Consider the following 57,671-nt stretch of genomic DNA (forward strand, 5'->3'; position numbering starts at 1 on the left):
TCGTTTTAATGTGTTACAACGCCTGTATAAAGTTAGTTAGGCGATAGGTAAAGATAATGGTTGCAGTTTACTAATAAGCAAAAACTGCTTTGCAGTTTTGTATTTTTTCAGACATTACGAAATCTGCAAACAGATTTTGCGGAGTTTCAAAAGAAAGCTAAAATATCGTAACCTACTGACGCCTAATTAATTTTATACTATGTTGTAAGCTGGCCTTTTTTATTATAAGCTTTATTCGAATTAATAATTAATTGGTTTCTAAACCAAAAGTCATTTGTATTTGAAATGCTATTTTGAAATGGTACATATTTTCCGATGATTTCTACCTTATCGTTAGTATTAACCTTAAATTCTAAAAAATCGCCTTTATTTAAGACTTTGTTTTCAAAAACTACAATTTCATTAATCAGCACTTTGTCTAAGTATGTGATTTCGTCTTCAAGTTCACGTATAATAACATGAGTTACTTTGGGAGGTATTGTAAAATAGTCCTTTCCTGATTTATTAGAAGATGCTACAAGTAACTCTCTGGAATACCTCTGTAAACCATCATTTGTTTTGTAGAACAAATGTGGACAAGATCCACATTGCCAATAACTATTAATAGAGTATAAATTATTAAAATCAAGCTTATGAATTTCAACTTCATATTCGCCTTCATTGTCATTATAAATTATACTTAATGGGTTTATTTTACCTCCTATATTTTTAATATTATCGGTGTTAATATTTATTGGGTTTAAAACTTTAGAAAAGTCTTCTCCTCTTTCTCCATTTGTATGTTCTAAGCAGATACTTTCTCTGTCAATATCAAATGCATTAGTTACGGTTGAAAGCGGTATAAGCAACATTTCCATTGGAAGAACATTAAAGTTAGGAAGTTTGTGATTTTGCTTATCGGTTTTTAATAATTGCAACTTGATTGGTTTCCTTGAAACGTTTGTAATACCTAAAAAGACAAAGCTCAAAGGGGCAATTTCCAAATATTCAATATAAGCACTACTTGAATTTCCATCTCCGCAACCATCTTCATTTGGACGTAAAAGAGCTGTGCAGATATCTCTTGCTTCAAATCCTGAGTTACTAAGTAATGTAACAAATGAGTTAGGAAATTTCGCTTGCAATAATTCTTCCCAAGTAACTTCTCTCGTTGCTTCGTAATAGGGATAGTCTTCAGCTCCTTTATTAACTATTGAGTAATTATTATAAGCACTTTTATACTCTTCAAGAGATGAAAACTCTCTCATTTCAACCATTAAGTTCTGCTCTACATTCCATTTAAAATCTTTTTTATGAGTTTTTAAAATGTCTTTCCAATAACTCGATATTTCATTTGAAGCCAAATACGTTTTCGCTCTAAATTTATTTATAGAAGAAAAGTCCTTACTTAATGTCTTTTCCAAGATGCCAAGAGTGTGCAAAATATAATAACTGCTTTGTAAGTGTTCAGAAATGACTAATTTTTCTGGAATTGACTTCTTACTAACTAATTTGTACCAATCGTCCCTTGCATTAGTTAGCTCTGGGATTGAAAATTTTGTGCCTTTTGGGTGTCTTGAATTATAATGTCCTGCATCAGCATGACAATCGAAACAGAGTGGGATTGCATTTTCTAAGCTGTTTGCACCACCATCAGCCTCTTGAACTAAATGGTGTACTTCCATTTTGACTCCTTTATATCTATGACAAGAGCAGCAATGTCTGGCAGAAAGTCTCAATGCTTCTTGTTTAACTTTTGGTGGAAAACTCATGGTTTTTTTGCTTGCTTACAACGTTATATAACGTGCACTTTTATGCACGATATATTTCCAATAGTTTATAAAAAGTTCACGTTAGCGATTAACATATGCAATGCTAACGTGCATTCCCAATTTACATATTCAGTTCTATCTTATCTAAAGGTGACTGTATTTTTTCCCACCCTTTATGAGTTATATGTGTATAAATTTCGGTGGTTTGGCTTGAATTGTGTCCAAGCAATATTTGAATGTAGCGGATGTCTACTCCACTCTCTAAAAGATGAGTAGCAAAGCTATGTCGCAAGGAGTGTAAAGTTACCTTCTTAGTGATTTTTGCATTTTTAATAGCATTTGAAAATACTCTTCTCAAGCTTGATGTAGTATAAATACCACCATTTTGTCCTTCAAACAAATATTCCTTTGGCCTATATTTCTTGAAGTATTCACGAAGCACATCTAGCGCTTTCTGAGATAAAATACTCACCCTGTCTTTTTTGCCTTTTCCACCTCTCACATATACACGCATTTTTTCGCTATCAATATCATTGATTTTTAGATTAATCAATTCTCCAGCTCTCAGGCCTGAACTATAGACCATTAAAAGCATGGCTTTATGTTTAAGGTTAGTTACTGTTTTTAGCAAAGCAATTACTTCTTTCTCTGTAAGTACTTTTGGTAATTTGAATTCTTGGATTGGCCTATCGATTTGATAATAACCCTTTTCTCGCCCCAATACTTTCTCGAAATAGAACTTGATTGCATTGATATATTGGTTTTGTGTGCTGGTTGCTACCTTTTTTGTTTTTACTAAATAGGTTTGAAATTTGGCAACATGCTCATCCCTCAATGTTTCTGGGCTAACTTGGGGGAAGTGACTTAAAAATTGTTCAAAAAGAGAAATATATGTGCTGATTGTATTGGGGCTATACCTCTTGCGCTCAAGCTGCTCTAGGTACTCTTTGGGGACTTTAATACTTTTATTTTGAATTGTGTGGTTAGAACCGAGTTCATCTTCAATGTCGAATTCTAGTTTGATTTTAGCTTCAGTAGCCGAGGAATGTTTAAATAGCCAAAGTCTTAGTTTTGGATCCCAACGACCGTTCAGCTTTTTAGCTTTATCAATAAGTGATTGATCATATGGAATTGCTAAACCAACAAATTGTTCACCCTTGGTTAATATGGCTTCTAACTTCAGCAATTCTTAGTGTTTTATATTCAAGATAGAAAAAAAAGCATCTTACCCCCAAACCTCAACACAAAACCCGCTCCTTCATAATTGTAGGACTGCTGTTGAATTCTTAAATTATAAACCGTTAAAACGGTACTGAGCGTGCAGCCCAAAAACAAAGCCCACGGTTTTAACCGTGGGCTTTGTTTTTGGCATCTCATACATAATGGTTTTAACCATTTACATCTACTCTGATGCTTTAGTAGACCCTTCCTTTTCCTTCCATCTCGTGTTTTTCCACTCTTTTTGCTGAGCAGGGTTGAGGAAAGTCCATGCTACAATGCGGCTGCTTTTGTTGCCTTGCCCCATAGGAATGGTTTTTACTTCAACTGCTTCTGCTTTTTCCAAAGATTCTAGAATTACAGCAAGGTTCGAAGACTTTGAAACCAAGCTAGAGAACCAAAAACATGAATCTGCAAAGTTTTTGCTTTCGCGAATCATGGTTTGAATAAACTTGCGTTCTCCGCCATCGCACCAAAGTTCTTTGCTTCTTCCGCCAAAGTTTAAAACTGGGTCGGCTACTTTTTTCTTGGCAAGGTTATTCACCTTTCGCGAAGCACTTTCTTGGGCTTCATCTGGAGAACGGTGGAAGGGAGGGTTGCATATCGTAAGGTCAACGCGGTCTTCTTTTCTCAAAATGCCGTAGAAAATATCCTTTGGTTCGGGCTGTCTTCTTAATTCTATTTTCCCCACCAAGTTGGGGTTCTGATCTATAATGGCTTGTGCCGATTTGATCGAAACCGAATCAATGTCAGTACCGATAAAAGACCAGTCATATTCTTGCGTGCCAATGATCGGGTAAACGCAATTGGCGCCAACACCCACGTCAATGCAAGTCACTTTCTCGCCAGTCGGTATTTTTCCATAGTTGCTCGCGCAAAGTACATCGGCCATGTGGTGAATGTAATCTGCCCTTCCTGGGATTGGCGGACATAAATAGTCTTCGGGAATATCCCAGAATTCTAATTTATAATGATGCTTTAATAAAGCCGTATTCAGTGTTTTTACCGCTGCTGGGTTGGCGAAATCAATAGACTCATCCCCATACTTATTGGGCTGAACAAAGGCGCCTAATTCAGGGGTTCCTTTAACAAGCTGAGGTAAGTCATACCTGCCTTTGTGCTTATTTCTAGGGTGAATCTTTGGCTTGGCTGCCGGAGCACTGTCTTTACTCGATTTTTTACTGGGTGCTTTCCTTTCTCTTCTTTCGGACATGTCCATCTGGGTTTATCAAAGGCAAAGGTACGCTTCAAAATCGAAAAGCACCTATTTTGAGGTAAATGGAGAATAATATGTGCATTTTGCCTCAAAGCGAATTGCACGATTTCTGTATTACTTAGTAATGTTAACCAAGCTTAAAGACAATCTTTAAATCCATATAGGAGTTGACAGCCTTGTCCTCTTTTATTCCAGGGTTCCAATCCTCGGGAATTTGAGCCACTCGCAGGGCTTCTCTGGCTAAATACATATTGAATCCACTGTTTTGAACTTCCACTTTAGCCACCTTGCCACTACTTAGAATAGTTAATCTAAGCTTTATTTCTCCTTGTGCTCCACTTCTGCGGGCTTCTACTGGATACTTTAAATTTTGCATTAGGTGTTTGTTCCATCCATCTTCTCCTGTTTTATAACTTGGATGGGTGTCAAGGTCATCCATTTCATAAATTCTGATGTCAGGCGATAAAATACTTTCCTTGCTAATCAAAATGCCTTCCATGTCATAGATGTCGATAAAAGTATGACCATTTCTAAGGTCTTCAGAGGTCCATTTATCTACCTTAACATTCTTTTTATACATTCCTGTGGTCTGAATCGAATCGGTAAGATCTAGAGAGTAATAATCACCCTCTTTTTTCTTCTTAACAAGGTTTAGTCGCTCTAGTAGTGTACCGTCTTTCAGATACCTATGGATAGAACTGTTTTTTTCAATAGTAGATGTTACATTATATCGAAATATTGATGCATCATTTTTATCAACGACCTTATCTTTTTGGTTATAATAGACAGTATCAACTTCTTGAGAAAATGCACTGAAACAAAGGAGAAGAGAGAGTAAACTGAGTGTAGCTCGAAACATTTGAAAGGCTTTAAATTTTCGTTCTAAATGTAATAGCCTAATCAAATTATTCAAAGTTTTTTTACTCCATTTCGAATAATAAATTTTGGTGTGCAGCACTCAGCTCACGAAGCGCTTTTGAGTTTTGTTGTTTTTGAGCCAACTCAATCCCTTGAACGTAAATGCTTAATGCCTTTTCATCTTCCATTAAGTCGATGTACACTTGTGCTGCATGGTAATAAGTGGGGAGGTAGTCAGGGAATTCTGAAAGCAGCTTGTCAAAATATTCTTTGGCTTTTTCGGGGGATCCCGTTAAATATTCGTTGGCCAAGGCGTACCAGTTAAAAGGGTCGTTGGGTTCTTCCGCTGCAAACTTTTTTAACATGCTCAATCTCTGTTCGTTCATCGTTTACATTGATTTTTATTTACTTCATTATTGACTATCTTCGGGGCAAATTTAAGGTTTAAGCCTTCTTTTTATATCGTTTTCCTCAAATAAAGGTCTTTTTAACCTAAAGTTGAACACAAGGCCAAATGAGGGGTTTATTATAGAAATTCATTATACAAAAAATCATAAAGCAAGCATGAATATACTCGTTTGTATCACCCACGTACCTGATACTACTTCGCGCATCGCTTTCACAGAAAACAATACCAAATTCGATAAGAATGGTGTGCAATTTATCATCGGCCCATACGATGATTACGCACTGGCCAGAGCGGTAGAGTTGAAGGAAGCCAATGGAGGTAAAGTAACCGTTTTAAATGTTGGAAAAGCTGAAACTGAACCAACTTTGAGAAAAGCATTGGCCATTGGAGCCGATGAAGCCATTAGAGTAAATGCATTCCCTTCTGATTCTTATTTTGTTGCCAAGCAAATTGCTGATGTAGCAAAACAAGGTGAATATGATTTGATTTTGATGGGCCGTGAGTCGATCGACTTTAACGGTGGCATGGTACACGGTATGGTTGGCGAATTACTTGGATTGCCTTCATTCTCGCCAGTAATGGTGTTGGAAGTAGAAGGAAATTCTGCCAAAATTACTCGTGAAATCGAAGGAGGAAAAGAAAAGTTAGAAGTGAATTTACCGTTCGTTGCAGGTTGTCAAGAGCCTATCGCTGAATGGAAAATCCCTAACATGAGAGGTATTATGTCAGCCAGAACTAAGCCATTGAATGTAGTAGAGCCTACTGACAATACAAAACTTACTGAGATTGCTCAATACGAATTACCAGCGCCAAAAGGAGCGGTAAAAATGATTGATGCAGACAATGTGGAAGAGTTGGTGAACCTACTCAAGAACGAAGCGAAAGTAATTTAAATCTCCAAAAGCACAGAACATGTCAGTTTTAGTATTTATAGAAACAGAAGACGGAAAGATTAAGAAATCCTCAAGAGAGGCCATTTCATATGGAGCTGCGATTGGGGAAGTAACAGCCATTACTTTAGGTTCGGTATCGAATGAAGAATTGGCTTCAGCAGGAGCTAACGGTGCCACTAAGGTATTGCATGCCGCTGATGAAAAGCTTAATGCTGGTTTGATTATGCCTTATGCAGAAGTGATTTCGAAAGCATTTGAAAGCACGGGTGCCGAAGTATTGGTTACGGCTAAATCATCTTTAGCAGATGCTGTAGTAGGTAGAATTTCAGTGAAACTGGGAGCTGCTTTAGCTTCGAATGTATCGGAATTACCAAAAACAGATAGCGGTTTTGTAGTGAAGCAAAGCATTTACACAGGTAAGGCTTTTGTAAATACTACTTTAACTACCGACAAGAAAATATTGGCCATCAAGAAAAATGCTATTGAGCTAAAAACAGACGGAGCTGCAGCTTCAGTTGAGGCTTTTGATGTGGCGCTAGATGATGCATTATTCGGTGCAAAAATCACTTCTTCCGAAAAAGCAGAGGGTGATGTGTTGTTACCTGAAGCAGATATTGTAGTATCTGGTGGTCGAGGATTAAAAGGTCCTGAAAACTGGGGTATTATTGAAGACTTGGCGAAAACGCTTGGCGCAGCTACAGGCTGTTCAAAACCAGTTTCGGATATGGATTGGAGACCTCACCATGAGCACGTTGGTCAAACAGGTGTAAAAGTGAGCCCTTCATTGTATATCGCGGTAGGTATTTCTGGCGCTATTCAGCATTTGGCTGGGGTTAACTCTTCGAAATTCATTGTTGTAATCAACAAAGACGAAGAAGCACCATTTTTCAAAGCTGCTGATTACGGTATTGTTGGTGATGCTTTTGAAGTTTTACCTAAGTTGAACGAAGCCCTTAAAAAAGCTTTAGCCTAGTTTTCTGCCATTTTGAAAAAAATAAAAATCGAAATCCTGGGTCTTTCCTCCAGTCAGTCGCAAACTTCTGGCTCTTTTGCACTTGTGCTTGGTGAAGTGGAAGGCGAAAGAAGATTGCCCATTATTATCGGGATGTTCGAAGCCCAAGCGATTGCCTTGGAAATTGAAAAGATTGTTCCTAACCGCCCAATGACGCATGACCTATTTAAATCATTTGCGAATGGCTTTGGGTTTACTGTGAAACATATCATCATTTCCGACTTAAAGGAAGGCGTCTTTTTTGCAAAGATCGTTTGTACCGATGGCGATAAAACCATCGATATTGATGCAAGACCCTCTGATGCCATTGCCATTGGAATTCGATTCGATGTTCCTTTCTATACTTACGAAACCGTGCTTTCCGAAGCTGGAATCATTTTAACCGATGAGGAAGAGGTTGCGGAGGACATGGAGGAAATGTCTGTAACGGAAAAACCAAAAGGAGATCGATTGCAAGATTATTCTCTTGACAAGCTTCAGCAAATGCTGGATGAGGCCTTGGGTAATGAAGATTACGAAAAGGCGGCCAAGATCAGGGATGAAATGAACAAAAGAAGCTAGAAAAAATATTTAAAGCCTTTCTGAATTAAATCGGAAGGGCTTTATTGTGTTTAATAAGTTCTGTTAACTTTAACGGGTTGATCTTTAGAGGATTTCTTTAGAGATCGCAATGGAGTGGTTTTATAAGTCACTTTTTAATATTGAAAATTCACATGTGATCAGTTAACCATGGCCATTGTAAGAGGAATAATTGGATTGATAGTACTTATAGGGATTGCCTATTTGCTGTCGAGTAAAAGGAAAAAGGTTGATTGGAGATTAGTAGGGGTGGGTGTAATCATACAGTTGGTGATTGCGCTACTGATTTCAGAAGTAGGCTTTATTCAGTTGGCTTTCGATAAAGTGAGTCAGGCTTTTGTAACCTTCTTGGGTTTCTCACTTAATGGTGCTGAATTCCTCTATGGTGACTTGGCTAAAAATAGTAGTGCAGTGGAAGGCGTAAACCACAGCCTTGGTTTTCTATTTATTTTTCAAGCTTTACCTACTGTAATCTTCTTTTCTGCGGTTACGGCAGGTCTTTATTACTTGGGAATCCTTCAGAAAATAGTTTATGGTTTTGCATGGATCATGGCGAAAACAATGCGTTTGTCAGGGGCCGAATCAATGTCTGCTGCAGGAAACATATTTTTAGGCCAAACCGAAGCACCACTATTGGTGAAGCCCTTTATTGGTAAAATGACCAATTCCGAATTACTATGCCTTATGACAGGTGGGATGGCCACTATTGCTGGTTCAGTGCTAGGGGCTTATGTGTCCTTTTTAGGAGGTGGAGATCCCGTCCAACAAGCCAAGTTTGCTACTTATCTTTTGAGTGCTTCCATTATGAATGCCCCCGCGGCCATCGTAATGTCTAAAATATTCTTACCAGAGTTAGAGCCCGAAAAAATTGATTCACGACTGAACGTGAACAAGGATCAGATTGGTGTTAATGTTATTGATGCATTGGCTGGTGGCGCATCGGATGGAATGAAATTGGCGATGAACATAGCTGCCATGCTATTGGCTTTTATTGCTGTAATTTATTCAATCAACTGGATTCTAGTTGACGGAATTGGTGCTTGGACAGGCTTGAACTCTTATGTAATCTCTAGCACCAACGGTGTATTCAGTGGCTTTAGCCTTGAATATATATTGGGGCAGGTGTTTAGGGTGTTCGCCTTTATTATGGGCGTGGAATGGTCTGAAACCTTACAAGTTGGAAGTTTAATTGGTCAGAAAACGGTAATCAATGAGTTTGTGGCTTATTTGAGCCTGGCCGATATGAAAGCCGCTGGTGCTCTCAGTGAAAAATCTATTGTTATTGCGACCTATGCGCTGTGTGGTTTTGCAAACTTCTCTTCCATTGCAATTCAAATTGGAGGTATTGGAGGTTTAGCTCCGAATCGTCAAGGAGACTTATCGAGACTAGGAATTAAGGCACTAATGGCTGCTACACTGGCCACCATGATGACCGCGACAATCGCGGGCGCACTGTTTGGTTAATATTCAAATACTCAGATGAAAGAAACCTACCATGTTTTAGGTTTAATGTCGGGGACCTCTTTGGATGGACTTGACATGGCTTATTGCTCTTTTTGGAAAGAGAATGGCCAATGGGGCTTCTCATTGAACAAAGCCACTTGTATAGAATACAATCCTGAATTTCAAGAAAAACTTAAGCGCGCTATTGAACTTTCTGCTCTAGATTTACTATTGCTCAATAATGAATTTGGGCAATGGATGGGAGAGCAGGCTAAGATTTTTATTGATAGGAATCAGCTCGAAGTTGATTTCATCTCCAGCCATGGGCACACTGTTTTTCATCAAATAGATAAAAGGCTCACATACCAGATAGGGGCAGGGCAAGCATTGGCAAATGCTGCTGATCAAAAAGTGATTTGCGACTTCCGTACATTGGATGTTGCGCTTGGAGGTCAAGGAGCTCCTTTGGTGCCCATAGGCGATGGCCTTCTTTTTTCTGATTATGATTTCTGCTTGAATTTGGGTGGCATTTCTAACGCTTCGTTCCGAATAGACGGAATGAGGACAGCTTTCGATATTTCACCAGCGAACATGCTGTTAAGTTATATCTTAAAATCAACGGGGAAGACTTTCGATGATGGGGGTGTAATGGCACGTTCAGGTAAAATAGATCAGCCATTTTTGAATGCGCTAAACGCATTGGCTTTTTATAAAAAACCTTTACCCAAGTCTTTGGGCTATGAATGGTTCAGAGATGAAATGATGCCCTTGATTGATGGCTCGGAGGCAAGTGTTGAAGATCAATTACACACAGCAGTACATCATATCGCTTTTCAGATTAGTGAAAGCCTAAAGTCTAATGCACAGGCAGGAGCCAAGATGCTGGTCACTGGTGGAGGAGCTAAGAATCTATTTCTAGTGGAGATGATTCAGCACTATTTGGGAAGCTCAATTAAGGTTGTAATTCCCGAAACCTCAGTAATCGATTTTAAAGAAGCGATTGTATTTGCTTTTATGGGCGTATTGAGAAGTGAGGGCGAAATCAATTGCCTTAGTTCAGTGACGGGTGCTTCGAAGAGTTCATCTTCAGGGGTGATTTACCATCCTTGGTAAATTGCTTATTTTCCAAAAGTTTTGAAAAATGCTTTGCCAAAAGCTAAAATAGGGGTGGAGGACATAATCTTCATTTCTTCGGCCATATTGGTTTCCTCATCCAAAAATTTAAAGACCGCTTGCGCTCCGTTTTTCTCAAATAAGTCAGAGAATATTTGAGCGCCAGAATGCTCGCCATTCTTCAACACATTTAATAATGTGCTATCATACTTGAGGAACCTCTTTTTCTGATGAGGCAAATCAGCCAATGGATCTTTTTGCTGGGTGAGATTACTTGCCATCTTTTTTAAGATGTGTTGCGATCGCAAAAAGGTATATCCAGTGGAGGGTTTGACAAAACCACCGCTAATGCCAATGTTTATAATTTTCCCATCCTTCGAAGGAAAAGGAAAGTCAGTCATCGGAATCACTCCGAATTCGTCCTCTATAACCTTGTAGTCCTCTATTTTCAGAAAATTGTTGAGATAATCATCCAATCCTTTGTCATACTCTTCGGGTTGAAGGAGTTGTTCGCTAAAGATTGTGTATTCCACCAAAGCCTCATTTGGAGAAAGTGGGAGCACATAACCAAATCGGCAGTCTCCTTTTTGATCGATGCGAAAATCCATGTAGGTCATGGTGTCTGGATCGAAACAAGGCTGTTCTGTTTGTATAAATCGCCCTTTGAAATGCTGAAGAAACTGCACGTGTTTGGACGGAATCTTGAAATCTTTGAGTTCAGTGGTACTGTTGAAAACGAAGCTTCCTTTATAATTCCCCTTAGTGGTATTCACGCTACCATCAGGACTGATTTCAGTAATGTTTTCCGTTAGCCAAGTAAGGTTCTTGAATTTATTTAACTCCAATTTCATGAAATCATAGAATTCCTTACCTTTTATCATTTTGTAAGAATAAGGTTGGAGGTCGAATGTTTTCTTGAAACTAGGACTTGAGAAAGCAGCTTTAGCCCACTGTTTGTGAACTAAATTTTCGAACAGATTGACTTCTTTTTCCCAGAAGCACCAAGTGCGGTCATTTACCGATTTATCGTCTTTATCGATAATAAGTGTGGTTTTTTCACTATTTCCGTATGTCAACAACAAATAAGCTAGGGTCAATCCTGCTGATCCACCTCCTGCTATTATATAATCGAATTGCCTCATCACTATGTAAACTTAAATGATAAAACTAAGTTTTGGTCATTGTGATTGGCTTAAAATGACCGAACAGATTCTTTATTGAAGATTAAATTAAATTGTTAGGTTTGGGGCTTAACAGCACATTAGTAAATCTGGGAAGCCCTTTTGGGACTAATGAATTGTAAACCTATCATATTGTTCTGCTTTTGCAGCGTCCTCTTTTCATGTACAGAGAGGTTAATATGTCCTGCATACCAAACTTCTCTAATCCTAGATAACGATTATCGGCAGCAGCTTTTTTCTCCATTTACAGTTTTTGAAGGCGATACCATTCCAAAAATGCCTTATGGCTTTGTTAAAGGTCGAAGTGACGAATTGGATGAATCTTTTTACGCTGCATCTGAAGGCAAAGGGTTTCGAGTTCAAAAGGGTAGAACCTACTCTATTGAGAAGGAAGGCTTCGAGTACAAGAATCGAAAACGACCCTCTTTTATTGCTAGAATTTGGTCTAGTCCTGAAAGACCCGTTTTAGAAAACCCGTATCTCATAGATAAAATCTTAAGGAAAAGGCCATTCTATAAGCTGGATATAATTGTACCCGAACTGGTGAATATTGGCATACTGGATTCATTAAATACGGAAATAGAGTTTATAAACGATTCTACAGCGCTGGATTCAATAGCACCCAAAAAGGCAAGAACAGAGACCATTTTAACTACTCCTAAAGGGTATAAAGGTTATAATGTAGACCAGGAGAACTACAATAAGAAGTTCGGCCATTTGTTTCCTCAACCACTGCCACCTCCAGATCCGATTGACTCAGGAGCTTATAAAAAGGCGCTTAAAGATTCTATCGCTGCCGATACCGTTTCGGCCAAAAAGAAAGATGTTTTTGGTATGTTCAAGAAAAAGGATAAAGCAGCGAAACCTCCTAAAGAGAAAAAGAAGGACAAAAAGAACAATGAGGAGGCGATAAAAGAGGAAGAAGTGGGTATTGGTAAATGATGATCACCTAAAATCTTAACTGCCTATTTTTACCGAAGTCATTGTCAGAGAACCTGCGATCGACTTGTCGTTGAATAGCGAAACAGGTTCACCTTTATCTTTCAGTGCCAGCGTGTATAGTAAAGGCAGGTAATGTTCAGGCGTAGGAATAGAAAGTTCAAAGGCCCGTCCATTCACTTTATAGTTAATCAGTGAATCGTGGTGTCCATTCAATATAAAATGATTCATCTTCTCTTTGGCCTCTAATGCCCAATCGTGCGCATAGCCAACGGTATTGATTTGGTTCCATGCCACTAAGCGTAAATTATGAATCATGTTCCCACTTCCAATGATCAGCACACCTTTCTGCCTTAGTTGAGATAACTGCTTTGCGAGATCATAGTGGTATTGAGGAGGCTGATTATAATCCAAACTCATTTGAATCACGGGCACATCAGCGTTTGGGTAAAGATGTTTTATCACACTCCAAGCACCATGGTCTAACCCCCAATCATGATCGAGTTCTACGCTTCCAGCTGTAACGATTCGTTTTGTTTCTTCCGCCAGTGCTGGACTTCCGGGGGCTGGATATTGCACTTCGAAAAGTTGTTTAGGAAATCCTCCAAAATCATGAATGGTTTTTGGAGAGTCCATGGCCGTTACAAAAGTGCCTCGGGTTTCCCAGTGGGCTGAAATACAGAGAATGGTATTAGGCTTAGGAATTTCAGTGGCTACTTTTCTAAAGCCTTCCACAAACTCATTTTCCTCAATGGCATTCATTGGATTTCCATGCCCCAAGAAAAGCACAGGCATTTTCTCCGTATTGGGAAATGATGAGGAAATTTTGCTGAGTTCGTTAAGTTTCATTGCCATTCCGAGTTAACATCATTAAAGCTAAATGAATTCACTTAGATCCACCACAATGAATAATGGCTATAATAACTTCATGTGTAAAAGAGGGTATGGCTTACCGGTGCCATCGAGCTCGGAACGGCCAATGATTTTGAAACCCATGTTTTGGTAGAATCTAACGGCTAGTTCATTGTCTTCATTCACATCTACTTTGATACAATGGAGCGCCTTAATTGCGTATTCGGTGAGTGTTTTGCCAATTCCTTTGCCACGAATATTTGGGTGAATAAAGAGCATTTCAATGTTTTGCTCAGCTACTCCAAGAAAACCAACTATGTTTTTATCGCTATCGCGAACGCAGCGTAAATCAACGGCTTTCAAATACTCGTTTAGAATCAATGGTTTGAAATAGGCAATGTCTTCTTCTTTCAGAAAGTGATGTGTAGCTCTTACAGAGGCTTCCCAAACATCAACAATAGCAGGGAATTCGTGTTGCTGTACAAAGTCAACTTTAAACTCCATTTCCCTTATAACTCTTTCAGTTCTTCTACAAAACCCGCTGATAAAATTGGGAATCGACACCAAGTGCGGGGATCAACGTTGAATTCATCTAAATGAAATGCAGGGGCAAGGCGCTCTCTTTTCCATTGGTTTCTACTCCAAAGTTTGTAGAATTTAATGATATGATCTTTTAAGAGATTTTCATCTTCTAGCCCTTTGTTTTTCAGGTTTGCGAAAACCTCTTTTGGCGATTGATGGTCTCGAATAGCCAACTGTTCAATGGCCAGCAAAATAGGATAAGGCATTAAATCATCCTCATCCGTTTGGTGCTGATCTTTTGGTCTCAACTCAGCTGTAGGAGCTAAGCTGTTAATCTTGGCCAGGCCAGTATAGCCCAAGTGTTCTTCTGCATAAGCAAGCCATTTTCTAATGAAGACTTTGTCTACACTTGAAATAGGGGCTAGACTACCGCTGGTGTCTCCATCCATCGTTGCGTAACCCACACTGCCCTCGCTTCGGTTTGAAGTGGTCAGCAGTACTCTATTCTTAATATTGGCCAGCATCCATATAATTGGGCTTCTAGAGCGGGCCTGAATATTCTGAAGGGTAATGTCATCGGTTTCCCAATCCAATTCTCTATTGAGGGCCGTCTCTATGGTCGAAGTGTAATTCTCAACCGCCCTGTCAATTGTCCAATGATAGAAAGTGGCTCCAATTGAATTTGCGAGCTCCTGCGCTGCATTTAATGTGTCGTCTGATGAGTTTGTTGAACCTTGATAGGCAGTCGCGAAAATCTCTCCGACAATTTCTTTTTGGCTCTTTCCTTCTAAATCTAGTCTGTTAATACTTTTCAGGAATGTCGATTGGCCTAAAGTTCCAATCGCTCTTTTCACCATTTCAGCTACCAATACGGCACAAGTAGCAGAATCTGCGCCACCACTTAATGAGAGGGCATAACCATTGCTTCGGCTTTTTCTGAGGTAGTCATATAAGGCCAAACCTGCTGCCTTTGGGAACTCAATTTCTTTTGCATCTATAGGGCTGATGTTTTGGGGTTGGGTATTCCCGTCTGAATTCACATCTGCCCAAATGACTTGATGTGGTTGGAATGAAAGCAATTCGTTCCTCAAAATCAGTTCTCCATTTTGAGCAATCATCATTTCGCCATCATAGATCATTCTGCCGGCCTCGTTACCCAAAAGGTTTGAGTAAACGTAGGTGCACTTAAAGTCTTTCGATGAGTTTTTAACCAAGTCAATTCGCTGCAATGTTTTCTCCATTGCAAAGTGACTAGCGCTTGGGTTCAATATGAGGTTTACTTCCTTTTCACAAAGTCTGTGCGCAGGGCGAATAGTACCTCTCCAAGCGTCTTCACATATTTCGAAACCAATTTTCCAATCTTTAAAATCAAAGGTGAGGTCTCCGATGGGGTAGTTTGCTCCATCAATTTCAATCTCACTCACTTTCCCGATAGGCCAAGGATTGAACCAGCGAGGCTCATAATGTACGCCATCAAGCGCCATATATTGCTTTGCATAAACGCCTAGTATTTTTTGGTCATGAACCACTACAGCACAGTTATACAACCTGTTTTCAAAAAATAAGGGAAGGTTGAAACTGGTGAATAGACCTTTGGTTTCTGCTATGAGTTCAGGTAGGAAGGACTTTGCTTTTTCCGGTAACCATTGGCTTAAGAACAAATCTTCACAGCCATAGGCTGTCACCGATAATTCAGGTAAACATAAAATTTCTATGCCCTCATTTTGAGCCTCGTTTAAAGCCTTTTTGAGTTGAAAAATGTTATTAGTCCAATCGAGAGGGGTCTGGTTTACTGTGGCAGTACCAATACGATAAATTCCCATTTATTCAATTTCAAGTGAAATACAGGCCTCTCGGGCTGCATCTTGCTCTGCTTTCTTTTTGCTTAAACCATGTCCCTTGGCTATTGGTTCGTCATCAATTAAAACTTGAATTACGAATTCCTTAAAGTGGGTTTTTTCTTTGGTTTCCAGTAGGTCAAAGCTAGTGGTTTTCCCGTTCTTCTGCGCCCATTCAATTAGTTTGCTTTTGTAATTTTTCGTGGTACTAATAATCTCCTCAATATCGAAATGAGGAATTAATAGTTTGTTGATGATGAATTTTTGGGAACGCTTAAATCCTTGGTCAATATATACCGCGCCAATCAGGGCCTCTAATGTATTGCCATAAATGGATTTGTGGGAATTAGGTGTTTTTCTCCTAGAATCGAATTGAACAATATGGTCTACGCCAATTTTTCGAGCAAGCAGATTCAAAGAGTCCCTGCTTACAATTCTAGACCTGATTTCTGTAAGGAAGCCTTCGTCTTTATAAGGGTATTTTTTGAAGATATAATTTGCCACCACCAGTCCTAAAACCGCATCTCCAAGGAATTCTAGCCTTTCGTTTGATTCTTTAACCCCCTCTTTTACCGATTTAGCGACAGAGGTATGTTGGGTTGCAATTTTGTAGGGCTTTAAATTAAAAGGCTTACTGCCCACAATTGTTTTAATTGAGGCAATAAGCTTTTTATCTTCTTTTGAAAGGGATTTAAATTGGGTTAACCACAACCTCACTTTCAATCCAGTTTTCTAAATACGACTGATGTATTGTGACCACCAAAGCCAAAAGTATTACTTAAGCAGGCGTTGATCGTTCTTTCCTGAGCTTTATTGAATGTAAAATTCAGCTTAGGATTAAACTGGTCATCATCAGTAAAATGATTGATGGTTGGAGGAACGATTTGATGTTCAATTGATTTTATTGCTGCAATAGCCTCAATAGCTCCAGCAGCTCCTAAAAGGTGACCTGTCATCGACTTTGTAGAGCTAATGTTCAGGTTATATGCGTGCTCACCAAATACTTTTTCAATAGCAATCACTTCGCTCATATCCCCCAAAGGAGTAGAGGTGCCGTGTACATTGATATAATCAATCTCCTCAGGCTGCATTTCAGCGTCTTCAAGCGCATTAATCATAACGCTTGTAGCTCCTAGGCCATCTGGATGTGGGGCGGTGATATGATAGGCATCAGCCGACATTCCGCCACCAACTATTTCTGCATAGATTTTAGCTCCACGCGCTTTCGCATGCTCATATTCTTCAAGAATCAAAGCCCCAGCGCCTTCTCCCAAAACAAAGCCATCTCTGTCTTTGTCAAAAGGTCTCGATGCCGTTTGTGGACTATCATTTCTTTCAGAGAGTGCCTTCATGGAATTAAATCCACCCATCCCCGCTTCGGTCACAGAGGCTTCTGAACCACCAGTGATCATAATTTTAGCTTTACCTAATTTAATATAGGTCATAGCATCAATCATGGCGTTTGTGGCAGAAGCACAGGCTGAAACAGTTACAAAGTTGGGCCCGCGGAAACCATATTTGATTGAAATCATACCCGAAGATATGTCAGCAATCATCTTTGGAATAAAGAAAGGATTGAACCTTGGGGTACCATCACCTTGCGCGAATGACATTACTTCATCCTGAAAGGTTTTAAGTCCTCCAATTCCTGATCCCCAAATTACTCCAGCCTTGGATAGGTCAATAGACGCTAAGTCCAAGCCTGAATGTTCAAAAGCTTCAGTAGCCGCAATCATAGCGAACTGTGTAAAGAGGTCCATCTTACGTACCTCCTTCCTGTCGAAATAATTCAAAGGATCGTAATCCTTCACTTCACAGGCAAACTGAGTTTTGAATTTTTCTGGATTGAAACGGGTGATAGGCCCAGCACCACTTACACCTTTAATAAGATTAGCCCAATAAGTATCGAGATTGTTTCCTAAAGGTGTTAGTGCGCCAAGGCCTGTTACTACAACTCGCTTTAATTGCATATAAGAGTAGTAAGTAAAAATTATTAATTGCTAACGTTAGCTTCCAGGTAAGAGATGGCATCACCTACGGTGCCAATGTTCTCTGCTTGATCATCTGGAATTGAAATGTTGAATTCTTTCTCGAACTCCATGATTAACTCAACAGTGTCAAGTGAATCTGCTCCAAGATCATTAGTGAAGCTTGCTTCGGGAGTCACCTCTGATTCTTCTACTCCTAGTTTATCAATGATGATATCCTTTACTTTTGATGCAATGTCCGACATTTTGGAAAATTTTAGTTAAAACGTGTTGCAAAGAAATGCAAATTAACAATAATGTCAAACATATTTTTTAATCTTGTCGTTGGTTACTTGAGTATACAGAAACCCGTTTTTTTCGCATTTATGGCAAAAAATAAGCTCGAAATTTCTTATGAGATTGATTTTGAACTGGTAGCAATTAATGCTAGCGTCAAGGAATACAAGCTGGCTTGGATGCTGAACAAAAGCCTAGCGTGGAACTTAGTGAAAAGGGAGAATATTGAGCTAGATTTTACGGGCAATAAGGCCTTGCTGATTTCTAACTATTTATATGAGACTGAATACCAGACTTTCAGATTAATTCGTAACAGAGCGGTCGATGGAGAGGAGCAATTCAATGCGTTTATTATTCCTGAGTTAAAGAATTTCGACTATTTTATTATGTTAGAGAACGAATCTGTGGGTTTTGACCTAAACGCTTTCATTTCAAAAATCAAAGAAATACCTTTCGTTCAATTCGCAGTGTTGATGGATGCTGCAGCCTTAAAGTCTAAGGATAATTTAATATTTTAATATGGGTTATAATAAGAATATCAATAAAGCTAAAATTGTGGCTACGGTTGGTCCTGCAAGTGATTCTAAAGAGATGCTTAAGGAACTGATTTATGCTGGGGTGAACGTTTTCCGCTTAAATTTTTCGCATGGGGATCATGCAAATAAGTCTCTAATTATAGAGAGAATAAGAGAACTTAATAATGAACTTGGTACCTATTGCTCTATACTTCAGGATTTGCAAGGGCCAAAAATAAGAGTTGGTGAGATTGAAGGTGGCGAAGTATTAATTACACCAGGCCAGGAGATAGTGATTACCACCGAACAAATGGTGGGTAATAGTAAAAAGGTATCTACTGTATACGAAGGTCTGTCGACAGATGTGAGTGTTGGTGACATGATTTTGATTGATGATGGGAACCTAGAGCTTACAGTCAAGTCAATTAAAGGGGCTGATGTAACCTGTGTGGTTAAATACGGAGGATTACTTAAATCGAAAAAGGGGATCAATCTCCCTTTTACTAAGGTTTCTGCTCCCTCGCTTACGCCAAAAGACATTGAAGACCTCGCTTTCGGTTTAGCGAATAACGTGGATTGGATTGCTTTATCATTTGTGCGTCATGCAGATGATATTCGTGATTTAAGAGCAAGAATTAAGGCGGAAGGAAAAGACTGCAGAATTATTGCTAAAATTGAAAAGCCTGAGGCGCTTCAAAACATAGATGAAATTATTGCTGAATCTGATGCGCTGATGGTGGCACGTGGAGATTTGGGAGTCGAAATCGTGATGGAGGAAGTGCCGATCGCTCAAAAGATGATTGTTGAGAAGTGTAACTTGGCCGCTAAGCCAGTAATTATTGCTACCCAGATGATGGAGAGCATGATTTATAACCCTAGGCCAACTAGGGCAGAAACCAATGATGTAGCGAACGCTGTGTTGGACGGAGCAGATGCCCTGATGCTTTCTGCTGAAACAGCTGCAGGTAAATATCCCGTTGAGACTATTAAGAGTATGGCAAAGACAATTGCCTCAGTTGAATCTTCAGCTCAACGAATTTATAGTAATTTTTATGAGCCTTTAGAGTCTAGCGACACTTACATGAATGACAATATTATGTTGTCCGCTTGTCGTTTGGCTGAAAGAATTAACGCTACCGCAGTATTGGGCAATACAGTGTCGGGCTATACAGCATTTAAGCTGGCTTCACATAGACCAAAAGGGAATATTTTTATCTTCACACCCGAAAGAAGCTTGCTAACCAAACTGGCTTTGGTTTGGGGGGTGAGGGCGTATTTCTATGATAGTGAAGAGTCTACAGATCAAACCTTTAAAGACCATGAAAACATTCTGAAGGCGAATGGTCATTTACAAAAAGGAGATGTGTTTATCACTACGGCAAGTATGCCAATTAGGGAAAGAGGTAGGACGAATATGTTAAAACTCAATGTAGCGGACTAAGGTTCTGTTTGAGGCCCTTGTGAAGGGACCATCAGTACCTTTTCTTGAGCTACAAATACCTGACCAGGTGCAGCCCCTTTCTTCTTGCGAACATATTTTGCAGGCGTATAAATAACCGGTACCAAAGTATCGGTTTTTCTTTTTGAATAGTAGGCGGCAAAACCTGCAGCCCTTTCGATTACAGAAATTGGAATGATTTTTCCCGACTGGTGCTTGATCAAGACATGGGATCCTGGTACATCCTTTGCATGCAGCCAGAGATCTTCTTTGTAAGCATGTTTCAATGTAAGTTCATCATTCGATTTGGCATTTTTCCCCACCCAAACCTGGTATCCCTGGACTGTAAATGTTTTATAGGGGAGATGAACTTCTTGACTACTCTGGCTTGATTCAAAACCGCTATTCTTAATAAGTGCCCTTAATTCTTTGAGTTTTCCAACTTGCTCAATTAAGTCTTTTTGACCTTGAAGCGTGTCTAGTTGCTCCTCTTTGTTTAAAATGTTTTCAGTAAGTTTTTCAACCTCTATCTTTCTGTTCTTTGACTTTCGATAATAGTTCTCCGCATTTTTCTGGGGAGAAAGTGACTTATTCAATTTGATGTCAATATTTTCTTCGGTGTAGAAGTTGAACAGACTAACCGTTGTCACTCCCGTAGGGATGGTATGTAGGTTGGCCATAATTATATCTGCAATGTGATTGGGAGCGGTTGCTGTTTCAAGTTTTGCTAATTGACTTTCTGTTTTAGTAATGTAATTCTTGGCTTGGCTTATTTTTTTATTAAACAGTTGTAGCGCATTACTCTTTTCCTTCTCGAAGGAATATTCAGTATGGAAAATATGGTAAAAACGATTTAACGCATGGATAGGGTCTTCCGATAGCGTCTCCCTTATATCTCCGTATTCAATTAAGCTGAGCGTAGGAATACCATTTAATTTCGTGATGAAAAAAGGGTTGCTCTCTAGTTTTTCCGTTAACCCTACTAACACCGCCCATTGCTCTTTAGTAACTAGCTCATTGAAACGGTTAGCTAGCAGGTATCCTTTGATTACTTTCCCAAAAGTGGGGTAGAACTTATAAGGGTCTGGGTCAGTTAAGTACAGGGCTTCAGAGCGGGTGATAGGTCTTTCTAAAGAGGAGGGAGCTATAGTTTTGTCTGCTACTAGCTTCTTTTTGAAGAGTTGAGTATTTTGACCTTTTGGAAGGAGGGCAATGTTGGACCGGTTGCCGTGCATCTTAAAGAGAAGCACTGCTCCATTTTTAAAAGCAATATGAAATGCTCTTTCGTTTTCATATTGATGGACCGATCGTACTCGACTATGAATTAGGAAAGGGAAGATGTCCGCACTGTTTCGTTTACTTCGAGCAAAGTTTTCTGGGAATGATAACGCAGTAAAATCACTTTGCAGCGTAGCCCTGATAAAGAAACTGTTATTGTCTTTTAATAGAAAAGCTAGAATCAGCTCATCTTTCTCCTGACTGAAAGACTCTAACAGTTCCGAACCTTGAAGTATTGAGTCCAAGGATTTTGAAAGCCGCTTTAATACATAAAAATTAAGGTGCACTAGATTTCGATTTTTAGCCCATCATAAGCTATTTCGATATTTTCTGGCAGAAGTATACTTACTTTCTTATGAGTGCCCATTTTGTGACTTAGGTGAGTGAAGTAAGTTTTCTCTGCATTGATTTCCTTGGCCAATTGAATGGCCTCATCTAGGGTCATATGACTTGGGTGTGCGTCAATTTGAAGGGCGTTAATCACTAAAGTTTTAGAACCCTTTATTTTTTCTTTTTCCGTGTCGGAAATGGTCTTTGCATCTGTAATGTAGGTGAAGTCTTTAATGCGGAAGCCAAAAACGGGTAATTTAAAGTGGATCACCTCTATTGGTGTTATCTTGGTCTTTTCTATAAAAAACGGAGAGCTATCGATTTCCTGAATGTCAACTGAGGGGATGCCTGGATATTTGGATTCACTAAAGATGTAGGCAAACTCTCTTTTGAGTTGTTCAATTACATTCTTACGTGCATAAACAGGTATGTCTTTCTTTTGTAGAAAGTTGAATGATCGAATATCATCCATTCCAGCAGTGTGGTCTTTATGTTCATGCGTAAAGACTAGCGCATCTAGTTGGGTAATGTTTTCTCTTAAAATTTGCTGCCTAAAATCAGGGCCAGAGTCGAAAATGATGCTTAATCCATCAACTTCTAAATGAATTGATGTTCTCAATCTCTTATCCCTGAAGTCCAAAGAACGACAAACCTCACAAGAACATCCAATTACTGGAACTCCTTGTGAGGTTCCGGTGCCTAAAAAAGCAACTTTCACAGGTCGATTTCGGTTTGTGATAATTCCATTAAGAGCTTCCTATTCTTTTCGTTAAGCTTCGATTTGTCTATTTGAATTGATTTTAAAATATCAATCAGGCACGTGATTTTGCCTTCAGTGGTATAGTACTTATTAATGATTGCAATTCTGGTGTCGTTAAGAAGGCAGTATCCTGACTTGAAACTGCCTTTTTCATACCGTAATATGTAATCAGATTCAGCGAAAAGATCTTCGAGTTTGCTCAAAAATTGTTTCGTGTATCTAACGGTCATTCAGCAGAAGCAGTATATTTTTTCACCAACTCAATAAGCTTATCATAATCCAGGGGCTTTTGCATGTATTCATTGACCCCAGCCTCAAAAAAAGTACTCTCAGGAAGATTTTTAGCATTTCCTGATATTCCAATAATAGGTACTTTTCCTTTTTTGTTTTTAATGGACCTGATCTTTTTAGTGGCTTCTAATCCACTCATTACTGGAAGATTAAAATCCATAATAATAAGGTCGTAATCATCTTTTTCGTACTTGTCTAATACGCTTTGGCCATCTTTAGCGGAGGTGATTTTGCAATTTTCAAAAAGCAGGATCTTTTTCAAAAGGTTTTGAATTACGGAGCTATCCTCCGCAACGAGTACGTTTTTATAATCCACTTCAGTCATTTAATTCAAGTTTAAGATTCTTCCGTAATTACTTACGAATTTAGCAAATAAAGCAAGTAATTCTTGTAAATAATTTTCCAATTCTATTGTTTGAGAATTTTTTATTTCGAATTCTACCTGCTCGGAAAACTTGGCAATAGGGGTAAGCCCTAATGATGCCGAATTTCCTTTGATAGTATGCAAGATACTTAAAATTTCGTCAATATCATTTGACTTAATATGAGATTTTAGCTGCTTTAGCGCTAAAGAGGTTTCTGATTCAAAGTCCTTGTATATCTCTAATAATTCTTTTTGTGAAGCGTATTTTCTGAGTTCTTTGATGGTCTTTATTTCAACTAATTCAGCATCGGAATATCTTAACAAATGATTTGAGCTTGCTTTTTCTTTTCTCCATTTCTGTAGGAGTTCTCCGATTTGATCTTTGAAAAGGTTTGCCTTTATGGGCTTCATGAATAACTCATCAAAACCGAGTTGTTTGAATGAAGTATTACCAAAATCATCTGAAAAGCCAGTAACAGCAAAAATTAGTGAAGGGTAATCCGGGTGTCTTTTCTTTATGAGGCTTAGACATTCAAAGCCGTCCATTTCGGGCATTTGAATATCCATAAGAATAACATCTGGGATATGATTTTCAAGGAATTTTAAGGCCATTTGACCATTTGAGGCTGACAACAATTCTGTATCTTCGTCCGATAAAACGGAACGTAAGTATTGACGATTTATGTCATTATCGTCTACGATAAGTATTTTTCTGCTCAAAATGGGGTGTCTAGGTTGAAGTCGGGCAAGTTTATTCATTAATTATGACGATTCAAATAGGAGGTGTGATTAAGTTTGACTTTTTAATTTGTGTGGTAGGGCCTACTGCAATTGGAAAAACCGTTCATTCAATTGAATTGGCCCAAAGTATTGGAACTGAGGTTGTTTCCGCTGACTCTAGGCAGTTTTATAAGGAGCTGGAAATAGGAACTGCTAAACCAAACAGTCAAGAACTTTCTGCTGTAAAACATCACTTGATAAATTCACTGTCTATTCATGACCATTATGATGTCAGAAAGTTTGAAAATGATGCTTTGAGGGTTTTAGCGCGTATCTTTTCTGAAATGAAAGTTGCGATCATGGTAGGCGGTTCAGGGCTATTTGTGGATGCCGTTTGTTATGGCCTAGACGATCTACCCCCAGTGTCTACTGAGTTGAGAAATCAACTTACTCAAGAACTCAATACAGGGGGGCTTCAGGTGCTAGTCGATGAACTATTGGAATCAGACCCTGAATATTGTAGCCAAGCGGACTTGAAAAACCCACAGCGCGTAATTCGTGCTTTGGAAGTTATTCGGTCTACAGGAAAGCCCTTTAGTAGTTTCAGAACAGGAAAAAAAGTCGATCGACCATTTCATGTGATCATGGTTGGTCTTGAGATGGATCGAGAGAAACTCTATGAGCGCATTGACTTAAGAATGGATCAGATGATTGGAAATGGTCTTTTTGAAGAGGCTGAGAAGTTTTATGAGCAGCGACACCTTAATGCGCTTCAAACAGTAGGCTATAGAGAGATTTTTGGCTATCTGGAGGGGACTTACGATAGAGAAGAGGCCATACGTCTGCTTAAGAGGAATTCAAGAAGGTATGCCAAGCGCCAAATGACATGGTTCAAGAAAAATGACCAAGTCAAATGGTTTGAGTCAAACGACCACGAAGGGGTATTGAAGTATGTTTTGTCAGAAATTCAATCAAAAAGTCTTGAAGCCGAAAAGTGAAGCCACCATTTTGTTGGAAGGCGAGGCGATAAATCGGTTATATTCCCCAGAGGCCGTTTTTAAATTACGAAGCAACTGCTTTTGCTCTTCATTTAAACGTTGAATTTGGGTTGACAATGGTTTGTCAGAAATTTGAGGTGCTGCCCGATTAATTTCTGCAATCAATAGCTCTTCTTTGCTAAAGCTCTGAAATCTATCAGTTGAAGTTTTTTTGAGCTGCACGGCAATTTCCGATAGTGGTGAAACTTCGTTACTGCTGTGATGGCCCAAGATTAAATGTTTTCTTTCACGACTCACCTCTTCCATCTTGTCAATCATTTTGGTGATATTTGCTTTTCGGGGCTTAATTTGATTATAGATATAAATAGAGAATAGTAGAATGAAACCTGAAAGAGCGACTATTATTGGCATGTAACCCATTGTTGTATGATTTGTGTTTGACCTATTTTGTTCGAAGTAAATTTTTTTTGAGAACAAAAGCAAAGTTAACCCTTAATAGCACCTTATTACCCTATAGTTTTATGTCATTATCGGTTTTCTTATCATATTTGACCAATGACGGATTCAGCCAATCAAAAAGTATTGATTATCACATACTATTGGCCACCTAGTGCTGGAGGCGGAGTACAGCGTTGGCTCAAGTTTTCTAAATACCTGCCAGAATATGGTTGGGAGCCTGTGATCTTCACTCCCGAAAATCCTGATTTCGATTTGAAAGATGATTCCTTAGTTAAAGATGTTTCTCCACAAACAGAAGTGTTGAAATTTCCTATTTGGGAACCCTATTCAATATTTAAAAAGCTTTCGGGCAGAAAGGAATTGAAGCAAGGTCAAGTATTAGAAGGAGGGAAGAAAAGTCTTCTTTCTAAGTTAGCCATATGGTTGAGGGGAAATGTTTTCATTCCTGACCCTAAGGTTTTTTGGGCAAAGCCTTCCGCTGATTACATTGCTACAATCCTAGAGAGTAACAATATAAAAACCATAGTTACCACGGGGCCACCTCACTCCATGCATCTGATTGGCTTAAAGCTTAAGATGAAAAACCCAGCTATCACTTGGGTGGCCGACTTTAGGGACCCCTGGTCTAAATGGGATATACTGAATAAGTTTAACATGACAGCTTTGGTTTGGCAGAAGCAAAGAAATTTGGAGCAACAGGTGATCCGTGCTGCAGATTGTGTGCTGACGGTAAGTGAAAGTTGGAAAAGCGATTTTGAAAAACTGGGGGCAAGAAGAGTAAAAGCCATAACTAACGGTTTTGATGAAGAAGATTTTAATACCTCTATTTCCGCTCCTCATCCTAATAAATTTAGAATAAGTCATGTGGGGATGCTGAACGTTTTCAGAAATCCTGAATGGTTTTGGAAGCTTTTAAATGAAATGGTGGCCTCAGACGAATTCGGTGATGATTTGGAAATCGAGTTTGTAGGGATTTTGAGTGATGATGTATTTACCACTTTTGAATCCCATGCTCATCTGATGCCGCTTATTAGGAAACATAATTATTTACCTCATTCGGAAGTGTTGGAGAAATACCAGCAATCTTCTGTGCTGTTATTACTTCAGAATAATTCTGAAAATGCAAAGGGGCATTTGCCAGGCAAGCTATTTGAGTATTTAGGAGCAAGTAGGAGAATCCTATGTGTAGGTAACAAAGAGAGCGATTTGGCCGAAATCCTGAATAAAACGAAATCAGGGTCTGTTTTTGAACAGACAGATGAGGATTTACTAAAGTCTTTTTTGAGAGAAGCCTACCAAGGTTGGAAGGGTGAAAATTCTTCTTCTAATGCTCAGGGGATAAGCAGGTTTGGGCGAAAACGCTTAACTAAGGAGCTGAGTGAGTTACTTAATTCATTTGGAACTCGCTAGCCATTCTTTACTCGTTTTATAAAGTTGGCTAATACTTGATTCACTTCATCCGAAACTTTAAATCCAATTGTTGCACCCATCAAAAGAACAGTGATGATAATTGAGCGAACCAACATGTCCAGTAAAGCATGGTCTAGCTTGGGAAGCATTTGATTTACCAAAAGCACAAATGCCACGATGATTAAAAGCTTTAAGGTGCTAAACGAAAAGGGTTGAATTTTGAATTTCGACCAAACGAAAATGAATTTACTCAAATTGAAAGTTAACATTGCCAAAAAGGAGGCGATTGCAGCCCCTTCAATTCCATAACTTGGAATCAATAATAAGTTGAGCACTATGGTAAGCATGGCTAAGATACCCACTGCAATCACATTAAACTTATAGTGTTTTGACATCACGATGATTTCTCCATTGGTACCGAAAATCATATCACTTAGCTTTCCTAGGCCAATAAACAATACCACGTTGATGCCTTGGATGTACACGTCTCCGTTGGGGATAAATGAATAGAGATTTTCTAGATTTGCCCAAATACCAATAAGCAATAAGCTCCCAATGATCATTTGATTGATGGAAGTCTGTTTATAGAGTTTCTCTACTGCAGGCATGTCGTTTTTCTCAAAAGCTTGAGCAATTAATGGAGCAGAAATCTGTGTGATGGAACGTTTGGGCATTTCGATTACTACTCCAATAAAAAAGGCAATCGTGTAAATTCCTGTAGCATCTAAACCCAAAGCACCGCTCACCATAATACTGTCAATTTGAAGTACGATTTGTGTACCTCCAGCTCCAATCATCATATAGACAGCATAAGTCAGGATTTGCTTCAATAGCGGTCTATCAATGAATTCAAAGTTGAAATTGAGATGAAAGGCTTTCAGGTTATGAAGGTAAACTATGATCGTTATCACCATAATGAGATAGGCTGCCAATAACCATTGGATAAGTCCACCAAAAGTGATGAGGTCTAAGGCATAGAGAGCGACTAGGGTCGTAACAGAAAGCCTAAATTGAATGTCTCGAATGAAGGTAGGGATAACGATTTTCAATAAACTACGACAATAGGCCTCCAACAATTGAAACTGAATGAGCAGAAGACTAATCAGTAGGGTGATCCCAAAATACTCAATAAATAGTCCCGATTCCTTAGCGAAGTAGGCTGTTATTTCTGTTTTGAAGAGGAAGGTAAATGCAGCAAATAAAATGAAGCCGATAAGCCCACCAAAAATAATAAAGCTTAGGAAGCCTTTTTGATCCTTCAGTTTTGGGAAGAACTTGACCAAAGCAGAGCCCAAGCCAAACTGCCCAAAAGTGGCCATTAAAAAGGCGCTACTCTGAATTAACCGAAAGAGGCCAATTTGATCTGCTTCTAGAAAATAAGGGAAAAGCCAAAGTACATTGACGTATCCAATCAGCACCCCTATATAGGCGATGATAGAAGAACGAATGCTTTGCTTGATTACGATGCCCACGGGTTACCTTTCAGCCTCAATAATATAATAACGTGGTGTGAATTTCCTTAAAATTGGTCTGAAACCAATTTTCTGAACTGGACTTACCCATTTTGCCCTGTTTAGGATTTTCCAGCCTGATTTTTCTACTAGCCAGTCAAATTGCCAATCTTCAAATTCATGAAAATGTTGATCCCATTCATCTGATTTATTGCGGTAGGCTTTTGCAAACCATAGGCTTAATGGTACTGATGCAAAAAGTTTAGGGGCTTTAACTTGTGCAAGAATCCCCATTGGGTTGATTAAATGCTCTAATACTTCGAACATGGTGACGGCATCGTAACCCTCTTTTGCAATAATTTCGGGGTTTAGGTCGAAATCTACTCCATAGGCGTTGTCAACTTTGTAGCCGTAATTGATCAAATACTCGGACATGTCATTCGGAGTGCCTAAATCCAATATTTTACTCCCATTAGGGAGAGATTCCTTCATGAACTCAAGTGTTTGCTCGAACCTTTTGTACTTGGTAACCTGTTTGTTATTATCAGTCATTGGTTTTAAGTAGTTGCTGGTATTCGTCTACAAGTATTTTACCTGTGGCTTCCCAGTTGGAGTTCCCGTTTATGGTGGCATCATAACCGTTTTTGCCGAGTTGGTTATAAAGCGCTTTGTTCAAATATAATGCTTCAACTTTATTAGCGAAGTCTTTCGGGCTTCCTCCTTCGAAAACTAAACCACTATTTAGTTCTTCCACTACTCGCTTTAATGGAGGAGCATCACTGACCAAAACCGGTTTCTCTACCATCATGCCCTGATAAAGTTTATGGGGAATAGTGTTATCGGTGTGCCCATTTCTATTGTGGGGAATTAAGTTGACGTCCGCAAAAGCCATGTAAGAAAAGAACTTAGTAAAGGGTTGGTAGCCATTGATTTTCACTTGCTTCTCAATGCCATGCATCTTTATCAGGCCTTCTAACCAATTGCGGGTGGCAGTCGAGAGTGTGCCAGTAAGTTCTAATCTTATTTTGGGATGATGTTTAAGAAATGCCAAGCCTTCAATGGCTACATCGACTCCCCTGTGGGGCCCAACACCTCCAGTGTAGGCAAGTATAAAGTCACCTTCATTATGTTCGTAAATATCTTCAAATGACTCCTGATTTAGGAAGTCTTTTCCTTCTGAATTGGTGATCGTTATGATTTTGGAGAAAGGAATATTGTGAAGTTGATGAATTCTTTCCGCCATTTCTTCAACCACGACAATCACTTTATCGGCTGATTGAGCCATTTTCTTTTCATAATTCAACCATTTGTTAAAGCCGAAAAACAAATTGTTTTTTAAACGAATGATTGGATTCTTTTTCCATTTGAACCAAACTTTTAAAGCTTCAGGATAATTCTCATGAAAATCCAGAACAACTTTCACCCCTGTTTTCTTTTTAAGCTGTATGGCCGTTTTCGCCAATGGTAAGTCGTGAACATGGATTGCATCAAATTGCTCCTTATTGTGCAGCCAGTATAGCTTTTTATAGAATACGGGCTGAAAGAAACCAAAGAAAACTAGAAGGATATCCCAAATACCTCTCCAGAAAAAGGTTTGAGCCATTGGAATCCTGTGGACTTGGATTCCATTAATCATTTCAGTTCTTAGTTCACTTTTTCTTTGAAGGCAAATCAGGTGGATTTCAAAATCAGCTTCAATAAGAGAAGTCACTTCTTTTGTTACTCGAATGTCATTCGGGTAAAATTCATGAAGAAGCATACAGATTTTTTTGCCCATAGCTTCAAATTTAGGATTGAAATTTTGATTATGAGGGATGAGACCTTTTTTTATGAAAATAAATACGGAATGGTTTAGGTCTTTTTAATCCTTAAACTCCAGTATACTGTTCCCAAAAACATCAACACCACCAAAATAGAGAAAATCCTCATCACGATTTTTCCTGTGCTGTAGATCGCGGGCTTGAATTCAAAAACTATTTCATGGTTTCCAGCAGGGATTTCCAATGCACGAAGCACATAATTAGCACGAAGCATTTCTACTGGCTGGCCATCGATGGTTACTTTAAAGCCTTTTGGGTAATAGATTTCAGAGAATACCGCAAAGCCATCTCCCGAATTCTGGCTGTTGTATTTCCAATATCCAGGGTGGTAGTCTACAAGTTCTATTTTCCCGTCCGAGCTTAAGTTCGTTGCTTTTAAATCAAATTCAGAGGTATTGATGGCTGCTTCCGTTTTAGTGTCGAGGTCATTGATAGAGTTAAATTCACCATCAGGAGAATCTACTTTGACTAAGTTGTCTACAAACCAAGATGCACCGTTGGCCGAATTGTTCGTTAACACACCTTGAGGTGATGAAGGATCAATAATAAGATAACGAGTATTCAACATATTCAAGATACCGAAACCTCCAAAGTCAGTATTGCCGTTTCGAATATTTTGGCTTAGTTCCTGCATTTCTGGTAAAATATTCTTGTCAATCAATTCTTGATACCTCCTTAATCTGGCACCATGGTAACCATTAATTGTATGGTGATGGTATGAAGATTTTGCGTTGTAGAACGAAGCCGTTAAGTTCAGAACTCTGTCGCCCTTGCTCTCATTTTGTTTGATAAAACGATCTGCATTTGATTCAGCAAAGAACTGTGCCCTTGGAGATTTAGCAAAGTTGGCTTCTCCAATAAAGCGCCCAGCTACTAGGCTGACATCTAGAATGCCAAGTAGAATCATAAGCCCGAAAGCCATTGGCTTTCCTAGTTTTTTGATGGAGTATAAAAAGTAAGTACCTGCAAAAAGGGCGATGAAAATAAAGGCACGGAATGCATCACTTCGGAATAAATCCTTGCGGTCTTCTTTCAGTGCGTTAGCATACTCTACAGGTAACTGTCCATCTAGGAATGAACTGAAACCTAACACTCCCGGAATGATGGCCAAGAGCAGGGCTAAACCCCCGGTGGCGCCTAATGCAATCCATAATTTCTTTTGTTGTGCTTTATTCAGTTTTTGATCTATCACCTTTTCTAAGCCCAGCATACCTAAGAAGATAATGCCGAAAATGGGCATCATAATCGTGAAACTTACCGACCTGAACTTATTATAGCCAGGGAAATAATCGAAGAGAAAGTAATTGAGGCTAGGCAGGTTTCGACCGTAGCTTAAGAGGATTCCTAAAATGGAAATGGCCACTAGCCAAATCACATACCTTCTTTCCACAAAGAAGATTCCCACTACACAAAGAAATACCATAATAGCACCAGCATAATAAGTAGTGGGCGATTCTTTACCCCAATATGGCCTAAAATCGGGTCTTTCTTGGAATAGTTGTAATATTTGCACCTCTGTTGCTCCGGCTTTTCTAAGCTCATTTGCCGTCTTAGAATCCATGCTTAGAAGGTCATTCCCACCCATAGCATTTGGAATAAATAAGGTGAAAGGGTCGGCAAGGCCATTGCTGTATTGGAAGGCGTAAGTTTTAGACAACCCATCTTCATTTAAATCTTGGTCGGTTTGCGCTGTTAGCTCAGACGCACCACGGTTTGAATATTTTCCATACTCGTAGGTCGCGTAAAATTCGCCAAAGAAAGTGCCTACGGCTAAAACAGCCGCCAATACTAATAACCCCAAACGTTGTGCAAAAGGCTTGAGATCTCCTTGCTTTATGGTATGAATAAGTTGAAGCAAACCGTAAATGGCAACAATAAAAGCTAAATAGTAAGTGATTTGAAGATGGTTGACCCGCATCTGCATGGCCAATGCCAAAGCGGTAAGACTAAAGCCCAACCATTTATTTCTGGTGAAGCAGAGGTGAATTCCACCCATAACCAAAGGCATGAGCGATACCGCTGAAATTCGAGCGTTGTGCCCAGCCGTTATGCCAATAATATTGTAGGAAGAAAGTGCGAAAGTGACTGCGCCAATAATGGCCAAATAGGGCCTCACTTTAAAGCAGAGCAACATGATGTAGAAGGAAATCATCGAAACGAAGATGATTCTAACAGGGTGGGGCAGTCCAAAACTGATGACCGCATGCATGGTTTTGATTAACTCATTTCCCCATTTCACACTCACCATATAGGCTGGCATTCCACTAAACATGGAGTTCGTCCAAAGTCCTTCTTCACCAGTTTCGGCACGATAATCCAAAATTTCTTTTGCGCCACCTTCCCATTGTAAAATATCGCCTTGGGTTAAAGCTTTGCTTTCAAAAAAAACAGGTTTGAAAAGGATGAGGGTAAGTACTAAGAAAATAGCTATCGCAACAATGTGAGGCAATACGTCCTTCTTAAAATCGACTTTAATCATGTTTGGGAATGTTATGAAGGCACCAATATCTTCATATCAAATGTATTTAAAAAGGTGAAATGTTTTTTTTGGGTTTTTCAATGCGAATTCATTCTTCGTGCTGACGATAATTTTTATATTTTTGCAGTCAATTACAATTGAGAATATGTTTGATAATTTAAGTGGTAAGCTGGATCAAGCGTTCAAGACGCTAAAGGGACAAGGAACAATAACCGAGATTAACGTTGCGGCAACGGTAAAGGAAATCAGAAGGGCTTTAATCTCTGCTGATGTTAACTTTAAAGTAGCCAAGGATGTAACGGATAGAATTAAAGAGCAAGCGCTTGGACGCGATGTTTTGATTTCTGTTAAGCCGGGCCAACTTTTAGTGAAGATCGTCAACGAAGAGCTTACCAAGATGATGGGGGGCGAAAAGGCCGACTTTAATACAAAGGGCGACCCTGCTGTAATCTTGATTTCCGGACTTCAAGGTTCGGGTAAAACCACTTTCTCTGGTAAACTGGCCAACATGCTTAAAAAGCAAGGGCGTCAGGTATTGCTAACCGCTTGTGATATTTACAGACCTGCTGCGATTGACCAATTGAAAGTATTGGGCGAGCAAGTGGGAGTGGAGGTATATGCTGAGCCAGAGAATAAGAATGCCCTTGAAATTGCCAACAACGCGATCAAACACGCTAAGGCAACGGGTAAGAAAATTGTAATTGTGGATACTGCTGGACGTTTGGCAGTAGACGAACAAATGATGAATGAAATTGAGGAGCTTAAAAGAGCCCTTAATCCTACCGAAACCTTGTTTGTTGTCGATTCGATGACAGGACAGGATGCGGTAAATACAGCCAAAACCTTTAACGAGCGCCTCGATTTTGATGGTGTTGTGTTAACCAAATTAGATGGTGATACCCGTGGTGGAGCTGCCCTTTCTATCAGGACTGTGGTGGAGAAACCAATCAAGTTCATGTCTACTGGAGAGAAGATGGATGCCATCGATCTTTTCTATCCTGACAGGATGGCCAGCAGAATTCTTGGTATGGGTGATGTGGTGTCTTTGGTTGAAAAAGCACAAGAAAACTTTGACGAGGAAGAAACGCGTAAGCTGAACAAGAAGATTCGTCAGAATAAATTCGATTTTGAAGACTTCCTTTCTCAGCTTGAGCAAATCAAGAAGATGGGTAACATCAAAGACCTTTTGGGAATGATCCCAGGTATGGGGAAAGCCATGAAAGGATTAGATATTGATGACGATTCATTCAAACCTATTGAGGCCATCATCAAGTCAATGACGAAGGCTGAAAGGGCCAATCCAGATTTAATTGACGGCAGCAGAAAGAAAAGAATTGCAAGTGGTAGTGGCAGAACTATTCAGGAAGTAAATAACTTAATGAAGCAGTTTGGCGACATGCGCAAAATGATGAAGACCATGAATAAGATGGGTGGAGGGAAGAGAGCCTTGGCCAATCTTGGAGGAATGAGAAGGTAATTCTTAGTTTACTATTTTTGATTCGATTCCCATTCAATGTAAGCCTTTTGGTATTGGAAATCTGTGGTTTGAAAAGTGAGTTTGTACTTGAACCCTTTGGGATTTCCCATCGAAGAGAAGCGCGCCATATTAACACTGGTGGAATCTGCATTGGGCTTTTTATTCACTTCATATTCTATATCAGCATCTTCTCTGACCCATTTTAGCCTAAATTGATCTAGGTTTTTATTAATGGAATATCCCTTACTCGTCTTTGTTAGTGCTTTTTCTGTTTCCAGAAGCGTTTTATTATGATGATCGTTGATCAATAATTTAGCCCTGCCAAATTGATTGATTAATTCATTGGACTTGTCTACAGTTAAAAAAGCTTGAATCTGCACCAATAAACTATCGATAAAGATCAGGTCAATATTGCTGATATAGTGGGCTTCGGCCAAATAGTCTATTTGATCTAACTGATAGACCGAAAAGTCTTTGGTGTAAAACTCCCCATAATGTTTGAAAACCCTTTGATCGAGTTCCGAAATAGACATGCCCAACTCTAATGAGGAAAAGGAAAATTTGTACTTGGGGATTGAGCTGTTTACTGAAGCAATTGGTACCCTAGGGGCTTGCTCTACTTCTTCTACTTTTTTCTGAGGGACCTCCTTTTTAGGAGCGCTACAACCTATTGTAAATAAAAGGATTGTAATCAATAAGAATGGCTGAACTATCTTCTTCAATACAGAACTAATTTTTACGTTAATGTAGAAGAAAAAAGTCTAATAAACAAAGAAGGTAAGGTCAGCTCTTTGGTAGTCTCTTGTTCGCTGCACGGTAACTGGTGCTCGCTTTTGATTTGATGATTACCTATTTTGTGATGTAGTTCAAGTGCACAGGTTGTAAAGAAAGATCAGCCTGCACTACATTGCGAACTAGGGAGAAATGCAGATAAATTAATTAACTATGGCTGATTCATGTTCGATTTAATTTTATTCCTACTTGGTATACTCGGATGGTTAAAACTAATTACTCATTATAAATACTATAGAGAGTTAACTGGCAAAAACTATGACAAAGATTTTGGGAAGTTTATTTACAATAAGTTAGATAAGGAAAGTTTTGGTGACGTTTTATCGACTAGTTTGAAATTTATATTGCCAATATTTAAGAAAGAATTTTTGGATATAGGTGAAGATAATTACTATATCTACCGTAAAAGAGTTTATATCATTTTAGCAGTCTGGTGGATTACCTTCTCTATTTTAATAGTGTACCACACTAATGTATTAAAGTATCTAACTTTCTTTTTTCAGGGCTTAACTACTTGAAAAATAATGGAACCCGCTTATACACTGCGGTAACTGGTGCTCACTTTGAGTGAGTACCTATTTTGTTATGCATTTCAAGTGCATTGTTTGTAAAAATGAAGTAAGACCAGTCCGTACTAAATTGCGAACTAGGGAGCTTCAGAGGAATATCAACAGGTGGTAATCAAAAAGAAAAATCAATCCTATTGTTTGATTGCTGCTAAAACCTCAAAGTGTTGGTTAGTCGTGATGTCCTTGATTTGAATAGCCTTTAAATCACTAGGAGGAAGACCATATTTTAAATGAGCCTCCCATACATATTCAATAAACCATTCTGGTTCATTTCCCCAGCGATTTTCGTCTAATCTTCTTTTTAAGAAATCCTCTTTATCAATATTTAGGTAAATGGATTGGTCGATTAACGCATTGAGTTTGGCGTTGGCAAACACTAGAATACCCTCAATGATGACATAATCATAATGGTTTTTTGCTTGGGTAATGGCTTTGTGCCAAGCATTCCAGTCTATGGATTCTGGGAGCTCCCAGTTGGGCTGGTCTTTGATTTTCGGTAGTTGATCTTTGGGGAGTGCGTATTCGTCCTGATGGAGCACTGTGGCGTTCTTTAACTGAATCCCCAGCCAATCTGCCACGGTAGATTTACCTGATCTTGAAACTCCTCCTATGGCGATTACGGTAGACATGGCTAAAAATAAAAAATCCGAACCTATAAGGCTCGGATTCTTAAATATCATTTTTAAAAAAGACTACTTATACATTACAGAATGTACTGCATCTAGCGTTCTTTTCACATTCGGTAGAATAACGTCTATCAAAGTTGGAGCATAAGGCAATGGTAAGTCCATGCTGTTTACCCTTTTGATTGGTGCATCTAAATAATCAAACGCATCTTTTTGTACGTTGAAAGCAATGTCTGTTGCCAATGAAGACAATGGCCATGCTTCTTCCACAATTACTAAACGGTTTGTTTTCTTCACCGACTTAATAATGGTAGGGTAATCTAAAGGTCGTACAGAACGAAGGTTGATTACCTCTGCACTAATTCCGTCTTTGGCCAATTCACCTGCTGCCTGGTGGGCTATTTTCATCATTTTACCGAAAGAAACCAAAGTGACATCAGTTCCTTCGCGCTCAATGTGGGCTTTACCAATTTCTAAAACGTATTCTTCTTCAGGCACTTCGCCTTTTTCGCCATACATTACTTCCGACTCCATAAAGATGACAGGGTCGCTATCGCGAATGGCGGCTTTTAACAAACCTTTGGCATCGTAAGGAGTAGAAGGAACCACCACTTTCAATCCTGGTGTGTTTGCATACCAGTTCTCAAAGTTTTGAGAGTGCTGAGAGCTCAACATACCTGCGTTTCCTGTAGGTCCTCTAAATACGATAGGAACGGAGTATTGTCCGCCAGACATCGACATCATTTTAGCAGCTGAGTTAATCACTTGATCAATGGCTACCAATGAGAAGTTGAAGGTCATAAATTCGATGATTGGCTTAAGACCGTTCATCGCGGCACCAACACCAATTCCTGCGAACCCTAGTTCCGCAATAGGGGTGTCGATTACTCTCTCTGGGCCAAACTCGTCTAACATACCTTGGCTCACTTTGTAAGCACCATTATACTCAGCCACTTCTTCTCCCATAAGAAAGATTTTATCATCTATTCTCATTTCCTCAGACATGGCTTCTCTCAGGGCTTCACGAAACTGTATTTCTCTCATTCATCTAGGGGTTAATGGCCGTAAAAATAAACATTCAGTACTCAATTCACAAAGAAAGATTGACAAGAGTAATGAGCATAAAAAAAGGCTCTGAATTTGCATCCAGAGCCCTTTATTAAGTTTTTTTTGTTCGATTACTTCAAGATATCGATAAATGCTTGAGTACCACTGAACTCTCTGAACTCTAAATCAGATAATGCTTTAGCTTTCAATGAAGCGTCTGCGTTTACTGCATTTCTCAAGTTTTCGATTACTTTGTTCTCGTTTCCTTGACGAGCAGCAGCAACTGCGGCTAAGTAATGAGCCCATACAAATGCTCTGTCGTTAGAGATTACAGTTTCGAAAGTTGACTGTGCACTTCTGAAATCTTTTTTCAAGAACTGAACCATACCTTTGTTGTATTGGTCAACTGAACGGTTAGTAGCATTGTTCAATGAGCTTGAAGCTGCATCGTAGTTACCCATTCTAATTTCAACAGCACCTTTAGCGCCATTAACACCTTGTCTAACATCGTTACCTGGGTTCATGGTTAATGCTTTGTTTAAAGCATCAAGAGCCGCTTGGTTGTTGTTTTGCATAGCTTGTGCCATTCCTAGGTTTGCTTGCGCTTGAACGTTAGCATTCTTTTGATTAGAAATTTCGAAATGATTGATTGCATCTCTCAACATGTTGGTTTTTTCTCTTCCAGAAGCAGCCATTGCCATTTCCATTGTTACAGCACCTAAGTTGTTATGAACCGCCCAAGTATCGTTCTTCTTAGCCGCAGCTTCGTAGATTGACTTTTTTTCTTCCAAAGAAGGAGAGAAAGAAGCAGCATAAGCCAATTCTTCACCCGAAAGTTGGTCAGCTGACCCTCTTCCTTGTGCAATAGATTTTGCTAAAGTGATAATCTCTTCTCTTGATTTCTTAGGCTTGATAGTTAAAACTTCAGTTTTAGCTGTTCTCAGTTGAGGATAGATGTCTTTGAATACTTGCTTGTAAGTACTCAATTTCTGAAGTTGTTTTTCTTTTTGTTCGAAAGAACCTGAACCATTGATGATGTTAGTCCAGTCTGATTTTTGAGCAGAAGAGATACCATTATAGCTAGAAAGCATAGCTTTCAAATCATTCCAATCATCAATAACTGGCTTAGTAATGAATCTAATTTGACTAGCCATTCCTTGGTAGTCATATTTGTCCATTTGCTCTCTGTACCATGTTTCGATGGCTACAGCTCTTTCTTTTGCTAAGTCAGCATTAATTCTGTCTTTACCTTCTGGTGAGTGAGTTCCAGTAATGGATACTGTTTTCGTTGCGTTTTTCTCTGCGATATAGGCAGCGAATCTTGAGCCTCTATCACTATTTTTCTCTACTGGTCTTAGAACCGATCTTCCTTGCTCGAAAAAGAACTCTACGTTAGTAGGGATTAGTTCTTCTTGGTCGTTATAACCATGAGGAGCATATGAAGCAAAGTAAGAAGATTGAACCAAAGTAGAAGTTGTGATCAAACCTTCAGCAATGATAAGTTTTTCAGATTCTACAAAGTTTCCAGTTTTAGGGTTTGATGCAACTCCTTGAACTAAGAGGTTTCCGCGAGACATAGCAGGGTCGTATGCGAAAGTATAGTCCTTCGTTACCTTTGGTTGCTCAGTAGCAGCGTTAGGGTAGTCTTTTTCGTTGAAAACAACTGGAGCCAATTGTTTCTCTTGACTTCCGTATTGATAATACGTATTGAGTGTGTATACTTTTTTACGTTTTAACATCTTCACAGGCAGGTTTGCCGACATTGTGAATTTCACTTCGTTCCCGTGAACTTCCAATGGAGTTGGCTCAACTGTAAGTCCCTGGTCTTTAGACATTCTTGCCATTTTGCTTAATGCGCAACCAGACATTGATAAGATACCAAGTATCAAGAATGGAAAAAATAGTTTAGCTGTTTGGGTTTTCATATTATTTTAAATTGATTTAGAACAGTATAGCCTTAAATTTAGGATTGCAAGTTTAATAAAATTTTAATGGATTCCGATTTTAAGCTTTAATAAATTGTTTTGTAAATTTGTTGTAATATTTGTTCAATGGAAAGAATTCAACGGTTTTTCGAAAGTCAAGCTTATGGTGTTTGTACCAAATTAGGCGAGAAGCTCAATTTGTCAGCTTCCTCTATTCGCTTGTTCTTTATATATGCCTCCTTTATCACCTTTGGTTCGCCATTGCTTGTTTACTTAGGACTCGCTTATATTATTAATTTTCGCAAGCATTTACGGAGAAAACAAAATCCGGTTTGGTATAACTAAAAATTTATTTTTCGATAGGTTTTCTTCTGTTTGATAAAGTAATCCCAAATTACTAACCCGTTATACCGAGGATTGTTTTGAGATATTCTAATTGAAGATTTTCGCTTTCTTATTTGGCGCGGAATGGATCTCATAAAATCGAAATGAGCCCTGATGATGGCAAGCCCATGAGGGAGTCCACTCAGTACAGAGAATTGGGCAATGGCCAGCCAATCCAAGAACAAACGAACCGGAAATTTCCAAAAAAAATCAGCAGTGTTTTCGTTCTTTAAAAGGATGGTTAATCCGTTTCTGAAGTTTAAATAAGTTTTTCTCGGGCTCGATTTGTCTAGCGTTCCTCCTCCCAAATGGTAAACCACACTTTCTGGACATACCTTTACTTTATAGCCTAAATTCCAAAAACGCCAGCAGAGATCGATTTCCTCCATGTGGGCAAAGAAGTCTTCGTCTAAACCGCCAGCCTCAAAATAGGCCGACCGTCTTACGAAAAGAGAAGCTCCTGAAGCCCAAAAAACATCTTGGGTTTCTTGATATTGGTTTTTATCTTCCTCTATAGTATGAAACACTCTTCCTCTGCAAAAAGGATAACCAAGAATGTCTAAGTATCCACCAGATGCCCCTGCGTATTCGAAATGAGTTTTTTTCTTTAGGTCAAGAATTTTAGGTTGAACTGCGGCCAGATTACTATCAGACTCCATTAGTTCCAATATCGGCTCGATCCAGCCTTCTGTTACCTGAACATCTGTATTGAGCAGTACCACAAACTCATGTTCTAACTCCTTTAGGGCTTTATTATAACCACCGCAAAATCCGTGATTTTCAGCATAGGAAATTATTCTAACGGTAGGGTAGTTGCTCTTTAGGAATTGAAGCGTATCATCTGATGAGCCGTTATCGATTACAACGATATCATAACCGGTGCTGAATTGAACAACGGATGGCAGGAAGTTTTCTAGATGAGTTTTGCCGTTGTAATTAAGTAAGGCAACTGATATTTTTGACATTAGAACATATTGCCTAGGTCCATTCCTGGGATATTGGGCATAATACCCTCGGTACTTTTTCTGATTTCTTCTTTAGCACTTATGTCTGCCTTTTCAAGGGCATTGTTAATGGCGGCTACAGTAAGGTCTTGCACAGTTTCTTTGTCTTCTTTGCTCATTAAGGCCTCATCAATTTCGATTGAGATGACTTCCTTTTTACCATTGACAGTGGCCTTTACCATTCCGGCACCTGCCTCGCCTGTTTCATGGATGTACTCTAGCTTGTCCTGGGCTTCCTTCATTTTGGACTGCATCTCCTTTACCTTGCCCATCATTTTCATCATATCGAACATAAGCTTGTTATTTTTTACCCAAAACTATCGAATTAATACTAAAGTTCCGGTCTGTTGAATGGTGGTATTTCCTGCATCTTGAAACGAAACGCGGTAGGCGTAGCCGCCTATACTGGCTGGTGTACCATTATAATTGCCATCCCAACCAATATTTGGGTTGGTTGTGTTGAAAATCAAATTGCCCCAACGATCGAAAATCTGCATTTGGAAGTTGACGAATATGCCATCGCCAACCGTAAAGGTGTCATTTTTGCCGTCTCCGTTGGGGGTGAAGGCATTTGGTAATCGAATTGTGCCAATGGAAAGCGGGAAACAGAACTCGGAACTCATTTCTGAAATATTTCCGCAGTCGTCTTCATAGGCTACTGTATAGCAAAGCTCTAATTGCCCTGACCTTAAATTAGTATCCGTAAAATCGGAGGTTGTCGATGTTCCAATAGCACTAAAGGTATCGTCTGGATTCTTTTTATAAATGCTATAACTGGCAGCGTTTACTGGGGCCTCATCAAAGTCGAGTTTAAAAGTTGCGTTTACTAACTCTCCTTCCATATTTTGAATGGCTGGAGGGCTGAGGGTTCCGCTTAAGTCTGGAATAATGATTACACTCTTGGAAGTAGCTGTTCCAAAGGTGGCTTCGAAATAATAGTTTTCCACCAATGTGCAATTGCTTAGCAGACGCTGCACTGTGCCTAGGCTTGTAGTGAATGTTTCCTGAGGACTATTGTTTTCATAAAACTGAATTTGTGTGAGACCATTTGTGTTGGAGGCAAAATCAAAATCAATTTGAATATCTGAGTTTACATAGGCAGCACTGGATTGAGCAGCTACGGAATAAATGGTTTCTGAAGGAACAGCATTCGCATTACAACGATCTGCACTTTCAATTTTAACGGCATACACGGTATTGATGAAATCGAAATTTCTGTTGGTGTAAGTGAAGTCTCTAGGATTTGTATTGGGGTCTAAAGTAATGACGTCAGTTTGACTTCCATCTTCGGACTCAATCGTTAATGTGTGTACAATTCTACTGTCCAAGCTTTCATAATTGATGTCGACCATGGTGGCATCCAAGACTTCAAGGCTATTGATGACTGGAGTGGGGGAGCTGTCAAGCGTGCTAATTGATTTTATGTTTTCAGAACAGTTCGTAGGATTCCCAGAAGCAAGCCCTTGTACGGAAATATCGTAATCCCCAGCTACACCGTAGGTGTAGGTCAATTCGTTTGAGCCAGCTTTATCTACAGTTTGAGTAGGACCTCCATCACCAAAGTCAACAGCGTAGCTGTCGTAGCTGTCTTGGTTAAAAACTAGCTCTATAAACACTTCATTATTGGCGCAGGCAAATACATTGTAGGTGGGTTCAATGGTTTCTATGACCGTGACTTTAAGATAGCTTACTTTGCTACCATTAGGTTGAGTACCATTAAGTTGGATAATGTAATATGTGCCTGGAGTATTATAGGTAAAGGTTTTGCTTCCTATATAATCATTTGCTTGGTCGTCATTTGGATCCCCGTCATCAACACAGGCGCCAGGGTTTGATTGATAGTCTGTACTACATGTAGAGGGGTCAAGTATGTTGTCATAAAAATATGATATAGATCCGCCAGGATTGCCGCCAATAGCTTCATTTACAATGTTAACAGTAAAAGGAGCGCAACCCGAAATCTCGTCCGCTTCGAAATTACCATTTGGGAGGCTCGAATTTTGGGAGAATGACCTGTTTGGAAACACAAAAAGCAATAAAATCAAGACACCAATAGGCGTAATGAATTTTGAAAGTGCTTTTGAGTCAATATTCAATTCGGGTGCTAATTTGATTTCGCTTCTTGATTAACGGTACATTATCGCGAAACTTATTTAAAAAGTCGGCTTTGCTGTTCTTTACATTTACTGCGTGGCTAGGAAATCTATAAGTTCAAGCAAAGTCTGTTTGTGTTGTTCACCGCTCTCCATATTTTTCACCGTGTATATATTGGTGTCTATTTCTTCTTGACCCACCATAACTACAAAAGGTATATTTTTCTTGTCGGCATAACCCAATTGCTTTTTCATCTTGGCCGGTTCAGGATAGACTTCACAATTGATATTGTTGTTCCGCAACCGCGAAGAAAGGCCTAAAGCATGCCCCAAACAAGATTCGTCAAAATTGGTAATCATCACTTTTGTGTTCCCCAATTGATTTGAAGGGAATAGGTTGAGTTCGTCCAATACATCATAAATCCTGTCCACGCCAAAAGAAATACCTACTCCCGAAACGCCTTCTAAGCCAAAAACACCAGTAAGGTTGTCATATCGACCGCCAGCGGTGATGGTCCCCATCTTTACAGAAGTGGGCTTTACCTCGTATATGATCCCTGTATAGTAAGAAAGGCCACGGGCCAAGGTAAGGTCGAAGTGAATTTTATCATGAGCAACCCCCAAACTGGTCATGTGTTTCAAAGTAGTTTCAACTTCATTTAAACCTTCTAATCCTGCTGCTGAGCCAATAAATACTTTTCTCAGGGTTTCGATTTTATCAGTATTGCTTTCTTCAATTTCAAGAATGGCTGTGAGTCGGTCAAGTCCAGACTGAGGAATGCCTAGCTGTGACATTTCTCCCAACATTTTTTCTAGACCGATTTTATCTAGCTTATCTAAAATAACACAGAAGGCTGAAAATTTGTCTGTAGCACCAATTACATCAGCCAAACCTTCAAGTATTTTTCGGCTACTAATAGAAACCTGGTAATCCTTAAGTTCCAGTTCGCAGAAAATTTCATTCACCATGGCCATCAGTTCTGCTTCGCAAACCAATGAATTGGTACCAATAATATCCGCATCGCACTGATAGAATTCTCTGTATCGACCTTTCTGAGGTCTGTCGGCACGCCAAACTGGCTGAACCTGATAACGCTTAAAAGGAAAAGTAATGTCGTTTTGGTTCATTACTACGTAGCGAGCAAAGGGCACAGTAAGGTCGTATTTCAATCCTTTTTCTGTTATTTTCTTACTGAGTTCTTTGGCTCCAGCTTCAAAATCAGTGGAATCAGTTTTTGAGAGGAAATCACCAGAATTTAAAATCTTGAATAAGAGTTGGTCGCCTTCATCACCATACTTCCCCGTTAGGGTGTTAAGGTTTTCAATAGCGGGTGTCTCTAATGGCATGAAGCCATATTTTTTAAAAACGCCTTTTATTGTATCGAGAAGATAATTTCTGCGGAACATTTGCTCCGGTCCGAAATCACGAACGCCTTTAGGTAATGAAGGTTTTTGAGCCATTCTTGTTGGTTTTAATCATACAAAACTACTAAACACAGGGCTAATCTGATTGTTCTTGAAGAGAATATTGAAAACTAATGTGAATTTTATTTCGCTAGGGGTTTATAAATTGTATTCAAACTCCTATCTTTGCACCTCATTTCGAACAAGGACTATCATGGGGATAACGAGATTAAAAAGAAAAGCGAGAAGAAATAAGCAGAGATCTGCTGATAGGGTTAATAAAATCAAGCAATTGACAAGCACCCCTGTAATTGCTAACATTGACAAAGAAGAGCTTAAGGCTTCATTTGAAACAGCACCTAAAGCTGAGGCTAAGCCAAAAGCTAAAAAGGAGGAGGTTGAAAAGCCTGCTGCTGAAAAAGCGCCTAAAGCTGAAAAGGTAGAGAAAGCACCTAAAGCTAAGAAAGCGCCTAAAACTGAAAAGAAGACTGAGGAGTAATTTCCTTTTAATAATATACCTTGAAGGGACTGTTGGAAAACTGTCCCTTTTTTTGTTGGGCAAAAACTATTGTTAGATTTACGCCTCAGTCATCTTGTTAGGGTAAATAGGGAGGAATTGTTTATTTTGGTTGATTAACCTTATTCAACTATGACGAACAGCGACAGACCTAAAGACAAAGATGAAAGTAAACTAAGGCGATGGGTGGCCAATCTTCAATTAGAAAGCTGGCAGTTGGAACTCCTTATTACTGGTTTTTCCATTTTTTTGCTAGCCACGGGTATTGGAGAGTACAATGACATTAACCGCAATATTCAGGAGAATAAGCTAAACCCAGGGGCGAATGGAATCAATCCTTTGCTCAGTATTTCCATCAATTTCATTTTAGATACCATCCCAATCGGGATGAAATTCTTTCTTATTAACTTATTGATTCACCTTCTACTCAGAGGGTTTTGGATTGGTATTGTTGGACTCAGTTCTGTTTCAAATTTTATCGACTACGACAAGCTTGGGTTTAAAGGGAAATTCCGGAAGTATATGCCTGAGAATGTTCGGTCACTTGATGAGCTGATTGTTCATTTAGATAAAATTTCCAGTGTAATCTTTGCTTATACTTTTCTATTGGTCTTTTCCATTGTTTCTGTGGTGATTGTTTTTGCTATAGGGGTGAGCCTAATGAGCTTGACCGTAATACTTAGTACTGCTAGTGAACTGACCATCTGGATAGGTGTGCTGAATTTGTTGGCTGTTTTCTTGGTCATTTTCTATTTCATTTTGGCCATTATCTTCTTCCTCGACACTCTGTTTTTTAGTGCCTTTAAGAAATCGAAATGGTTCTCATTCTTGTATTACCCCATTTACCGTTTCTTTTCGGTAATCACTTTATCTATCCTGTATCGGTCTATTTATTACCACCTCATTACTACTTATAAGAAGAAACAGATCATTGGTGTTTCTTCCGTTTTATTGGTTGTACTTCTGATAACGCTAAAGGCTGATGCGCTAGATGTGAATGTATTCTATCCTGAGCGGACTAATATTTCAGAGCGCTACATGGTAGAAGAACTTTATGATGATTTAAGGGCCGAAGATCAATTCATACATCAACTGAGTTTGCCTTCTAAATATGTAAAGAATGGCTTTCTCGAGTTATTCTTGCGTTATAACCCCAAGGATAATGGTATACTTGAACTGCTATGTCCTGATAGTTACAAGCTGAGCCCAGAAGGAGGCGTGATGCAGGGTTTTAAAGCTGGAATGCAGGCTCAAATGGATACAACCTTGAATGTTGACGATTTAATGCGCGATAAGAATTATGAATCAAGATTGGTCGAGTCTATCGCATGTCAAACTCAAATTTTTGAAGTGTACATTGACGGAATGCTTTATTCTAACTTAGAGTATGTTTATAAAACTCATATTTCCAATGGTGAAAAAGGATATTTGGCTGTAATTGATGTGCTCGAGTTAGGTAGGGGAAAGCACTTGTTGGAAGTGAAAAAACTTAAAGCACCTAGTACCGCGCGTATTAGAGGGGTAGAAGCAGCTGATTTGAAAATGGAATCGATGTCTGTTCTTAATTTTTGGATAGAGTAAAAAAGCCCAAATACATTTGTGACTAGCACATTGCTTTGGGCTTTTCGAGCAATAAGATTATCGCCATTTTACCTTGGTGAATTTCTTCCCTTTCTGAAAATGATCAGGAATGTTTGAAAGAATTTCTTTCCGTAGTTTTTCTATCAGTGATTCTTTGGTGAAGCTTTTGTGTACCACTAAACTTATTTCTCTTACCGGCTCAGGGCTATCTAAACGTTTTACTCTTGGGTCGTTAAGTTCTTCTATTACAGAAAGTTCTGGCACAAGGGTGTAGCCCATATTAGAGCGTACCATATTTTTCAGCGTTTCAATGGAGCCGCTTTCGTAAGAGAACCCAGGATTGTCCGACTGCTTCTTTTTATCACAGATATTGAGTACTTGGTTTCTGAAGCAATGCCCTTGATTTAGGAGCCACAGACCATACAATGGCAAGTTGTCGGTTTTAACGTTGCTTTTGCCATAAAGAGAATGGTTTTCAGAGCTATAGACTAAAAACGGTTCATTGTACAATGGGATTTCCCGAATGGATGATTCTTCCAACGGAGTGGCCAGAATGCCAATGTCTACAAAGTCATTTTTCAAGGCATTAATAATTTCCTCCGATTCCATTTCCCTGATTTGCAGGTGCGTATTGGGGTGCTTTTCTGAAAAGGTTTTCAGAAATCTAGGCATTAGGTAAGGAGCCACGGTAGGAATAACTGCAATTCTGAAGCTTCCTGTAATGGTATCTTTTTCCAAGTTCACCAATTCCTTTAATTGATGCGCTTCTCTCAAAATTTGTCTGGCCTTGCTTATAATCAATTCACCCGTTGGGGTAGGTACGATTGGATGGCGTGAACGATCAAAGATTAGCGTGTTCATTTCGTCTTCTAGTTTTTGAACTTGAAGTGTGAGGGTGGGTTGGGTGACAAAACAGTGTGAGGCTGCGGTTACAAAGTGACGGTGCGTATCGAGCGCAACGATATATTCGAGTTGTTGTAAGGTCATCGTATAGTTTTAGTCTATACTAATATAGATACCATTAATTTGATTAATAGTTCCGAAAGGCGGAAATTTATGCCAACAATAAAAAATTAAGCAAGGCTAAAACTCACGGAAAAACGAATTATGAACTTTCACACTAGAAAATGGGTAAGACCCGGAGACTTAAACCCCAACGCCACGTTGTTTGGAGGTAGACTACTCGAATGGATTGATGAAGAAGCGGCACTTTACACCATTGTGCAGCTTGAGAATAAACACGTGGTAACCAAGTTTATCTCTGAAATCAATTTTATTAATGCCCCACGTCAAGGCGATATTATAGAGATTGGAATTGAAGCCGTGACTTTTGGCCGGACTTCAATTACATTAAGGTGTGAAGTGCGAAATAAGCTTACTAGAGAAGATATTCTGAGTATTGCCAAAATCACCATGGTAAACTTAGGCGAAGACGGAAAGCCTGTTGAGCATGGTAAAACCAAAATTGAATACGTCAGTGATCGGGTGAATTCGTAATCATAGAAATTTAAATGAGGCAGGAGTACGATGAGTCATTGTGCTCCTGCTTTATCTGGTGTTTATTTTTTACCTTCTATGGTCAGAATCTTCCAGCATATTGAGGTAACTCATATAGGGTGAATCAGCAATATCTCCATTCACAAAGGCTTCCAATACAACGCAGCGGAGTTCGCTTACGTGGAGGTAATTATTGAATTTGCCATGGAAGACCCTCCTCTTGTTTAGATTCAATAACCTTTAGTGGAAATGCCATTCAGAAAATAGAATTGCTGTCGATAATATTCTATTTTACAGTTAAATGTTTATGTAGAACCACTCAATTTATGCGCTCAAAAATCAGTATTCTTCTTTCACTATTCGTTGCTATGTCTTGCAGTAATTTGAACTCCGAGTCCTTGAATGATTCAACTGATGGTGTTGATGTGTTGGTTACCACGGACTCATTTCCAGAAGTAATTGATTTAAGTACTGTGGCAGATTCGATAGAGATACCTCCTGTTTTACTATTGACTCGGGCCGTGGCCTCAAGTAATGACCTTCTTGTTGCTCATGACGTGGGTAGTAAAGACACCCTCTTTAGGGTCTTTAACTCTACCAATGGTAAGTATTTGGGAGGCTTCGGTTATACTGGGCCAGGCCCGCTAGACTTCGAGTTTCAGGTTGTACTTCCGTTGAGTATCAGTATGCAAGGTGATACCTTGCAAGCATCTGATGAGAAAACGCATAGAGCATTTTTGATTGATAGTAAGGCTGCTCTTAAGGAGGGCAAACTTAAGTCAACCCATGTTTCACTTTTGGATAGAGTGTCTTTTCCAAAAGATCTGACTCCATTAAGTCGTGCGGTACTTATCGGTAATACTACTCTTTATGGAGTGAAGGATGCGGGTGTAGAAAAGCACCTCTATGCTTACAACTTGGAATCAAAAGAAGTAGAACAGTTATTTGATTTTCCTGATTTCCGCCCTTCTGTACCGGCTACGGCTAATGGTAGCCTTTATATGAGTGATTTTGCCCTTTCTACAGATGGGAGAAAAGCTGTATTTGTTTATCGTTATTTTCCTGTGATCCGAATTTACAATTTCGATAAACTTGACTATACTGAAATCAATTATGCATCACAAAACGAGCAGTTAAAGAATATTGAAACTTACCCTGATGAAGGGTATATAATTGATAGAGATATGTATAAGTACTACGGTTCGGTAGAGATTACTGATGAAAGAATTTATGCGAGTTATCATGAGTATCAATACGTAATTGAAAATGGGGAGAGACGTACGAACTGGGCTAAAGAATATAGAGAGTTACACGTTTTCGATTTGTCGGGCAAACCATTGCAGAAAATCATCCTGCCCAAACCGTTCGTTAGATTCACCATTAGTCCAGACGACAAGCTTTTATACTTTACTAAGCCAGATATAGAAGATCAGCTGTTCTATTATAAACTGAAATAGAACGAGCAGTTGTGTTATGGAGCAAACACCTTGTCGTAGAAAGCTTAATGATTGAAGAGATTACCTTCTATTGTCAGAATCTTCCAGCATACTCAGGTAGCTCATATAGCGTGAATCTGCAATTTCTCCATTAACAAAGGCTTCTAATACTGCGCAGCCAGGTTCGTTTACGTGTAGACAGTTATTGAACTTACACTGCCCTAAAAATGCCCTCATTTCAGGGAAGTAGTCGCTAATTTCTTCTTGCTCCATTTCGACCAAACCCAGCTCTTTGATTCCAGGCGTATCTATGATTCGAGCATCACCTTCAGTTTCAAACATTTCGGCAAAGGTGGTGGTGTGGGTTCCTTTATTGGCAAAAGTGGAAACTTCGCCAATTCGCAAACCAAGCTCAGGCACTAAAGCATTCAATAATGAAGATTTCCCTACTCCAGAATGGCCAGAAATTAAAGAGGTTTTGCCTTTGAGCGCAGTCTTAATTTCGTCTAGTCCTTGTTCTTCTAAGACCGAGATGAGTAGGGTACGATAACCAATGCCTTCGTACAATTCTTTTAGCTGTGCTACAACTCCTAAGCCTTCTTGATCCAGTAAATCACTTTTGTTAATGACCAAAACACAAGGGATTCTAAAAGATTCGGCACTGACCAAAAAGCGATCGATAAAGCCCAAAGAAGTACGCGGAAAAGCCAGTGTAGCGACTAAAAGTGCTTGGTCTAAATTAGAAGCAATGATGTGTGAAAAATTAGACTTACGAGTAGACTTGCGAATGATATAATTGGAGCGTGGCTCAATTGTTTTGATTACAGCCGAACCTTCTTCACCTTCTTGGTCAAGAAGTACCCAATCGCCCACCGCAATAGGGTTGTTTACTTTTAGCTTGTCTTGTTTGAATTTACCGCGTAAACGAGCTTTGAAAATTTCTCCGCTTTCGGTTTTTACTTCATACCATGACCCCGTAGATCGAATGACTCTTCCTCTCATTTGTTCCATTGGGTTAAACTGTCCATAATTTTAGCCGTGGCTCCAGTATTTTCTCGAATATATGCTTTACAATGCTCTGATGCTTTACTTCTGAAATCAATATCCGTGGAAAGCCTTTTGAAATGCGCTTCAATCTCGGCCTGCTGAGTGAATGAGAATGCACCTCCTTTTTCAATCAAGGCCAACGACTCCGGGAATTTTTCCAGATTATTATTCCCGAAAATCACGGGCAAGCCAAAAGTTACCGCTTCCAATATGTTGTGCAGCCCGTCTCCAAAAGCCCCTCCAATGTACGAAAATTGGCCATATTGATAGAGGGAAGAAAGCATCCCTATGGTGTTGATAATTATGATTCGAGATTGATCTATGCTTTCTGGAGTTGCTTCAGTAATTCGGCAAAAAGGAAGTTTAAGTCCCTTTTCTAATTGCTTAATACTGTTCTCGCTTACATCGTGCGGAGCAATAATAAATTTAATGTTTTCGGAACGATTGATAATCGGGTAGAGGAAGGCCATGTCCGCAGGCCAGCAGCTTCCAATCACCATAGTAAGGTGGTTTTGGCTAAACTGCGCTACCAATGGGAAATGCTTTGGGTTGCTTACGGTGTCTACCACTCTATCAAAACGTGTGTCGCCAGCAACGGAAACCTGATTGATGTTGATTTGCTGCAGTAATTTTTCTGACTTCTCATTCTGAACAAAAATTTGGTCAAAGAAAGCGAGGGTTTTTCTGAAAAAACCACCACTAGGTTTAAAGAATCGTTGTTTTCCGTTGAATAAAGCCGAAATACAATACAGCGGAATTTTACGTTCACTGGTTTGCTTGAGGTAATGATACCAAAACTCGTATTTCACGAAAATCACCAAGGCTGGATTGACGATGTTTAAAAAGCGCTTGGCGTTCTTTTTTGTGTCAATGGGTAGATAGTAAACAAAGTCAGCTTCGGTATAATTCTTTCTCAGTTCATAGCCCGATGGGGAGAAAAAGGTGATGAGAATTTTATGATTGGGTTTCGCTTTACGGAAAGCCTCGATTACTGGGCGTCCTTGCTCAAACTCGCCTAGGGAAGCACAGTGAAACCAAGCTACTGGTCTTTTGATAGAGGAGAAATCTCTTTCAAGTTGTTCAAATATGTTTTTCCTACCTATAACAAACTTCTTCGCTTTTTCATTGAATGGAGCGACCAAACCAACGATTAGGCGATAAAAGAGGACGGATACATTATAGAGAACAACTGCCATTCAGGACAAAAATAAAAAACCCTCCATTAAGGAGGGCTTTAATGCTTGATATTTAATTAAGCTTAGTTTTTAGAAAGGTAATCAGCAACGCCATCTTTGGTAGCTTTCATTGCTTCTTTTCCTTCTTCCCAGTTTGCAGGGCAAACCTCACCGTATTTTTCAACGTGATGAAGCGCGTCTACCAAACGGATCATTTCATCAATATTTCTACCTAACGGCAAATCGTTGATTGTTTCTTGTCTTACAGTTCCTTCTTTATCAATCAAGAATGTACCTCTGTAAGCAATTGGAGCTCCTTCGAAGGTCAGATTACCTTCTTCATTGTAGTTCCAATCACCAGCTAAAACACCATAATTATGAGCAATAGTTTTTGCCGTATCTGCAACAACAGGATAAGTAACGCCTTCAATACCTCCTTGATTTTTTGGAGTCATTAACCAAGCTAAATGACTTTCTTCTGTATCGCAAGAAGCAGCAACTACAGCAACACCTCGCTTTTCGAATTCTCCCAATTTCTCTTGGAAAGCCAAGATTTCAGTAGGACACACGAAAGTGAAGTCTTTAGGGTAGAAGAAGAATACTACATCTTTTTTCCCGATGTATTGATCAAGAGAGAATCCCTCAACTATTTCTTCTCCGTTAATTACCGCTGGTGCGCTAAATATTGGTGCTTTTTTTCCAACTAATGACATTTGTTTTTTTATTTGAATTGAATAATTGATTTCTTTTACTAATCTTTACATAAAGAGACCACTCAGATTACTTAAGCTCCACCTTTATTTTGATAACCAGAAAAGTATCTCTGTGCTTTCGGGTGCAAAGATAACTGTCTTTAGAACCGATATCAAATGCTTAAAGTTCTTCTTTTTGAGAAAGAATGAACTAAGTTTTGAACAATATAGGCATAGAATGCAGGCACCGAATTTATTGTTAACTTTACGTAACCTGTTAATACTTATACAATGAAAAAGATCTATTTATTTTTTACGCTCTTAATTGCACTTTCGGCTTGTGATGAAGGCGGGATTTTAATTACCGTACCGTCTGTAGGTAATTATCAATTTGCCATTAATAGTGCTACAGCGAATGGTAGTGCTAACAATAGTTACACTACTCAGCAAACGGTTGATCCATCGGCTCTTTTCACAGAAGACTCTGATCGGGTTAAAAATATCACTCTCAATAATCTTAAATATCAAATTTCTGGATATTCTGGCACAGCAGGTAATGATGTGTTGATGAATTTTAGTCTGTCAACAGTATTGGATGGTAATACCACAGAGGTGTTGTCTGCTACTGGAGTTTCACTGACTAATGGCCTCTTTACTGCTTTTGAGAAAGGGAAAACTTCCTTGAAAGTTTCTGCCGCTCAGGCAGCAAGTATTGAAGCTATCATTGGTAATCAAGAGTCGTTTGATTTAGTACTTACAGCAAGCTTTGATAAAGGGATTGAAAGTGATTTTAATATTGAAGTAGTTTTAGATATTACTGGTTCTATCTCGGAGATCACTAATTAAATTAATCTTGATCTGTTTAACCTTATAATTATTTAGCATATTTTTTAACACCTTTAGAATGAAAAAAAACTTATTATTAATCTTGCTGATGGCGACTATTATTAGCGCCTGTGGAGAGGCTGGTATCCAATCAGATATTTCTCAAGTTGTGGAGACCGACCCTGTTACAGTTACTATTGATTTACCAGCTCAGGCTGTTGGAGTTTTGGTTAACGAAACACCAGCTATTACTGTTGAAACTGGTGATATCAGTATTACTTCTGATGAGTTTGGGGAGTATGGGGATCAACTTCAGCGTTTTACCATCAATAAGATTTGGTATAAACTTCAGGGTTTTGATGCTGGGAACGAGGCTGATTTAGATATTACTTTGAATATCATCAGTGAAGGTACTACAACAAAACTTTTAGAGACCACAGTTGTAGATGCTCATACGAAAACAGACGATGTGCTTCTTTTCGATAAAGCTGCCCCAGGTGATGTAAACTCTGCAGCCGTATCAGTGATTGAAGGTGCATTGTTGAATGGTACCTCTTTCAAAATCGAATTAGTGCTTGTAGGAAAGAATGTTAGATTTCAATCTAGTAGTGACTCATTTGACTTTTTATTCAAGTTTGACGTTACCGCAAGAGTCCAGTTAGATTAATTTTTTAAAAGCATTTTGACATGAAAATTTATACAAGAATATTATTGATAACTGGATTAATGGTGTCGATGGCTAATGTGTCTAAAGCACAGTTAGATTTTGACTCTTTTCTGGAAGCAGGCTTGGCCGATGCTAATAAATTACTGGAAGCCTATATGGCGCCCGCTTTTAAAGGGATTGGCTATGGCGTAAATGCTGGTTGGTATAATACAGCGAGGCCCCACAAAACTTTGGGATTTGATCTCAATATTTCTGTTAATGCGGCCATTGTGCCTACTAGCGGGGAGTTCTTCACATTTAACAATGCTGATTATACTAATGTGAAATTATCCAACGGTACTTCAGCTCAATTGCCAACTTTGTTTGGGCCTAATTTGGGTGCGGATGACCTTCCAGAGCTGAGATTTCTGGACAATGGAGAGGAGACCATTCGTATTTCTGCACCAACGGGTTTGGGTTTAGATGAAGTTCTTCCAATGAATGCAGTTCCTTCACCGATGATTCAGTTGGGGATTGGCTTAATAAAAGGTACCGACCTAAAAATTAGATATACACCAGATATTTCGTTGGGAGATGAAGATGAGGGGTCTGTAAAGTTATTTGGGATTGGGGTAATGCATGACATCAAGCAATACCTGCCGGTGGTGAATAAGTTGCCTTTCGATCTTTCAATGTTTGTGGGGTATACCAATTTAAAAACATCAATTGCTGTTGATTCAGACTTGAATCAATTTGCTGAATTTGAAACTAAAGGAACTGTGGTTCAGGCTTTAATTTCTAAAAAGATAGCACTACTCACTGTTTATGGTGGTTTGGGTTACGCTAAATCTAAAACAACATTTGGACTGAATGGAGTGTATACTACCGAGAACAGTAGTTATACTGATCCAATTAGTTTGGCCTATGAAAATGGTGGTTTGAAAGCCAATGTTGGTTTGAGAATAAGATTATTGTTCTTTAATCTTTTTGGTGAGTATTCTTTCCAGGAATATAGTACTGCCACCGTAGGGATTGGCTTTAGCTTTAGAGAAGGCGCGAGCAGTACAAACATTCCAATGGTACCGGGTATTTAAAGGAGACTATTACATATATAATAAAAAGGGGGCGTATTGCCCCTTCTTTATTTGTCACCTACCTTTAAAATCGGGTTTTCTTTTTTCGACAAAAGCGTTCATTCCTTCTTTTTGGTCTTCAGAAGAAAACAGCATGTAGAAATTTTTTCTTTCAAAATGGAGTCCTTCTTCTAATGGAACCTCAAAAGACCTTTTTACAGCTTCTTTAGCCATTTGGACAGCAATGGGAGACATAGCCGCAATTTCACTAGCAAGTGCCACAGTCTCTTTTAAATATACCTCGGTTGGAACCACTTTATTCACAAGTCCGTAGTCATAAGCTTCTTCTGCCGAGATGAACTTGCCTGTTAATACTAATTCCATAGCTTTTGCTTTTCCTAAAGCTTTGGTGAGCCGCTGGGTTCCTCCGGCTCCAGGCATTACTCCTATTTTGATTTCGGGCTGGCCAAATTGAGCTGTTTCTGAAGCTACAATCATATCGCATGTCATGGCCAATTCGCAGCCACCACCTAGTGCAAAACCAGATACTGCCGCTATGATAGGCTTTCGAGTTTTATTGATTTGGTCCCAGGTGCTAAACTGGTCGACCTTCCACATATCAATGGTAGATTTGCCAGCCATTTGCTTAATGTCGGCACCTGCAGCAAATGCTCTTTCATCTCCTGTAATAATGATCACCCTTACTTCGTCATCCTGATCTAATTCTTTCAAGTTATCCCTGATTTCACCCATTAGCTGCAGATTCAGTGCATTTAGTTCTTTTGGTCTATTCAACTGAATTAAGGCAATGTGTTTGACGTATGCTTTATTTACTTTGATAAATTCCATAGGTTAGGTTTGTTATTTTGAATGCTAAACAAAAATAGAAAGAAATGGGAATGTCTAAGGTGAAGGTGCTGTTTGTTTGTCTAGGTAATATTTGTAGGTCTCCTTTGGCTGAAGGTATCTTTCGAAAGAAGGTAGAGGATAAGGGGCTTGAAGCTCACTTTTTTATTGATTCTTGTGGTACTTCTAATTACCACATTGGTGAACAGCCTGACAGGCGAACAGTCAAAAATGCGCTCGCGAATGGCATTAACCTTAATCACCATGGTAGGCAGTTTACAGTTCAAGACTTTGATGATTTTGATTATATCGTTGCAATGGACTCAAGTAATGTTGTAAATATTGAACGGATACGCCCAGTGGGTAATAATAAGCAAATTCGGCTTATGCGTAGCTTTGATGAAACAGCATTGAATAAGAATGTTCCAGACCCTTATTACGGGGGAGATAAGGGTTTTCAAGAGGTTTTTCACATTGTTGACCGTTCGGTTGAGGCACTTATTGAGTTCCTAACAAAGGAAAATGAGTTCTAACAAAAAAAGCCGGTTCCTAATTGGAACCGGCCTTCTAAGCAAAATATACTAACTACTAACTAACTAAAATTACATAGTATATTTCATCTTAATTCAATGTGAATTAATTATCCCACCAAACTGGAGAATTATCTGTGTCACCGTTTGCCAACCTAGCTACAGCAGCATCATATTTCTCACTGTTCAAATCAGACTCGTTTGAAGGGTAACCATATCTCAATGGAATGTTACCGTTATCATTCAAGTTGTTTGGAGTTGGAGTTAATACAGGATATCCTGTTCTTCTCCAATCAGACCACATTTCAAACCCATCAGGGAATGCAGCAATCCATTTTTGATCTCCAAGTTTCGCAGCAGTGTTACCTACATATGCATTTTGAGCATCAGCTAAATAAGTAGCAAATGCTGCTGCATCATAAACTCCACGCTGTCTCCAAGAATCCTCTATACCTTTGGCATATAAAGTAGCAGCAACTTCGGTAGTCCATCCTAATTGAGCAGCTTCAGCACGAGTAAAATCCATGTAAGAAGCTGTAATGAAATAGCTATCAGAAGTTTGGCCTGTAATGGCATCACCCATCAAAGAATACTGGTTGTTCGCAGTCCAAGTAATTAACTGGTCTCTAGTATATCCATAAGGCAATCCAACATAAACATCATTGGAGTTTTTGTTGGCATAAACAGCTAATCTTGGGTCATTTTTGGCAACAAGTTTATCAATCATTACATCACTAATAGTATAATCAGCTCTTGTTAAGAAAAGAGAATACCATCTGTTTGCAAAGTTGTTGTTGTCTAAATGAGCATAAAGAATGTTGTCAGCATTTGAAGCAACATATCCATCAGCATCGTTCAATGCAGCTTTGAATTGAGTTGCAGCATAATCGTTAGCTCCAGGGTAACGCTTAGACAAACGAAGAGAATAGATCATTCTAAGTGAATTGGCTAGTTTCTTCCATTTAGCTTTGTCTCCATTCAACATAATGTCACCTGAAGGCATTGCGCCAGCGTCAAAACCATTTTCCGCTTCCGTTAGCTCTTTCAAAATATCTTTGTAGATACTTTCTTGAGTGTCGTAAGAAGGGAAAGTGTTTCCATTTAAAGCTTCAGAATAAGGTACATCACCCCATTTATCAGTCACTTTAGAAAATACATGTGCTTTAAGGATTCTAGCAACAGCAATTTGGTTCGCATTAGAACCAAAATCTAGAGCTTTAGTCTTAGTATCCGCATCAGTATTATAATTAATGATTGTATTCAGGTTCTGCAATACACCAGTATACTCACCCCAGCTCACAGGTCCTACTGCATACAATGATGTTTCAGGGTATTGAGTTTCAGATAAATACTGAACATAAAGAGACGGAGTAGTTTGAGTTTCATAACCAGAAACTGACCACAACGCACTTGTAAGTAAGGCATTTGGTAACGGTGTACCAGTCTGTCCTGGGTTTACGTTAGTATCCCCAAAATCGTACTCTTCACATGAGTTTGCTAAAAATAATACAGACACCAATAGTGATGCTATAATACTTTTCGTTTTTATTGTTGATTTCATTTTTCTCATCTTAATAAGTTTTAAAATCCAAATTTAACGCTCAAACCATAGCTTCTAGTACTTGGAAGCTGTCCGTTTTCACCGTAAGAGGCAGACTGATCAGATGGATCCCAGTTATCTTGACCTTTTGCAGTTGCAATTAACCAAGGGTTTCTAGCAATGAATGATACGTTGATACTGTTAAAAGGAGAGTTACCAAAAACTTTAGTTACAGGAACTCTGTAGTTTACAGAAAGCTCACGCATTTTAAGGTAAGTGGCATCATAAATCATAGTTTCAGCCATTCTATTTTTACCATAGAACTGGTGGAAATAGTTGAACGCAGAAACATATCTATCTACAGGGTTGCCATTTACGTCAACACCAACCATACGAATACCACCACCATCGGCAACAGCATCTCTTACGTTTTTACCATTTTCATTAATGGCTGCAGTCTCATCCAAAAGACCTGAGTAATTACCCCAGTGCTCTGATAAAGAGAAGAATTTACCACCTTTTTGGTAATCAAATGACATGTTTA

At 39.1% G+C, this 57,671-nt stretch carries 56 protein-coding genes (1 of these 56 running past the window's edge); 19 read left to right on the forward strand and 37 right to left on the reverse strand.

Annotation, left to right across the window (positions count from 1 at the left end; all coding sequences use genetic code 11):
• Positions 1-197: 197 nt before the first annotated feature.
• From AWN68_RS03480 to AWN68_RS03500, 5 genes are all read right to left on the reverse strand, one after another.
• Positions 198-1,751, reverse strand: coding sequence for an HNH endonuclease (locus tag AWN68_RS03480; protein WP_084362753.1), 1,554 nt, complete (start codon positions 1,749-1,751; stop codon positions 198-200).
• Positions 1,752-1,872: 121 nt separating this feature from the next.
• Positions 1,873-2,937 (reverse strand): site-specific tyrosine recombinase/integron integrase, encoded by a 1,065-nt coding sequence (gene xerA, locus AWN68_RS03485; RefSeq protein ID WP_221405696.1) that lies wholly within the window; start codon positions 2,935-2,937, stop codon positions 1,873-1,875.
• Positions 2,938-3,153: 216 nt separating this feature from the next.
• Positions 3,154-4,182 (reverse strand): 23S rRNA (adenine(1618)-N(6))-methyltransferase RlmF, encoded by a 1,029-nt coding sequence (gene rlmF, locus AWN68_RS03490; RefSeq protein ID WP_068412198.1) that lies wholly within the window; start codon positions 4,180-4,182, stop codon positions 3,154-3,156.
• A gap of 130 nt (positions 4,183-4,312) precedes the next feature.
• Positions 4,313-5,044 carry an energy transducer TonB gene (locus tag AWN68_RS03495; protein WP_068411517.1) on the reverse strand — a complete coding sequence of 244 codons (732 nt, stop codon included), beginning with the start codon at positions 5,042-5,044 and terminating at the stop codon, positions 4,313-4,315.
• A gap of 61 nt (positions 5,045-5,105) precedes the next feature.
• Positions 5,106-5,429: a tetratricopeptide repeat protein gene (locus AWN68_RS03500; RefSeq protein WP_068411519.1), complete on the reverse strand. Its 324-nt coding sequence runs from the start codon at positions 5,427-5,429 to the stop codon at positions 5,106-5,108.
• A gap of 178 nt (positions 5,430-5,607) precedes the next feature.
• Between AWN68_RS03500 and AWN68_RS03505 the strand changes: the two genes are divergently transcribed.
• The 5 genes from AWN68_RS03505 to AWN68_RS03525 all read left to right on the forward strand — a co-directional run bounded on the left by AWN68_RS03505 (position 5,608) and on the right by AWN68_RS03525 (position 10,492).
• On the forward strand, positions 5,608-6,345 hold the full coding sequence (locus AWN68_RS03505) for an electron transfer flavoprotein subunit beta/FixA family protein (RefSeq protein WP_068412204.1): 738 nt from the start codon (positions 5,608-5,610) through the stop codon (positions 6,343-6,345).
• Positions 6,346-6,364: 19 nt separating this feature from the next.
• Positions 6,365-7,318: an electron transfer flavoprotein subunit alpha/FixB family protein gene (locus AWN68_RS03510; protein WP_068411522.1), complete on the forward strand. Its 954-nt coding sequence runs from the start codon at positions 6,365-6,367 to the stop codon at positions 7,316-7,318.
• Between the two features lie 12 nt (positions 7,319-7,330).
• Positions 7,331-7,918 carry a bifunctional nuclease family protein gene (locus AWN68_RS03515; protein ID WP_068411525.1) on the forward strand — a complete coding sequence of 196 codons (588 nt, stop codon included), beginning with the start codon at positions 7,331-7,333 and terminating at the stop codon, positions 7,916-7,918.
• A 168-nt stretch (positions 7,919-8,086) separates the two neighbouring features.
• The gene (locus tag AWN68_RS03520; RefSeq protein WP_068411527.1) at positions 8,087-9,400 is read left to right on the forward strand and encodes a NupC/NupG family nucleoside CNT transporter; all 1,314 of its coding nucleotides are present in this window, start codon (positions 8,087-8,089) and stop codon (positions 9,398-9,400) included.
• Positions 9,401-9,415: 15 nt separating this feature from the next.
• On the forward strand, positions 9,416-10,492 hold the full coding sequence (locus AWN68_RS03525) for an anhydro-N-acetylmuramic acid kinase (protein ID WP_068411530.1): 1,077 nt from the start codon (positions 9,416-9,418) through the stop codon (positions 10,490-10,492).
• A 5-nt stretch (positions 10,493-10,497) separates the two neighbouring features.
• Here AWN68_RS03525 and AWN68_RS03530 read toward each other — a convergent pair whose 3' ends face one another.
• Positions 10,498-11,634: a lycopene cyclase family protein gene (locus AWN68_RS03530; protein ID WP_068411533.1), complete on the reverse strand. Its 1,137-nt coding sequence runs from the start codon at positions 11,632-11,634 to the stop codon at positions 10,498-10,500.
• A gap of 150 nt (positions 11,635-11,784) precedes the next feature.
• On the opposite strand from AWN68_RS03530, the gene AWN68_RS03535 reads away from it, so the two are divergent.
• On the forward strand, positions 11,785-12,615 hold the full coding sequence (locus tag AWN68_RS03535) for a hypothetical protein (protein ID WP_157716062.1): 831 nt from the start codon (positions 11,785-11,787) through the stop codon (positions 12,613-12,615).
• A 15-nt stretch (positions 12,616-12,630) separates the two neighbouring features.
• On the opposite strand, the gene ygiD is transcribed toward AWN68_RS03535, so the two are convergent.
• The 6 genes from ygiD to AWN68_RS03565 form a co-directional block, all read right to left on the reverse strand.
• Entirely contained in the window at positions 12,631-13,461 is an 831-nt protein-coding gene (ygiD, locus tag AWN68_RS03540) for a 4,5-DOPA-extradiol-dioxygenase (RefSeq protein ID WP_068412205.1), read from the reverse strand.
• Positions 13,462-13,527: 66 nt separating this feature from the next.
• Positions 13,528-13,968: a GNAT family N-acetyltransferase gene (locus AWN68_RS03545; protein ID WP_068411539.1), complete on the reverse strand. Its 441-nt coding sequence runs from the start codon at positions 13,966-13,968 to the stop codon at positions 13,528-13,530.
• A gap of 5 nt (positions 13,969-13,973) precedes the next feature.
• The gene (gene nadE, locus AWN68_RS03550) at positions 13,974-15,809 is read right to left on the reverse strand and encodes an NAD(+) synthase (RefSeq protein WP_068411542.1); all 1,836 of its coding nucleotides are present in this window, start codon (positions 15,807-15,809) and stop codon (positions 13,974-13,976) included.
• Complete coding sequence (gene rnc / locus AWN68_RS03555; protein ID WP_089082096.1) at positions 15,810-16,541, reverse strand: ribonuclease III; 732 nt, start codon at positions 16,539-16,541, stop codon at positions 15,810-15,812.
• Between the two features lie 2 nt (positions 16,542-16,543).
• A complete protein-coding gene (gene fabF, locus AWN68_RS03560) occupies positions 16,544-17,794 on the reverse strand; it encodes a beta-ketoacyl-ACP synthase II (protein ID WP_068411548.1) in 1,251 nt (416 codons plus the stop codon).
• 23 nt (positions 17,795-17,817) lie between these two features.
• A complete protein-coding gene (locus AWN68_RS03565; RefSeq protein WP_053223003.1) occupies positions 17,818-18,057 on the reverse strand; it encodes an acyl carrier protein in 240 nt (79 codons plus the stop codon).
• Between the two features lie 51 nt (positions 18,058-18,108).
• On the opposite strand from AWN68_RS03565, the gene AWN68_RS03570 reads away from it, so the two are divergent.
• Both AWN68_RS03570 and pyk read left to right on the forward strand, forming a co-directional pair.
• Positions 18,109-18,606, forward strand: coding sequence for an IPExxxVDY family protein (locus AWN68_RS03570; protein WP_157716063.1), 498 nt, complete (start codon positions 18,109-18,111; stop codon positions 18,604-18,606).
• A gap of 1 nt (position 18,607) precedes the next feature.
• On the forward strand, positions 18,608-20,044 hold the full coding sequence (gene pyk / locus AWN68_RS03575; RefSeq protein ID WP_068411554.1) for a pyruvate kinase: 1,437 nt from the start codon (positions 18,608-18,610) through the stop codon (positions 20,042-20,044).
• Here pyk and AWN68_RS03580 read toward each other — a convergent pair.
• The 4 genes from AWN68_RS03580 to AWN68_RS03600 form a co-directional block, all read right to left on the reverse strand.
• Positions 20,041-21,564 (reverse strand): NFACT RNA binding domain-containing protein, encoded by a 1,524-nt coding sequence (locus AWN68_RS03580; RefSeq protein ID WP_068411557.1) that lies wholly within the window; start codon positions 21,562-21,564, stop codon positions 20,041-20,043. The genes pyk and AWN68_RS03580 overlap by 4 nt on opposite strands.
• Positions 21,565-21,605: 41 nt before the next feature.
• On the reverse strand, positions 21,606-22,367 hold the full coding sequence (locus AWN68_RS03585) for an MBL fold metallo-hydrolase (protein ID WP_068411559.1): 762 nt from the start codon (positions 22,365-22,367) through the stop codon (positions 21,606-21,608).
• A gap of 268 nt (positions 22,368-22,635) precedes the next feature.
• Positions 22,636-23,025, reverse strand: coding sequence for a response regulator (locus AWN68_RS03595; protein ID WP_068411565.1), 390 nt, complete (start codon positions 23,023-23,025; stop codon positions 22,636-22,638).
• Positions 23,026-23,823 carry an Hpt domain-containing response regulator gene (locus tag AWN68_RS03600; RefSeq protein WP_068411568.1) on the reverse strand — a complete coding sequence of 266 codons (798 nt, stop codon included), beginning with the start codon at positions 23,821-23,823 and terminating at the stop codon, positions 23,026-23,028.
• Positions 23,824-23,828: 5 nt separating this feature from the next.
• Here AWN68_RS03600 and miaA point away from each other — a divergent pair, with 5 nt between their 5' ends.
• The gene (gene miaA, locus AWN68_RS03605; protein ID WP_068411569.1) at positions 23,829-24,782 is read left to right on the forward strand and encodes a tRNA (adenosine(37)-N6)-dimethylallyltransferase MiaA; all 954 of its coding nucleotides are present in this window, start codon (positions 23,829-23,831) and stop codon (positions 24,780-24,782) included.
• On the opposite strand, the gene AWN68_RS03610 is transcribed toward miaA, so the two are convergent.
• Positions 24,756-25,202: a hypothetical protein gene (locus tag AWN68_RS03610; RefSeq protein WP_068411572.1), complete on the reverse strand. Its 447-nt coding sequence runs from the start codon at positions 25,200-25,202 to the stop codon at positions 24,756-24,758. The genes miaA and AWN68_RS03610 overlap by 27 nt on opposite strands.
• 135 nt (positions 25,203-25,337) lie before the next feature.
• Here AWN68_RS03610 and AWN68_RS03615 point away from each other — a divergent pair, with 135 nt between their 5' ends.
• Entirely contained in the window at positions 25,338-26,651 is a 1,314-nt protein-coding gene (locus AWN68_RS03615; protein WP_068411574.1) for a glycosyltransferase family protein, read from the forward strand.
• Here AWN68_RS03615 and AWN68_RS03620 read toward each other — a convergent pair.
• From AWN68_RS03620 to AWN68_RS03635, 4 genes are all read right to left on the reverse strand, one after another.
• Complete coding sequence (locus AWN68_RS03620) at positions 26,648-28,123, reverse strand: lipopolysaccharide biosynthesis protein (protein ID WP_068411577.1); 1,476 nt, start codon at positions 28,121-28,123, stop codon at positions 26,648-26,650. The genes AWN68_RS03615 and AWN68_RS03620 overlap by 4 nt on opposite strands.
• A gap of 3 nt (positions 28,124-28,126) precedes the next feature.
• On the reverse strand, positions 28,127-28,654 hold the full coding sequence (locus AWN68_RS03625) for a class I SAM-dependent methyltransferase (protein ID WP_068411580.1): 528 nt from the start codon (positions 28,652-28,654) through the stop codon (positions 28,127-28,129).
• Positions 28,647-29,879 carry a glycosyltransferase family 4 protein gene (locus AWN68_RS03630; protein ID WP_084362755.1) on the reverse strand — a complete coding sequence of 411 codons (1,233 nt, stop codon included), beginning with the start codon at positions 29,877-29,879 and terminating at the stop codon, positions 28,647-28,649. Before AWN68_RS03630 ends, AWN68_RS03625 begins: the two co-directional genes overlap by 8 nt.
• A gap of 74 nt (positions 29,880-29,953) precedes the next feature.
• A complete protein-coding gene (locus AWN68_RS03635) occupies positions 29,954-32,401 on the reverse strand; it encodes a YfhO family protein (protein WP_068411586.1) in 2,448 nt (815 codons plus the stop codon).
• 145 nt (positions 32,402-32,546) lie between these two features.
• Between AWN68_RS03635 and ffh the strand changes: the two genes are divergently transcribed.
• Positions 32,547-33,878 (forward strand): signal recognition particle protein, encoded by a 1,332-nt coding sequence (gene ffh / locus AWN68_RS03640; RefSeq protein ID WP_068411588.1) that lies wholly within the window; start codon positions 32,547-32,549, stop codon positions 33,876-33,878.
• A gap of 11 nt (positions 33,879-33,889) precedes the next feature.
• Here the strand turns inward: ffh and AWN68_RS03645 are convergent, their stop codons facing one another.
• The 8 genes from AWN68_RS03645 to hisS all read right to left on the reverse strand — a co-directional run bounded on the left by AWN68_RS03645 (position 33,890) and on the right by hisS (position 43,779).
• Positions 33,890-34,600, reverse strand: a complete 711-nt coding sequence (locus AWN68_RS03645; RefSeq protein WP_068411591.1) for a hypothetical protein — start codon at positions 34,598-34,600, stop codon at positions 33,890-33,892.
• Between the two features lie 770 nt (positions 34,601-35,370).
• Positions 35,371-35,919: a nucleoside/nucleotide kinase family protein gene (locus AWN68_RS03655; protein ID WP_068411597.1), complete on the reverse strand. Its 549-nt coding sequence runs from the start codon at positions 35,917-35,919 to the stop codon at positions 35,371-35,373.
• A gap of 12 nt (positions 35,920-35,931) precedes the next feature.
• Positions 35,932-36,909, reverse strand: coding sequence for a pyruvate dehydrogenase complex E1 component subunit beta (locus AWN68_RS03660; RefSeq protein WP_068411600.1), 978 nt, complete (start codon positions 36,907-36,909; stop codon positions 35,932-35,934).
• A 134-nt stretch (positions 36,910-37,043) separates the two neighbouring features.
• A complete protein-coding gene (locus AWN68_RS03665; RefSeq protein ID WP_245657947.1) occupies positions 37,044-38,747 on the reverse strand; it encodes a tetratricopeptide repeat protein in 1,704 nt (567 codons plus the stop codon).
• Positions 38,748-39,178: 431 nt separating this feature from the next.
• Positions 39,179-40,186, reverse strand: a complete 1,008-nt coding sequence (locus AWN68_RS03675) for a glycosyltransferase family 2 protein (protein ID WP_068411610.1) — start codon at positions 40,184-40,186, stop codon at positions 39,179-39,181.
• Positions 40,186-40,518: a YbaB/EbfC family nucleoid-associated protein gene (locus AWN68_RS03680; RefSeq protein WP_068411614.1), complete on the reverse strand. Its 333-nt coding sequence runs from the start codon at positions 40,516-40,518 to the stop codon at positions 40,186-40,188. Before AWN68_RS03680 ends, AWN68_RS03675 begins: the two co-directional genes overlap by 1 nt.
• A 24-nt stretch (positions 40,519-40,542) precedes the next feature.
• Complete coding sequence (locus AWN68_RS03685) at positions 40,543-42,321, reverse strand: gliding motility-associated C-terminal domain-containing protein (protein ID WP_068411616.1); 1,779 nt, start codon at positions 42,319-42,321, stop codon at positions 40,543-40,545.
• Between the two features lie 87 nt (positions 42,322-42,408).
• Positions 42,409-43,779: a histidine--tRNA ligase gene (hisS, locus tag AWN68_RS03690; RefSeq protein ID WP_068411618.1), complete on the reverse strand. Its 1,371-nt coding sequence runs from the start codon at positions 43,777-43,779 to the stop codon at positions 42,409-42,411.
• 157 nt (positions 43,780-43,936) lie between these two features.
• Between hisS and AWN68_RS03695 the strand changes: the two genes are divergently transcribed.
• A complete protein-coding gene (locus tag AWN68_RS03695) occupies positions 43,937-44,221 on the forward strand; it encodes a hypothetical protein (RefSeq protein WP_068411621.1) in 285 nt (94 codons plus the stop codon).
• A 150-nt stretch (positions 44,222-44,371) separates the two neighbouring features.
• Positions 44,372-45,820, forward strand: a complete 1,449-nt coding sequence (locus tag AWN68_RS03700; protein WP_068411624.1) for a hypothetical protein — start codon at positions 44,372-44,374, stop codon at positions 45,818-45,820.
• Positions 45,821-45,877: 57 nt separating this feature from the next.
• On the opposite strand, the gene AWN68_RS03705 is transcribed toward AWN68_RS03700, so the two are convergent.
• Positions 45,878-46,807 carry a hydrogen peroxide-inducible genes activator gene (locus AWN68_RS03705; RefSeq protein ID WP_068411626.1) on the reverse strand — a complete coding sequence of 310 codons (930 nt, stop codon included), beginning with the start codon at positions 46,805-46,807 and terminating at the stop codon, positions 45,878-45,880.
• A gap of 120 nt (positions 46,808-46,927) precedes the next feature.
• Between AWN68_RS03705 and AWN68_RS03710 the strand changes: the two genes are divergently transcribed.
• Complete coding sequence (locus AWN68_RS03710; protein ID WP_068411629.1) at positions 46,928-47,317, forward strand: acyl-CoA thioesterase; 390 nt, start codon at positions 46,928-46,930, stop codon at positions 47,315-47,317.
• Positions 47,318-47,386: 69 nt separating this feature from the next.
• Here AWN68_RS03710 and AWN68_RS18945 read toward each other — a convergent pair whose 3' ends face one another.
• A complete protein-coding gene (locus AWN68_RS18945; protein ID WP_157716064.1) occupies positions 47,387-47,551 on the reverse strand; it encodes a hypothetical protein in 165 nt (54 codons plus the stop codon).
• Positions 47,552-47,715: 164 nt separating this feature from the next.
• Here AWN68_RS18945 and AWN68_RS03715 point away from each other — a divergent pair, with 164 nt between their 5' ends.
• Entirely contained in the window at positions 47,716-48,774 is a 1,059-nt protein-coding gene (locus AWN68_RS03715; protein ID WP_157716065.1) for a BF3164 family lipoprotein, read from the forward strand.
• Between the two features lie 60 nt (positions 48,775-48,834).
• Here the strand turns inward: AWN68_RS03715 and rsgA are convergent, their stop codons facing one another.
• From rsgA to AWN68_RS03730, 3 genes are all read right to left on the reverse strand, one after another.
• Entirely contained in the window at positions 48,835-49,764 is a 930-nt protein-coding gene (gene rsgA, locus AWN68_RS03720; protein WP_068411635.1) for a ribosome small subunit-dependent GTPase A, read from the reverse strand.
• Positions 49,752-50,996: a 3-deoxy-D-manno-octulosonic acid transferase gene (locus tag AWN68_RS03725; protein ID WP_068411638.1), complete on the reverse strand. Its 1,245-nt coding sequence runs from the start codon at positions 50,994-50,996 to the stop codon at positions 49,752-49,754. The genes rsgA and AWN68_RS03725 overlap by 13 nt, the downstream gene beginning before the upstream one ends.
• A 62-nt stretch (positions 50,997-51,058) precedes the next feature.
• Positions 51,059-51,688, reverse strand: coding sequence for a peroxiredoxin (locus AWN68_RS03730; RefSeq protein WP_068411642.1), 630 nt, complete (start codon positions 51,686-51,688; stop codon positions 51,059-51,061).
• Positions 51,689-51,958: 270 nt separating this feature from the next.
• Between AWN68_RS03730 and AWN68_RS03735 the strand changes: the two genes are divergently transcribed.
• From AWN68_RS03735 to AWN68_RS03745, 3 genes are read left to right on the forward strand one after another with little or no spacing between them, the layout of a single operon-like run.
• Positions 51,959-52,513 carry a hypothetical protein gene (locus AWN68_RS03735; RefSeq protein ID WP_068411645.1) on the forward strand — a complete coding sequence of 185 codons (555 nt, stop codon included), beginning with the start codon at positions 51,959-51,961 and terminating at the stop codon, positions 52,511-52,513.
• A 58-nt stretch (positions 52,514-52,571) separates the two neighbouring features.
• On the forward strand, positions 52,572-53,159 hold the full coding sequence (locus tag AWN68_RS03740; RefSeq protein WP_068411648.1) for a hypothetical protein: 588 nt from the start codon (positions 52,572-52,574) through the stop codon (positions 53,157-53,159).
• Positions 53,160-53,179: 20 nt separating this feature from the next.
• The gene (locus AWN68_RS03745) at positions 53,180-54,232 is read left to right on the forward strand and encodes a DUF6588 family protein (protein WP_157716066.1); all 1,053 of its coding nucleotides are present in this window, start codon (positions 53,180-53,182) and stop codon (positions 54,230-54,232) included.
• 54 nt (positions 54,233-54,286) lie between these two features.
• Here the strand turns inward: AWN68_RS03745 and AWN68_RS03750 are convergent, their stop codons facing one another.
• Complete coding sequence (locus tag AWN68_RS03750; protein ID WP_068411655.1) at positions 54,287-55,060, reverse strand: enoyl-CoA hydratase-related protein; 774 nt, start codon at positions 55,058-55,060, stop codon at positions 54,287-54,289.
• 50 nt (positions 55,061-55,110) lie between these two features.
• Here AWN68_RS03750 and AWN68_RS03755 point away from each other — a divergent pair, with 50 nt between their 5' ends.
• Positions 55,111-55,590: a low molecular weight protein-tyrosine-phosphatase gene (locus AWN68_RS03755; protein ID WP_068412206.1), complete on the forward strand. Its 480-nt coding sequence runs from the start codon at positions 55,111-55,113 to the stop codon at positions 55,588-55,590.
• Positions 55,591-55,693: 103 nt separating this feature from the next.
• Here the strand turns inward: AWN68_RS03755 and AWN68_RS03760 are convergent, their stop codons facing one another.
• Together AWN68_RS03760 and AWN68_RS03765 are read right to left on the reverse strand one after the other, a co-directional pair.
• A complete protein-coding gene (locus AWN68_RS03760; protein ID WP_157716067.1) occupies positions 55,694-57,148 on the reverse strand; it encodes a SusD/RagB family nutrient-binding outer membrane lipoprotein in 1,455 nt (484 codons plus the stop codon).
• 20 nt (positions 57,149-57,168) lie between these two features.
• On the reverse strand, positions 57,169-57,671 hold the final stretch of the coding sequence (locus AWN68_RS03765; protein WP_068411660.1) for a SusC/RagA family TonB-linked outer membrane protein. The gene runs 2,788 nt beyond the window's last position; the window shows 503 of its 3,291 coding nt (coding positions 2,789-3,291); its start codon lies beyond the right edge, outside the window; the stop codon is at positions 57,169-57,171.

The sequence above is a fragment of the Roseivirga echinicomitans genome, assembly GCF_001592935.1.
GTDB lineage: Bacteria > Bacteroidota > Bacteroidia > Cytophagales > Cyclobacteriaceae > Roseivirga > Roseivirga echinicomitans.

Coding starts and splice junctions, on each gene's coding strand:
- AWN68_RS03725 (WP_068411638.1), bottom strand. CDS start 50,996: ATGGCAGTTGTTCTCTATAATGTATCCGTCCTCTTTTATCGCCTAATC.
- AWN68_RS03480 (WP_084362753.1), bottom strand. CDS start 1,751: ATGAGTTTTCCACCAAAAGTTAAACAAGAAGCATTGAGACTTTCTGCC.
- pyk (WP_068411554.1), top strand. CDS start 18,608: ATGGGTTATAATAAGAATATCAATAAAGCTAAAATTGTGGCTACGGTT.
- AWN68_RS03600 (WP_068411568.1), bottom strand. CDS start 23,823: ATGAATAAACTTGCCCGACTTCAACCTAGACACCCCATTTTGAGCAGA.
- fabF (WP_068411548.1), bottom strand. CDS start 17,794: ATGCAATTAAAGCGAGTTGTAGTAACAGGCCTTGGCGCACTAACACCT.
- AWN68_RS03695 (WP_068411621.1), top strand. CDS start 43,937: ATGGGGATAACGAGATTAAAAAGAAAAGCGAGAAGAAATAAGCAGAGA.
- AWN68_RS03675 (WP_068411610.1), bottom strand. CDS start 40,186: ATGTCAAAAATATCAGTTGCCTTACTTAATTACAACGGCAAAACTCAT.
- rlmF (WP_068412198.1), bottom strand. CDS start 4,182: ATGTCCGAAAGAAGAGAAAGGAAAGCACCCAGTAAAAAATCGAGTAAA.
- AWN68_RS03565 (WP_053223003.1), bottom strand. CDS start 18,057: ATGTCGGACATTGCATCAAAAGTAAAGGATATCATCATTGATAAACTA.
- AWN68_RS03750 (WP_068411655.1), bottom strand. CDS start 55,060: ATGGAATTTATCAAAGTAAATAAAGCATACGTCAAACACATTGCCTTA.
- AWN68_RS03500 (WP_068411519.1), bottom strand. CDS start 5,429: ATGAACGAACAGAGATTGAGCATGTTAAAAAAGTTTGCAGCGGAAGAA.
- miaA (WP_068411569.1), top strand. CDS start 23,829: ATGACGATTCAAATAGGAGGTGTGATTAAGTTTGACTTTTTAATTTGT.
- nadE (WP_068411542.1), bottom strand. CDS start 15,809: ATGGGAATTTATCGTATTGGTACTGCCACAGTAAACCAGACCCCTCTC.
- AWN68_RS03740 (WP_068411648.1), top strand. CDS start 52,572: ATGAAAAAAAACTTATTATTAATCTTGCTGATGGCGACTATTATTAGC.
- AWN68_RS03680 (WP_068411614.1), bottom strand. CDS start 40,518: ATGTTCGATATGATGAAAATGATGGGCAAGGTAAAGGAGATGCAGTCC.
- ygiD (WP_068412205.1), bottom strand. CDS start 13,461: ATGAAACTTAACGAACTCAGCAAAATTTCCTCATCATTTCCCAATACG.
- AWN68_RS03745 (WP_157716066.1), top strand. CDS start 53,180: ATGAAAATTTATACAAGAATATTATTGATAACTGGATTAATGGTGTCG.
- AWN68_RS03635 (WP_068411586.1), bottom strand. CDS start 32,401: ATGATTAAAGTCGATTTTAAGAAGGACGTATTGCCTCACATTGTTGCG.
- AWN68_RS03755 (WP_068412206.1), top strand. CDS start 55,111: ATGTCTAAGGTGAAGGTGCTGTTTGTTTGTCTAGGTAATATTTGTAGG.
- AWN68_RS03505 (WP_068412204.1), top strand. CDS start 5,608: ATGAATATACTCGTTTGTATCACCCACGTACCTGATACTACTTCGCGC.
- AWN68_RS03570 (WP_157716063.1), top strand. CDS start 18,109: ATGTCAAACATATTTTTTAATCTTGTCGTTGGTTACTTGAGTATACAG.
- AWN68_RS03705 (WP_068411626.1), bottom strand. CDS start 46,807: ATGACCTTACAACAACTCGAATATATCGTTGCGCTCGATACGCACCGT.
- AWN68_RS03495 (WP_068411517.1), bottom strand. CDS start 5,044: ATGTTTCGAGCTACACTCAGTTTACTCTCTCTTCTCCTTTGTTTCAGT.
- AWN68_RS03525 (WP_068411530.1), top strand. CDS start 9,416: ATGAAAGAAACCTACCATGTTTTAGGTTTAATGTCGGGGACCTCTTTG.
- AWN68_RS03700 (WP_068411624.1), top strand. CDS start 44,372: ATGACGAACAGCGACAGACCTAAAGACAAAGATGAAAGTAAACTAAGG.
- AWN68_RS03655 (WP_068411597.1), bottom strand. CDS start 35,919: ATGATATTTAAGAATCCGAGCCTTATAGGTTCGGATTTTTTATTTTTA.
- AWN68_RS03660 (WP_068411600.1), bottom strand. CDS start 36,909: ATGAGAGAAATACAGTTTCGTGAAGCCCTGAGAGAAGCCATGTCTGAG.
- rsgA (WP_068411635.1), bottom strand. CDS start 49,764: ATGGAACAAATGAGAGGAAGAGTCATTCGATCTACGGGGTCATGGTAT.
- AWN68_RS03665 (WP_245657947.1), bottom strand. CDS start 38,747: ATGTCTAAAGACCAGGGACTTACAGTTGAGCCAACTCCATTGGAAGTT.
- AWN68_RS03530 (WP_068411533.1), bottom strand. CDS start 11,634: ATGAGGCAATTCGATTATATAATAGCAGGAGGTGGATCAGCAGGATTG.
- AWN68_RS03730 (WP_068411642.1), bottom strand. CDS start 51,688: ATGTCATTAGTTGGAAAAAAAGCACCAATATTTAGCGCACCAGCGGTA.
- AWN68_RS03710 (WP_068411629.1), top strand. CDS start 46,928: ATGAACTTTCACACTAGAAAATGGGTAAGACCCGGAGACTTAAACCCC.
- AWN68_RS03520 (WP_068411527.1), top strand. CDS start 8,087: ATGGCCATTGTAAGAGGAATAATTGGATTGATAGTACTTATAGGGATT.
- AWN68_RS03625 (WP_068411580.1), bottom strand. CDS start 28,654: ATGACTGATAATAACAAACAGGTTACCAAGTACAAAAGGTTCGAGCAA.
- AWN68_RS03535 (WP_157716062.1), top strand. CDS start 11,785: ATGAATTGTAAACCTATCATATTGTTCTGCTTTTGCAGCGTCCTCTTT.
- AWN68_RS03610 (WP_068411572.1), bottom strand. CDS start 25,202: ATGGGTTACATGCCAATAATAGTCGCTCTTTCAGGTTTCATTCTACTA.
- hisS (WP_068411618.1), bottom strand. CDS start 43,779: ATGGCTCAAAAACCTTCATTACCTAAAGGCGTTCGTGATTTCGGACCG.
- AWN68_RS03615 (WP_068411574.1), top strand. CDS start 25,338: ATGACGGATTCAGCCAATCAAAAAGTATTGATTATCACATACTATTGG.
- AWN68_RS03545 (WP_068411539.1), bottom strand. CDS start 13,968: ATGGAGTTTAAAGTTGACTTTGTACAGCAACACGAATTCCCTGCTATT.
- AWN68_RS03595 (WP_068411565.1), bottom strand. CDS start 23,025: ATGACTGAAGTGGATTATAAAAACGTACTCGTTGCGGAGGATAGCTCC.
- AWN68_RS03510 (WP_068411522.1), top strand. CDS start 6,365: ATGTCAGTTTTAGTATTTATAGAAACAGAAGACGGAAAGATTAAGAAA.
- AWN68_RS03630 (WP_084362755.1), bottom strand. CDS start 29,879: ATGGGCAAAAAAATCTGTATGCTTCTTCATGAATTTTACCCGAATGAC.
- AWN68_RS03760 (WP_157716067.1), bottom strand. CDS start 57,148: ATGAAATCAACAATAAAAACGAAAAGTATTATAGCATCACTATTGGTG.
- AWN68_RS03735 (WP_068411645.1), top strand. CDS start 51,959: ATGAAAAAGATCTATTTATTTTTTACGCTCTTAATTGCACTTTCGGCT.
- ffh (WP_068411588.1), top strand. CDS start 32,547: ATGTTTGATAATTTAAGTGGTAAGCTGGATCAAGCGTTCAAGACGCTA.